The sequence below is a fragment of the Oceanisphaera sp. genome, assembly GCF_048268965.1.
In the GTDB taxonomy this organism is placed as follows: domain Bacteria; phylum Pseudomonadota; class Gammaproteobacteria; order Enterobacterales; family Aeromonadaceae; genus Oceanimonas.
Genome location: NZ_JBLWUK010000004.1, coordinates 57672 through 114871, shown reverse-complemented (window position 1 = coordinate 114871; position 57200 = coordinate 57672). Strand labels below are relative to the sequence as shown.

At 54.7% G+C, this 57200-nt stretch carries 54 protein-coding genes, 2 tRNA genes and 1 riboswitch (2 of these 57 cut by a window edge); of the genes, 19 read left to right on the top strand and 37 right to left on the bottom strand.

The features are described from left to right. Positions 1-56: riboswitch (molybdenum cofactor riboswitch) on the bottom strand (it extends 83 nt beyond the left edge of the window). Positions 57-380: 324 nt separating this feature from the next. The 3 genes from ACN0VL_RS03845 to ACN0VL_RS03835 form a co-directional block, all read right to left on the bottom strand. Then, on the bottom strand, positions 381-761 hold the full coding sequence (locus ACN0VL_RS03845; protein WP_417614805.1) for an Hpt domain-containing protein: 381 nt from the start codon (positions 759-761) through the stop codon (positions 381-383). Further along, positions 754-2133, bottom strand: coding sequence for a sigma-54-dependent transcriptional regulator (locus ACN0VL_RS03840; protein WP_417614804.1), 1380 nt, complete (start codon positions 2131-2133; stop codon positions 754-756). The genes ACN0VL_RS03845 and ACN0VL_RS03840 overlap by 8 nt, the downstream gene beginning before the upstream one ends. 265 nt (positions 2134-2398) lie before the next feature. Further along, positions 2399-3157, bottom strand: coding sequence for a Nif3-like dinuclear metal center hexameric protein (locus ACN0VL_RS03835; RefSeq protein WP_417614803.1), 759 nt, complete (start codon positions 3155-3157; stop codon positions 2399-2401). 50 nt (positions 3158-3207) lie between these two features. Here ACN0VL_RS03835 and ACN0VL_RS03830 point away from each other — a divergent pair, with 50 nt between their 5' ends. Continuing rightward, a complete protein-coding gene (locus ACN0VL_RS03830; protein ID WP_417614802.1) occupies positions 3208-4020 on the top strand; it encodes a DUF1853 family protein in 813 nt (270 codons plus the stop codon). A gap of 18 nt (positions 4021-4038) precedes the next feature. On the opposite strand, the gene ACN0VL_RS03825 is transcribed toward ACN0VL_RS03830, so the two are convergent. Further along, positions 4039-4112 (bottom strand) — tRNA-Cys (locus tag ACN0VL_RS03825). Positions 4113-4137: 25 nt separating this feature from the next. Further along, positions 4138-4213 (bottom strand) — tRNA-Gly (locus ACN0VL_RS03820). Between the two features lie 773 nt (positions 4214-4986). Between ACN0VL_RS03820 and ACN0VL_RS03815 the strand changes: the two genes are divergently transcribed. Continuing rightward, positions 4987-5337 (top strand): MGMT family protein, encoded by a 351-nt coding sequence (locus ACN0VL_RS03815; protein ID WP_417614801.1) that lies wholly within the window; start codon positions 4987-4989, stop codon positions 5335-5337. 9 nt (positions 5338-5346) lie between these two features. Here ACN0VL_RS03815 and ACN0VL_RS03810 read toward each other — a convergent pair whose 3' ends face one another. The 3 genes from ACN0VL_RS03810 to dapA form a co-directional block, all read right to left on the bottom strand. Further along, complete coding sequence (locus tag ACN0VL_RS03810) at positions 5347-7695, bottom strand: DNA polymerase II (RefSeq protein ID WP_417614800.1); 2349 nt, start codon at positions 7693-7695, stop codon at positions 5347-5349. Between the two features lie 115 nt (positions 7696-7810). Next, positions 7811-8806: an outer membrane protein assembly factor BamC gene (bamC, locus tag ACN0VL_RS03805; protein ID WP_417614799.1), complete on the bottom strand. Its 996-nt coding sequence runs from the start codon at positions 8804-8806 to the stop codon at positions 7811-7813. A gap of 4 nt (positions 8807-8810) precedes the next feature. After that, entirely contained in the window at positions 8811-9698 is an 888-nt protein-coding gene (gene dapA, locus ACN0VL_RS03800; protein WP_417614798.1) for a 4-hydroxy-tetrahydrodipicolinate synthase, read from the bottom strand. A 134-nt stretch (positions 9699-9832) separates the two neighbouring features. On the opposite strand from dapA, the gene bcp reads away from it, so the two are divergent. After that, complete coding sequence (gene bcp / locus ACN0VL_RS03795; protein WP_417614797.1) at positions 9833-10300, top strand: thioredoxin-dependent thiol peroxidase; 468 nt, start codon at positions 9833-9835, stop codon at positions 10298-10300. A gap of 672 nt (positions 10301-10972) precedes the next feature. Here bcp and ACN0VL_RS03790 read toward each other — a convergent pair. Then, positions 10973-11386: a DUF6691 family protein gene (locus tag ACN0VL_RS03790; protein WP_417614796.1), complete on the bottom strand. Its 414-nt coding sequence runs from the start codon at positions 11384-11386 to the stop codon at positions 10973-10975. A 4-nt stretch (positions 11387-11390) separates the two neighbouring features. Further along, a complete protein-coding gene (locus tag ACN0VL_RS03785) occupies positions 11391-11810 on the bottom strand; it encodes a YeeE/YedE family protein (RefSeq protein WP_417614795.1) in 420 nt (139 codons plus the stop codon). Between the two features lie 294 nt (positions 11811-12104). Here ACN0VL_RS03785 and ACN0VL_RS03780 point away from each other — a divergent pair, with 294 nt between their 5' ends. Further along, positions 12105-14957, top strand: coding sequence for an EAL domain-containing protein (locus ACN0VL_RS03780; protein ID WP_417614794.1), 2853 nt, complete (start codon positions 12105-12107; stop codon positions 14955-14957). Positions 14958-15048: 91 nt separating this feature from the next. Continuing rightward, complete coding sequence (locus ACN0VL_RS03775) at positions 15049-15519, top strand: FKBP-type peptidyl-prolyl cis-trans isomerase (protein ID WP_417614793.1); 471 nt, start codon at positions 15049-15051, stop codon at positions 15517-15519. A 601-nt stretch (positions 15520-16120) separates the two neighbouring features. On the opposite strand, the gene ACN0VL_RS03770 is transcribed toward ACN0VL_RS03775, so the two are convergent. Together ACN0VL_RS03770 and tkt are read right to left on the bottom strand one after the other, a co-directional pair. Then, complete coding sequence (locus ACN0VL_RS03770; protein ID WP_417614792.1) at positions 16121-17527, bottom strand: diguanylate cyclase; 1407 nt, start codon at positions 17525-17527, stop codon at positions 16121-16123. A gap of 431 nt (positions 17528-17958) precedes the next feature. After that, positions 17959-19959 carry a transketolase gene (gene tkt, locus ACN0VL_RS03765; RefSeq protein WP_417614791.1) on the bottom strand — a complete coding sequence of 667 codons (2001 nt, stop codon included), beginning with the start codon at positions 19957-19959 and terminating at the stop codon, positions 17959-17961. A 249-nt stretch (positions 19960-20208) separates the two neighbouring features. On the opposite strand from tkt, the gene metK reads away from it, so the two are divergent. The 7 genes from metK to ruvX all read left to right on the top strand — a co-directional run bounded on the left by metK (position 20209) and on the right by ruvX (position 25632). After that, positions 20209-21369, top strand: coding sequence for a methionine adenosyltransferase (gene metK / locus ACN0VL_RS03760; RefSeq protein ID WP_417614790.1), 1161 nt, complete (start codon positions 20209-20211; stop codon positions 21367-21369). Positions 21370-21672: 303 nt separating this feature from the next. Next, positions 21673-22152, top strand: coding sequence for a SprT family zinc-dependent metalloprotease (locus tag ACN0VL_RS03755; protein ID WP_417614789.1), 480 nt, complete (start codon positions 21673-21675; stop codon positions 22150-22152). A gap of 85 nt (positions 22153-22237) precedes the next feature. Then, on the top strand, positions 22238-22942 hold the full coding sequence (locus ACN0VL_RS03750) for an endonuclease (protein WP_417614788.1): 705 nt from the start codon (positions 22238-22240) through the stop codon (positions 22940-22942). Next, positions 22920-23651, top strand: a complete 732-nt coding sequence (gene rsmE / locus ACN0VL_RS03745; protein ID WP_417614787.1) for a 16S rRNA (uracil(1498)-N(3))-methyltransferase — start codon at positions 22920-22922, stop codon at positions 23649-23651. The genes ACN0VL_RS03750 and rsmE overlap by 23 nt, the downstream gene beginning before the upstream one ends. After that, complete coding sequence (gshB, locus tag ACN0VL_RS03740) at positions 23648-24595, top strand: glutathione synthase (RefSeq protein WP_417614786.1); 948 nt, start codon at positions 23648-23650, stop codon at positions 24593-24595. The genes rsmE and gshB overlap by 4 nt, the downstream gene beginning before the upstream one ends. A gap of 63 nt (positions 24596-24658) precedes the next feature. Then, positions 24659-25216, top strand: coding sequence for a YqgE/AlgH family protein (locus tag ACN0VL_RS03735; protein WP_417614785.1), 558 nt, complete (start codon positions 24659-24661; stop codon positions 25214-25216). Then, complete coding sequence (gene ruvX / locus ACN0VL_RS03730; RefSeq protein WP_417614784.1) at positions 25213-25632, top strand: Holliday junction resolvase RuvX; 420 nt, start codon at positions 25213-25215, stop codon at positions 25630-25632. The genes ACN0VL_RS03735 and ruvX overlap by 4 nt, the downstream gene beginning before the upstream one ends. A gap of 172 nt (positions 25633-25804) precedes the next feature. Here the strand turns inward: ruvX and ACN0VL_RS03725 are convergent, their stop codons facing one another. The 7 genes from ACN0VL_RS03725 to ACN0VL_RS03695 form a co-directional block, all read right to left on the bottom strand. Next, positions 25805-26008 (bottom strand): cold-shock protein, encoded by a 204-nt coding sequence (locus ACN0VL_RS03725; RefSeq protein WP_417614783.1) that lies wholly within the window; start codon positions 26006-26008, stop codon positions 25805-25807. Between the two features lie 304 nt (positions 26009-26312). Beyond that, a complete protein-coding gene (carB, locus tag ACN0VL_RS03720; protein WP_417614782.1) occupies positions 26313-29540 on the bottom strand; it encodes a carbamoyl-phosphate synthase large subunit in 3228 nt (1075 codons plus the stop codon). A 17-nt stretch (positions 29541-29557) separates the two neighbouring features. Further along, entirely contained in the window at positions 29558-30694 is a 1137-nt protein-coding gene (gene carA / locus ACN0VL_RS03715) for a glutamine-hydrolyzing carbamoyl-phosphate synthase small subunit (protein WP_417614781.1), read from the bottom strand. 410 nt (positions 30695-31104) lie between these two features. Continuing rightward, positions 31105-31917, bottom strand: coding sequence for a 4-hydroxy-tetrahydrodipicolinate reductase (dapB, locus tag ACN0VL_RS03710; RefSeq protein WP_417614780.1), 813 nt, complete (start codon positions 31915-31917; stop codon positions 31105-31107). A gap of 121 nt (positions 31918-32038) precedes the next feature. Beyond that, positions 32039-32650, bottom strand: coding sequence for an FKBP-type peptidyl-prolyl cis-trans isomerase (locus ACN0VL_RS03705; protein ID WP_417614779.1), 612 nt, complete (start codon positions 32648-32650; stop codon positions 32039-32041). A 62-nt stretch (positions 32651-32712) separates the two neighbouring features. After that, complete coding sequence (locus ACN0VL_RS03700; protein ID WP_417614778.1) at positions 32713-33636, bottom strand: ROK family protein; 924 nt, start codon at positions 33634-33636, stop codon at positions 32713-32715. Positions 33637-33839: 203 nt separating this feature from the next. Further along, on the bottom strand, positions 33840-34100 hold the full coding sequence (locus tag ACN0VL_RS03695) for a helix-turn-helix domain-containing protein (RefSeq protein ID WP_417614777.1): 261 nt from the start codon (positions 34098-34100) through the stop codon (positions 33840-33842). A 413-nt stretch (positions 34101-34513) separates the two neighbouring features. Between ACN0VL_RS03695 and ACN0VL_RS03690 the strand changes: the two genes are divergently transcribed. Genes ACN0VL_RS03690 through purU form a run of 3 tightly spaced genes read left to right on the top strand, consistent with a single transcriptional unit; the run spans position 34514 to position 36963 of the window. Then, positions 34514-35467, top strand: a complete 954-nt coding sequence (locus ACN0VL_RS03690; RefSeq protein ID WP_417614776.1) for an OmpA family protein — start codon at positions 34514-34516, stop codon at positions 35465-35467. Positions 35468-35516: 49 nt separating this feature from the next. Then, positions 35517-36068, top strand: coding sequence for a YchJ family metal-binding protein (locus tag ACN0VL_RS03685; RefSeq protein ID WP_417614775.1), 552 nt, complete (start codon positions 35517-35519; stop codon positions 36066-36068). Positions 36069-36126: 58 nt separating this feature from the next. Next, complete coding sequence (gene purU / locus ACN0VL_RS03680; RefSeq protein WP_417614774.1) at positions 36127-36963, top strand: formyltetrahydrofolate deformylase; 837 nt, start codon at positions 36127-36129, stop codon at positions 36961-36963. A gap of 99 nt (positions 36964-37062) precedes the next feature. On the opposite strand, the gene ACN0VL_RS03675 is transcribed toward purU, so the two are convergent. Next, a complete protein-coding gene (locus ACN0VL_RS03675; RefSeq protein WP_417614773.1) occupies positions 37063-37353 on the bottom strand; it encodes a DUF1244 domain-containing protein in 291 nt (96 codons plus the stop codon). An 85-nt stretch (positions 37354-37438) separates the two neighbouring features. On the opposite strand from ACN0VL_RS03675, the gene yfbR reads away from it, so the two are divergent. Further along, entirely contained in the window at positions 37439-38047 is a 609-nt protein-coding gene (gene yfbR / locus ACN0VL_RS03670; RefSeq protein ID WP_417614772.1) for a 5'-deoxynucleotidase, read from the top strand. 66 nt (positions 38048-38113) lie between these two features. Here yfbR and ACN0VL_RS03665 read toward each other — a convergent pair whose 3' ends face one another. From ACN0VL_RS03665 to ACN0VL_RS03605, 13 genes are all read right to left on the bottom strand, one after another. Beyond that, on the bottom strand, positions 38114-38668 hold the full coding sequence (locus ACN0VL_RS03665; RefSeq protein WP_417614771.1) for a DUF3833 domain-containing protein: 555 nt from the start codon (positions 38666-38668) through the stop codon (positions 38114-38116). A gap of 1 nt (position 38669) precedes the next feature. Continuing rightward, a complete protein-coding gene (locus tag ACN0VL_RS03660; protein ID WP_417614770.1) occupies positions 38670-39161 on the bottom strand; it encodes a chalcone isomerase family protein in 492 nt (163 codons plus the stop codon). Next, complete coding sequence (locus ACN0VL_RS03655; protein ID WP_417614769.1) at positions 39158-39643, bottom strand: DUF2878 domain-containing protein; 486 nt, start codon at positions 39641-39643, stop codon at positions 39158-39160. The genes ACN0VL_RS03660 and ACN0VL_RS03655 overlap by 4 nt, the downstream gene beginning before the upstream one ends. After that, the gene (locus ACN0VL_RS03650) at positions 39613-40866 is read right to left on the bottom strand and encodes a class I SAM-dependent methyltransferase (protein WP_417614768.1); all 1254 of its coding nucleotides are present in this window, start codon (positions 40864-40866) and stop codon (positions 39613-39615) included. The genes ACN0VL_RS03655 and ACN0VL_RS03650 overlap by 31 nt, the downstream gene beginning before the upstream one ends. 11 nt (positions 40867-40877) lie before the next feature. Next, positions 40878-41597 (bottom strand): DUF1365 domain-containing protein, encoded by a 720-nt coding sequence (locus tag ACN0VL_RS03645; RefSeq protein ID WP_417614767.1) that lies wholly within the window; start codon positions 41595-41597, stop codon positions 40878-40880. Continuing rightward, positions 41594-42841, bottom strand: coding sequence for an NAD(P)/FAD-dependent oxidoreductase (locus tag ACN0VL_RS03640; protein WP_417614766.1), 1248 nt, complete (start codon positions 42839-42841; stop codon positions 41594-41596). Before ACN0VL_RS03640 ends, ACN0VL_RS03645 begins: the two co-directional genes overlap by 4 nt. Next, a complete protein-coding gene (locus ACN0VL_RS03635; RefSeq protein ID WP_417614765.1) occupies positions 42838-43566 on the bottom strand; it encodes an SDR family NAD(P)-dependent oxidoreductase in 729 nt (242 codons plus the stop codon). Before ACN0VL_RS03635 ends, ACN0VL_RS03640 begins: the two co-directional genes overlap by 4 nt. Next, the gene (locus ACN0VL_RS03630; RefSeq protein ID WP_417614764.1) at positions 43563-43985 is read right to left on the bottom strand and encodes a nuclear transport factor 2 family protein; all 423 of its coding nucleotides are present in this window, start codon (positions 43983-43985) and stop codon (positions 43563-43565) included. The genes ACN0VL_RS03635 and ACN0VL_RS03630 overlap by 4 nt, the downstream gene beginning before the upstream one ends. After that, on the bottom strand, positions 43982-45397 hold the full coding sequence (phrB, locus tag ACN0VL_RS03625) for a deoxyribodipyrimidine photo-lyase (protein WP_417614763.1): 1416 nt from the start codon (positions 45395-45397) through the stop codon (positions 43982-43984). Before phrB ends, ACN0VL_RS03630 begins: the two co-directional genes overlap by 4 nt. Continuing rightward, the gene (locus ACN0VL_RS03620) at positions 45375-46226 is read right to left on the bottom strand and encodes a MerR family transcriptional regulator (protein ID WP_417614762.1); all 852 of its coding nucleotides are present in this window, start codon (positions 46224-46226) and stop codon (positions 45375-45377) included. The genes phrB and ACN0VL_RS03620 overlap by 23 nt, the downstream gene beginning before the upstream one ends. Next, entirely contained in the window at positions 46216-47169 is a 954-nt protein-coding gene (locus ACN0VL_RS03615) for a YbgA family protein (protein WP_417614761.1), read from the bottom strand. The genes ACN0VL_RS03620 and ACN0VL_RS03615 overlap by 11 nt, the downstream gene beginning before the upstream one ends. A 260-nt stretch (positions 47170-47429) precedes the next feature. Further along, complete coding sequence (locus ACN0VL_RS03610) at positions 47430-47708, bottom strand: YeaC family protein (protein WP_417614760.1); 279 nt, start codon at positions 47706-47708, stop codon at positions 47430-47432. Positions 47709-47860: 152 nt separating this feature from the next. Next, a complete protein-coding gene (locus ACN0VL_RS03605) occupies positions 47861-49291 on the bottom strand; it encodes a glyceraldehyde-3-phosphate dehydrogenase (protein ID WP_417614759.1) in 1431 nt (476 codons plus the stop codon). A gap of 158 nt (positions 49292-49449) precedes the next feature. On the opposite strand from ACN0VL_RS03605, the gene ACN0VL_RS03600 reads away from it, so the two are divergent. From ACN0VL_RS03600 to yegQ, 3 genes are all read left to right on the top strand, one after another. After that, a complete protein-coding gene (locus tag ACN0VL_RS03600) occupies positions 49450-50244 on the top strand; it encodes a DUF2989 domain-containing protein (protein WP_417614758.1) in 795 nt (264 codons plus the stop codon). 171 nt (positions 50245-50415) lie between these two features. After that, positions 50416-51411 carry a type I glyceraldehyde-3-phosphate dehydrogenase gene (gene gap / locus ACN0VL_RS03595; protein ID WP_417614757.1) on the top strand — a complete coding sequence of 332 codons (996 nt, stop codon included), beginning with the start codon at positions 50416-50418 and terminating at the stop codon, positions 51409-51411. 150 nt (positions 51412-51561) lie between these two features. Beyond that, a complete protein-coding gene (gene yegQ / locus ACN0VL_RS03590; protein ID WP_417614756.1) occupies positions 51562-52929 on the top strand; it encodes a tRNA 5-hydroxyuridine modification protein YegQ in 1368 nt (455 codons plus the stop codon). A gap of 193 nt (positions 52930-53122) precedes the next feature. On the opposite strand, the gene pnp is transcribed toward yegQ, so the two are convergent. The 4 genes from pnp to rbfA all read right to left on the bottom strand — a co-directional run. Then, entirely contained in the window at positions 53123-55312 is a 2190-nt protein-coding gene (gene pnp, locus ACN0VL_RS03585; protein ID WP_417614755.1) for a polyribonucleotide nucleotidyltransferase, read from the bottom strand. A gap of 248 nt (positions 55313-55560) precedes the next feature. Then, entirely contained in the window at positions 55561-55830 is a 270-nt protein-coding gene (rpsO, locus tag ACN0VL_RS03580) for a 30S ribosomal protein S15 (protein ID WP_417614754.1), read from the bottom strand. Between the two features lie 158 nt (positions 55831-55988). Continuing rightward, on the bottom strand, positions 55989-56924 hold the full coding sequence (gene truB, locus ACN0VL_RS03575; RefSeq protein ID WP_417614753.1) for a tRNA pseudouridine(55) synthase TruB: 936 nt from the start codon (positions 56922-56924) through the stop codon (positions 55989-55991). A gap of 2 nt (positions 56925-56926) precedes the next feature. Beyond that, positions 56927-57200 carry the 3' portion of a 30S ribosome-binding factor RbfA gene (gene rbfA, locus ACN0VL_RS03570; protein WP_417614752.1) on the bottom strand. Its footprint extends 155 nt past the window's final position, so the window shows 274 of its 429 coding nt (coding positions 156-429); its start codon lies beyond the right edge, outside the window — the gene reads right to left on this strand; it ends in the stop codon at positions 56927-56929.

Genomic DNA, 57200 nt, shown 5'->3' with positions numbered 1-57200 from the left:
TGGCAACCCTATTGATGTGCAACTTAGGTCTACCAGACTCGGAGTTTTTGACGTTTCTCGGTTTTCTGTCTACCACCTTAGGTACAAATGTAGCTTCAAATCAAGAACAATATCGAGCAACCTTGAATTATGCGAAGCGGCGGCCCTGCTTTTGCGTCCTGCATCTTAATTTGTCGCAAAACGCAGATGTGTGGCAATCTGCAACAGGCTTTTGGCGTTTATTTTACGTGTAACCCCTGTCTGCACTGGGTTTGTAAAGTTGGCACGATTATTTCATGTATAATGGCAGTTGTTTTTATCCCGTGCTCTCTTCAGCTTATGCTGAAGTTCGGCCAACCCTTTGGGTTGGCCATTTTTTTATCTATTATTCAGTCCGCTGTTTAGCCGGCCGTTTGTTCCAACCTTTCCTGTACCGCCACCAGGGTGGCAGCCAGAGCACTTTGCCAGGCCTGAAACTGCAGCCTGACGCTGACTGCGTCCTGTTGATGACAAGACTGCTCCAGCTTTTCACTCAAATACTGACAACGTAATGCCCCGTAGCTACCGCAAGCCGACTTCAGGCTGTGGCAACAGGACGCCATGAGCACCAGATCCTGATCATTGAAGGCCTGCTGCAACGCATCGCTCAGCTGCTGGCCATCGACAATAAACAGCCGTAGCAAACGCACCAGCACCTGCTCCCCCAGCTCTTTTTCCAGGCGCTGCAGCAGATGACCATCAAGCAGGGGCAGCTGCGCCTGCAAGGATTGCCAGTCAACCATGTGGAGTATCCCAACTTTGTAGTTTGCGATAGATAGTGGAAGGACTCACTTCCAGCAATGCCGCCGCCCGGGACACATTACCCTGACAATGACTAATGGCCCTTTCTATCGCCTGACGCTCCAGCACCGCCAACGGCACTATGGGAGCCGGCAAGGCATCGGTCACCAGTTCGGAGGTAGCCTGTTGAGACAGGGGTTGATCCAGCGGTGCCGGCAGCATATCCGGTTCTATCCACTCTCCCTGGTGCAAGACCACGGCGTTACGGATCACGTTTTGCAGCTGTCGCACGTTACCCGGCCAGTGGTAGGCTTGCAGCCGGTCTTTGGTTGACTCTGACAAGCCCACAAACGACTTGCCCTCTTCCCGGGAGGCCTGGCGTACCAGCGCGGTGGCGATACTGATCACATCGGCCCCTCGCTCCCGCAATGGCGGCAGGTGAATAGGAATAACATGCAGCCGGTAATACAAGTCCTCCCTAAAGCGCCCTTGTTCTACTTCCAGCAATGGCTCACGGTTGGTGGCACACACGATGCGCACGTCGACCTTGATTTGCTGAGAGCTGCCCACGGGCTGTATTTGTCCGCTTTGCAGAAACCGCAACAGCTTGCTTTGCAGCTCCAGATCCATTTCACAGATTTCATCCATGAACAGGGTGCCGCCATTGGCCCGGATCACGGCACCATCACGGTCTTGCAGTGCGCCGGTAAAGGCCCCCTTGATATGGCCAAACAATTCGCTTTCCATCAGCTCTTTGGGAATGGCGGCACAGTTGAGCGCGATAAAGGGCCCGTCACTGCAGCTGCTCAGCTGATGCAGGGCTTCGGCACAGACTTCTTTACCCGTGCCACTTTCACCGGTAACGAACACGGTCGCGCTGCTGGGGGCGGCGTTTTCAATCAATCGATATACCTTTTGCATCGGCAAGCTGGCACCGATGAACCCCTGAAATGGCTCTTTTTCAATATCGTGACGATAACGGTCTATCAGCTGATTCAGCTGGCGAAACTTCATGGTGTTATGCAAAGTGACTTTGAGTCGCTCAAGTTCAATCGGCTTGTTGATAAAGTCATGGGCCCCCAGGCGCATGGCTTCCACCGCCACATCGACCGAACCATGAGCCGTGATCACGATAGTGGTGATGTCATGCTGTTCGCGATGCAGCCACTGCAGGATGTCCATGCCGGGCATGTCGGGCAACATCAAGTCCAGCAACAAAATATCCGGGGGTTGCCGCCGAATATGCTCGAGTGCTTCCTGGCCATTGCTTACCACGGTCAACGACAGCGGTTCATCTTGAAGGTAGGCCTGGTATAGCGCAGCCAGGGAGGCAGTATCCTCTACCAATAAGACATTCAGCCTCTCATCTATCATTTATATTTCTCACCTTTAACCGTTAGGTTGGTCTTTTTGCGCTGTCGCACGAAAAAAACTTGCAACAAATTAACCCGATGTTAACATACATTCAACACTCGGTATGACTCATCTTGATGTTGTGACACTGCCCGTGATATTGCGTTTTTATTTTTTTTGTTAGCGTGAGTGACGACAACCTTTTTTAAGCCTTTGTGGCTGCTGCGAAACCAGGGTATTTATATACCCTGGTCTTTTTTTGTCGACAGTTAATTACCCGTCTCACTCAGGCCGGATTGTCGACATCAATAAAACTCACCGCCAATCCCTGCTCTTGAGCCAGCCACTCGCCCAGAGCCTTTACACCGTAGCGCTCGGTCGCATGATGGCCTGCCGCAAAAAAGTGTACACCGCACTCCCGGGCAACGTGTACGGTTTGCTCCGATACTTCACCACTGATAAATGCATCCATTCCCTGCTCCGCCGCCAGGTCGATATACCCCTGACCACCGCCGGTGCAAAAGCCCACGCGACGAATCAGCTCGGGCCCGGTATCGCCTACATGCAACACAGAGCGATCCAGTCGCTGCTGCAACCGCTCGCTCAGCTGCGCACCGCTAAGCGGGGTGTCCAATTCGCCCCACTGCGCCACCGACAGCGGGTTGCCCGCTTCAAGGGACGCCACGTTTTGGATGTCCAGCAAGGCGGCCAGCTGCGCGTTGTTACCCAGCTCGGGGGCAATATCGAGCGGCAGATGATAGGCATAAAGGTTGATATCGTGGGTCAACAAGGCTTTAAGCCGCCGGCGCTTCATGCCGCGCACCTGTTCGTTTTCTCCTTTCCAGAAATAACCGTGATGCACCAGTATGGCGTCGGCACCGGCCTGAATCGCCTGGTCAATCAGGGCCTGACTGGCTGTCACACCGGTGACGATTTTGCTAATCTCGGCTTTGCCTTCAACTTGCAGGCCATTCGGACAATAATCTTTAATTGCTGCAACATTGAGCTGCTTATTCAGCAGCCGTTCGAGTTCTAAATTATTCATGCTGACTCCATGGCGTGATTGAGCCCATTCTAAAACAAAAGGTTCCTTGAGTGAGTACTGTTCTGCACTCTTTATTATCCCGGCTTGGTGATCCGACAGTACGAGACCTGGCCTGGGCCCTGGCCAGCCCCAACCTGTTGCAACACTCGCCTCTGGCACCGGATAACCATTGGTACTCGCAACTGTTAACCGAATACCAGCCTCGCCTGCTCGAGCTGGATGCCCAACCGGCGCTGTTGCACCGGCATTGCCAGCCCCATCGTCGCCTCGGCTTCTATTTTGAGTCTCTTTGGCATTTTTTTCTGCTCGATCACCATCGCTATCAACTGTTGGCCCATGACTGGCAGCAGGTGATTGAGGGGACCACCCTGGGTGCGTTTGATTTTATTGTCTGGGATCAACAGCTAAAACGCATAGAGCATTGGGAACTAGCCGTTAAATTCTACCTGATTAGTCAACAAGATAACGCCTTTGACAGTGCATTTGGCATGAACCCTCGCGACAAACTGCGTCGCAAGCATCAGCATATGCTTCATCATCAGCTGACGCTGAGTCAGCAAGCTCCTGTTCGCCAGCGCCTGACACAACTGGGCTTGCTGCCGCAGCATCAACGCCTGATTTTAAAGGGCCGGCTCTATTACCCAGCCCGCTGCCAACAGTTTTTATCCGAACAGGGAGAAAGAGGCACCTGGGGGCTTGAGTCACCCGAACCCGGATTTACTCCGCAACACAAATTGGGCTGGCTAACGGGTGGACGCCACAGTGAACGGCTGGATAGAAAACAGAATTTCAACGACGGGAACGGTAACTGGTATATTCAGGTAGACGAAGAATGGCTTGAGAGCACAAATATGAAGATATAACAGGAGGGGTAATCGAGATGGAGGCGCGTTCCGGAGTCGAACCGGACTAAACGGATTTGCAATCCGCTGCATAACCGCTTTGCTAACGCGCCATGACAGAGAGTTGGGACTGAAATTTGGAGCGGGAAACGAGATTCGAACTCGCGACCCCAACCTTGGCAAGGTTGTGCTCTACCAGCTGAGCTATTCCCGCTAAACTTCTTCATCGACACACCCTTGCAGGCGTCCAATGGCTGTGCATTATAGACTCGGCGCCTTATAATACAAGTCATTTTGTTATTATTAACTCTATTTGCTTTAAATTTCAGCACCTTGGTTGTTTTTATACCAAACAGATTAAATAGCAGATCTATTTTCTTGCTCTATAAAGGTCGGATAAAGGGCCTCCTCCACCGACACGCTGCAAGCACGTCCCTGTGACGCTCAGCACATGACATCCGACCGCCATGGATGGCGGGAGTGCCGAAACGGCAGGAGCATTTTTCGGCCTTGTCATGTGATGGTCGGTGGAGGAGAACCCTTCATCCTCCCTGATGCTACGGAGTTGCCTGTTGGTGGTGCCTACAGGCAACTCGGAACCTAAGAAGAGGCAGCAGAGATCACCTCCCACGACCGTGAAATGCCAGGGATGGCATTTCCCGAGCCCCCATGGGGCAGCTTGCTGCCGTGTATCTTTGTTGGGTAATGGACCGAATATCCTGTGAATATTCGCAGCCTTTACACAGCAAAGATGGCTAGCCCAGTGGCGTGTCGTGGGAGGTGACTGTGGTGCCTCAGGTATTCAGGTTCAAAGGTGAACAGATCTTTACTGTAATTGGTATTAGTGCGTTTTCACCCTATTTGGCAGCATGAAGGCTTGCTTCTGCATCTCCCGCCTGCGGAGATGACTTTCAGCTGCGATTGAGAAATAGCCAATGTCAAAACATAAGGTCACATAATGACGAACGCCAAACCCAAGGCCCTACCATGACCCACGCCCAGCAGCAGATATTAACGGTGCTGGCCTGGGTGCCTGATGGACGGGTGGTCAGCTATGGCCAGCTGGCAGATCTGGCGGGCTTGCCCGGCCGCGCCCGGCTCGTTGGCCGAACCCTGCGCACCCAAGATACCGAACAGTTACCCTGGCACAGGGTAGTAGCGGCAGATGGTCGACTGGGGTTGCCCCAGGGCAGCCCCGGCTGGCTGGAGCAAAGGCAGCGCTTGCTGGCGGAAGGCATCTTCTTCAAAGGAAACCCGCTGGGCGGAAACAGGGTCGCCATGGCGCAATATCAATGGCAGCCAGACCTGGCCGCCATGCTGATGCTGTTCGAGCAATAACCCGTCCCGTTAAAACAGGCCCAGCTGCTGGCCAATCAATGCCTCGAAGCTCAAGCCAATGAAGGGCAGGATGGCATCGGCGACGGGTTTGAGCTGACGATCCACATAATGCTGATAGTCGATGACCGAGCTCATATATTCCACCGGCTCGGGTCCGTTCACCGTGATCACATAGCGGATAGTGCCTTTTTGCTGATAACGCAACGGCAAGCCAAGACGGGCATTGTGCTCGTCGGCCAATCGCGCCGCGCGCACCTGAGGCGGTTGTGATTTCACATACAATGCCAGGGGCCGCCGCAACCGCTTGCGATACACCAGATCCTGATCACGCTCTCCGGCCAAGGTTTGCGCCAGGGTTTCACGCACAAAGTCGCTGGGATCTATTTCGTCAAATACCAGTCGATACAGCTCGGTTTGAAACTGCTGCGCCAGCACGGTCCAGTCGGAACGCACGGTTTCGAGCCCCTTGAATACCAGCCGCTTCTCGCCCTGCACTATGCTTAGCCCCGCATAGCGCTTTTTCGAGCCTTGCTCCTGGCCACGAATGGTCGGCATTAAAAAGCGCGCAAAATAGCACTCGAACTGCAACTCCAGGTGACTGTCCAGTTGCAGGGTACTGGCCAACTGCTGCCGCCACTGCTGGGTGATTTGCCGTGCCAGTCGCTGGCCTTCTGCACTGGCGGTATGCTCATTATGATGACCGGACAACAATACAAACACCGAGTCGGTATCGCCATAAATAACCTCATGGCCCTGCTCGGTTATCCAACGGGCACTTTGCTGCATGATCTCGTGGCCGCGCAAGGTAATGGACGATGCCAGCCGGGTATCATAAAAACGACAACCGCCCGAGCCCAGCACCCCGTAGAACGAATTCATCAGTATCTTAATAGCTTGAGAACGTGGGGCATCCTGCTCGCGTTTGGCCTGATCCCGCGCCTGCCACAGCTGTTCGATAATGGCCGGTAAAAAGTGCTGACGACGGGAAAACCGGCCGCCACGAAAGCCGGGGATGGCATCCTCTTCCGTCAGGCCCATCGCCAGGCCAAGCGGGTCTATGTTAAAGGTGCGAATGATGGCGGGATACAGGCTCTTGAAGTCGAGCACCAGCACATGGCGGTACAAGCCGGGCCTGGAGTCCATCACATAGCCGCCAGGGCTGGCCAGCCCCCCTGCAGCGGGCAGGTTGGGGGCCACATAACCGGCGCGATGCAGGTGTGGCAGATACACCTGGGTAAAGGCCGCTACCGAGCCCCCTACTCTATCCAGCTCCAGCCCGGTGAGCTGACTGCGCAAGCGCAGGAAGTCCAGCAAGCGGGTGTGGGCAAAAATATCCCACACCAGCTGGCAGTCGGCCAGGTTATAGGCGGCCAGCTTGGGCTTGTTATGACGAAAATCGCGGGTAATAGTAGCCAGCCGGTTGGCAACGTCTTCCGTCTGCTTGCCTCGCCCCAGCAACTGCTGCGCCACCGACTCCAGACTAAAGCTGTCAAACTGGTAGCAGGCGGTTTTAAGGGCGGCAATGCCGTCTATGACCACTCGCCCCGCCAGGGTGAGAAAAACCTGATCGGTATAATACGACTCGCGCAAGAACGCCGGCTCGCCACCACGCCCCAGCCGCAGCTTGATGCCGTGCAAGGCGGCGCGGCGCAATAACACACGAAAATCAAAACCGACTATGTTCCAGCCGATAATAATATCGGGGTCATACTGCTCCAGTGCCTGCTCCAGCGCCTTGAGCAGCGCCACTTCGTTGGCTTGCCAGTCAATCTCAGTGGCGGCGGGTTCGGGCTGGCCTATCATCAACACCCGCGCCAGATGGTCACCGTACAGGCCGATGGAATACAGCTCGCCCTGGCCCGAGCACTCGATATCCAGTGACAGCACCCGAAATTGCGGGCTGTAGTCTCCGGGTTTTAACCGCGCCTGGTTCACCTGGCGGTAACCTTTGGCCTGTTGCGGCTCCCCCATAAACACCACCCCGCCCCGAATAAAGCGGCTCAGTAAAAACCGCTCATGCAGGCGAATATCATCTTCAAATACCGAAATACCCTCACGGCGCAGTGCTTCGGCCGCCACCTTGTGTGCGGCTATGCTGGCAAAGTACAGCACCCCCACCGCTTGTTGCCCCAGGGTGTGTAGCCCCGGCGTCGCCCACTGGTAGAGGATGTCCGCCTGGGCCAGCACCCGCTGGGCAGCAGCATATTGTTCAATGGGGATCAGCAGCAGCGGGCGTTCGCCGCACAGCAGTATGCGTACTGGCCCCTGTTCAGTACACAGCCAGTAAATAATTTCGCTGCGGCCCTGTCGGTCGCGGCTGTGGCGGGTTAACAGAAACCCCTGCTCGATATGACTCATGGCCGCATTATACCTCAAGCGCGGCCGCCGGCAGGATCTGGTTGGCCGAATAACAGGGGGAAAAAAGCCCCGCCGAACGGGGCTGTTCAATAATACCTGTCTATCTGCTTACTGCTTAGCGGATTAAGTCCGTGCGCTGAAAGGCATCGGCAAAGGTATTGGCAACCTTGCTTAATATATCGGCAGAAACGGGGGTCTTGTTCTTGTCACTCAAGGTAATACTGCTTTGCTCACCCAGATCACCAAGCTGAATACGATATTGCTGCTCGGGAATATCCAGCATCGGCAAGCCGAGATCACGCCACTTGCCCTTGCTCAGGCCATCATACTCGACGTCGACATACCCCAATGCCTGCTGGCGATTGGTTAAATCAAAGCCCAGCTTGGGCAACAAGGTGATCAGCCGCTTCCAGCTTCTGTCGTAGCCTTCGGCGACCAGCAAACGGCCCTGGGCCTGATCCAGCGTCAGCTTGATGGGGCTGCGGTCCAGCAGGTTTTGCTGTTGGGTCAGCTCACGCTGATAAGACAAGGAGAAGGCGTTGAGCATGGAGGCTTCTGCACGTTGTCTGTCCTGTGCCAGTGCCGTGTTCTCGCCGTCGACACTCACCTGCACCGCCACCGCGCGGCGAACCGCATCCGGAAGCAGTTGCCAGCTGAATTGCTGCCCGGCATTACCAATGGCTTTGCCGTCACTCCGCCAGCCTTGACCTATCTGGCTATACTCGGCTTTTTGCCCTTTGAAAAAGGCCTCCAGTGCCTGGTTAAGCTCTTGCTCCAGGGGCTGGTCCAGTCGTTGCTGATAAAACCACAGCCCGCTTCCGTTATCCAGCACTTCGGTACCACGCACCAGCGGCAATACCTGAGTGGGCGGTCGAATATCCATGTTTTTGCCCACCACGCCACTCACGGCGGCGGCAGTCGGTTTGGGGATCACATATTCATTATTGAAATTAGGTGCTTCCAGCCCGGCGGGGATCAGCAACGGAGTGGTTCTGAGTGTTGCATCCTGATAATCAAACCCCCGATTAGCCTGCGTGCGGGTTTCGGGGTTGCTGCAACCAGCCAGCACACTCAAGGCCAGCAGGCCCATTACCATTTTCTTTGTTTTCAACGATTTATCCACGCCCTATTAACTCCGCTTTAATTAACGCTTCCCTCACCTGCTCCTGCGCTGCTGTCGCCAGCGGGAGCAAAGGTAAACGCGGCATTGAGGTACTGATGAGCCCACGCTCGGCACAGGCCCACTTCACCGGTATGGGATTGGTATCACAAAATAGTTGCTGATGCAGCGCCAACAAGCCCTCATGCATCAGGTTGGCCCTAGGCCAGTCGCCGGCCAAGGCGGCGTTAAACAAGGTTGCCATTTCGGCCGCTGCCACGTTGGCGGTAACCGATATCACGCCCTGGCCGCCCAATCGTACAAAATCGAGCGCCAGGTGGTCGTCGCCGCTGAACAACAAAAAGTCATCGCCACAACAGCGCCTCAACTCACGGACCCGGCTGAGGCAGCCACTGGCCTCTTTGATACCAATAACAGGCACAAGTTCCGCCAGTTGCCCCGCAGTTTCCGGCAACAGATCGCAGCCGGTTCGCCCAGGCACATTATAGAGAATCTGTGGCAGGTCACAGGCCCGGGTAATGGCCGTATAGTGCGCCACCAGCCCTGCCTGGGAGGGCTTGTTATAATAGGGCGTAACCGACAGGCCGGCCGCCACGCCCATGGTCTGCATGGCTTTGCTCAAACGGATGGCCTGGCGGGTATCGTTAGAGCCGCAACCACCAATAACGGGAATGCGGCCATTGGCATATTCCAGCACCAGGCGCACCACGTCCAGGTGCTCTTCGGTACTCAGGGTCGGTGACTCGCCGGTGGTCCCCATGGCCGCAATGGCACTGGTGCCGCTGGCGACGTGATAATCGACCAGCCGTTTCAGGCTGTCGTTGTCCACGTCGCCCGCTGCCGTCATCGGCGTGATTAATGCCACTATGCTACCGCTGAACATAGGCAATTCCGTTACGTCTTGTAAAGAGGGTTATGGTAGTGGCGGCTTCCTTCGAATACAAGAGAGGCACTGGAGCCCATTGCAATTTATGCTAGTATCTTGGCTCTCTTCCACCCAATCTGGATAGACTCATCATGAACTATTTACCTGCTGGCAGCCCGGCGCCTGCCTTTACCCTACTCGACCAAAATGGTGAATCCGTCAGCCTTGGCGATTTTAGCGGCAAAAAAGTGCTGGTGTATTTCTACCCAAAGGCCATGACGCCAGGCTGTAAGGTACAGGCCTGTGGCCTGCGCGACAGCCGTGCCGAGCTTGAAGCGCACAATGTCGTGGTACTGGGCATCAGCCCGGATCCGGTGGCGCGACTGAAAAAGTTTGAAGAAAAAGATGAACTCAACTTCACCCTCTTGTCCGATGAAGACCACGCCGTGGCCGACGCCTTTGGCGTATGGGGCTTAAAGAAGTTTATGGGCAAAGAGTACGACGGTATTCACCGCATCAGCTTTTTAATCGACGAGTCCGGCACCGTGTGCAAAGTATTCGACAAGTTCAAAACCAAAGACCATCACCAGGTCGTGATGAATTATTTAACAGAACAATAAACGCCCAGCCGTGATGGGCCTTAAGCCGTACGCCTGTCTCTTAGTCACAACTATTTGTTGATATTTTTTGAAGTTAATGTGGTGTCAGGCAGAGGGCACACCTCCTCCGACACGCCGTGGGTTAAAGCCATCTTTGCTGGATAACGGCTGTGAATATTCACTGGATATTCAGTCCATTACCCAGCAAAGATACACGGCAGCAAGCTGCCCCATAAAGGCTCAAACCGCGCTATCTGACCGCCAGGGAGGGCGGGAATGCCAATATGGCAGGAGCATTTATTGGCCCTGGCGCGGATGGTCGGTTGAGCTGACACCCTCTGCCTTCCCATTTGACACCTGTGCCGTCGGTCAGTGGTGCCCACCGAAGACTCGGTGCCTAAAAAGAGGCTGCTGGGATAGCCTCAGCCGACCATCACATGACAGGGACGTCATGTGCTGAGCGTGCAGGGGGCGAGCTTGCCTCGCCGTGACGAACCGTTTCAACCTGACCGAACATCCGGTGAATGTTCGCAGCGGTTGAAAAAGTGAGTGTCATTTATCCGCAGCGTGTCGGAGGAGGCTACCCAGCTGCCTCTATGCATTGGTTTACTGACTAGCGACCTGTGACAAAGAGACTGGCGTACGCTGCACGTAAAGAAAGACGGTGTGGGTCTTTGATTTACGGCGTAAGGCTTACCGCTGTGTTTTCCCTACCAGCCAGAATCCGCACAGCATAGCGACCACAAACAAGCCTGCCTGCCATTGAAAGCTGCCCAGCAAGCCTAATGCCGGGCCTGGGCAAATACCCACCAGTCCCCAGCCAATGCCAAAGATGAGTGCTCCCAACAGCAGGCGCTTATCAATCACGGGGGCCGGCACTTCAGGCAGCTCCGCGCCCAGTGCGCATTGCTGTCGGCCCTGACGACGCCACAGCCAATAACCCGGTGCAAACACCAGCAAGGCCCCACCCATCACCAGGGCCAAACTGGGATCCCAGTTGCCGAATACATTCAGGAAACCCTGCACCTTGGCGGGATCTATCATGCCGGATACCACGAGCCCCAGGCCAAACAGGGCGCCGGATAATAATGAAATAATCATCAACATAACGTTATGCTCCCCATCCCAACACGGTAACGGTTGCTATCCCCGTAGCCATAAACACCAGGGTCGCCACGATCGAGCGCCAGGAAAAACGGCCGATGCCGCAAATACCATGGCCACTGGTACAGCCATTGCCCAGCCGGGTACCTATGCCGACCAGAACGCCCGCCAGCGCCAGCTTAAGCGCAGACACCGAGGCCAATTCAGGGATGGCTATCTGCCCGCTACCAAATAATACGGTTGGCACCAACACCAGCCCCAGCACAAATGCCCACCGCCAGCCTTTATCGGCCCGAGCCCCTATTCCCGAGACGATGCCACTGATACCGGCTATCTTGCCTGTGCCCAGCAGTAGCAGCAGCGCACCGCCACCAATGCAGGCTCCTCCTATCAGGGCGGTCCATGGCGTAAAGTTGACTATGGTCATCACTGTCTCCCATTAAATTAGACTTCCCTAATAATACAGGCAAACTTTACATTAGGTAAAGCTTATATATAAACTGCCGGGCAAATTTAGTTTTGAGCAATGTCGGTGTCGTTATTTACAATCCCTCGGCTAGCGTTCAAGATGACCTTACTCGGAAAGTGCGTATTTATAAGGAATATCAACAGTATGCAGTTGCCTGCATTGCATCGCCCTCAACATCACTTGTGTTTTTTCAGGTTGGACTCACAATTTTGTCTCACCCCGTTAACCACACAAGTGGCAGACGAGATACGCTTGCCCGACGCAAGCCGCTCTTTACTGTGTCAACTTAACGAGATCGATCGACGCAAGCTCGAGCAACTCTGTACTAAGGGCTTGCCTGACAGCCTGGTGCTGACCCTCCATGAGCGACGCTGGCACTGTCACCTGGCGCCCGTTGAAAATAATCACTGGCTGCTGAGTGCGGACATGTCGCAGCATCAACAGCAGGATCAGCTAGGCATCAGCGAATGGCAGCTGCAACAAACATGGCTCAACCAGAGTACTGGTGCGTCCAGCCTGGCGGCAAGCATGCCGCTGCTGTTCGATGAGTTGATGAGTCAGCAAGGCGCTGACCGGGTGGTGTTGTGGCGCCATTATGCGACAGAAGAGATACTGCGACCTTTGTATAGTCAGGGGCTGTCCTTTACCTTGCAGCCGGTTAAGGCGGAGCGACGCTATTTACGCACCTTGCGTCAAAGAGGTGGCCTGAGTTACAGCCATTGCGCCCAGCAACCCCTGCTTAGCGCCTTTCATTATCTCGCAAACGACGGTATTGCCCATCGCCTGGATGTACCGCTGCTCATAGAGCAAAAAGTCGTGGGGGTCATCAGCCTGGAATACGCACAGGCACGCGCCCCCGTGACCCCCTCGGACTTGCAATTTGTCGCGGCCATTGCCGATCGGCTTGCCAGTTTGATGATGCAGCCGGCCCAGAGCCCCCCGGTTCAGGACGACGATATCGATATCGCCCGACTGACTCCCTTGTTGTTACACCACACCGGGCAGGACTTTTTTAATCAGTTGATGGTGCAGCTTGCCGCCCTGTGTCAGGCAGATATCGCACTGGTCGGGCTGCTACACCCGAACCGGAAAAAGGTGAGAGTGGTATCCTGCTTTATGGATGAGCAGTTACAAGCGCCTTTCAGTTACTTTCTCGCCACGACCCCTTGCCACATCAGTGTGAGCAGCGCACACAAGGTGTGTGTATATCACAATGATATTGCAGAGCTTTTTCCAGCCGATGACATGCTGCGAGAAAAAGGCATACAGGCCTATATTGGCCTGTCGATTAAAGATCAGAACCAGCAACCCGTGGGCATACTCGCCCTGCTGTTCAAACAGCCGCTACACGCCTCAACCAACATGCAGTTATTGCTCGAGCAACTGGAAGGCAGACTCAGCGCCGAGCTCTTGCGCCGACGAGATCAGGAAGCCCTGATGGTGGCCGCCGCCGCCTTTGATGCGCAGCAAGGCCTGTTTATTACCGACGGCCACATGAATATTCAAAAAGCCAATCAGGCCTTTGCGCAAATGAGTGGCTACCGCGGCGACGAGCTGATTGGGCGCTCGGCGCTGAGCCTGAGAGCAGATACCCCCTACCACGCCACCGTGGACAGCATTACCCATAGCCTGCAGCAGCAACAAAGCTGGCAGGGTGAACAACAACTCCTGCGTGCCGATGGCCAGATGATGCCGGTGCATCTACGGATTTCCCAGGTAAAAGACAAGTTGGGCATCATGCATTACGTCTGCTGGCTGGAAGACTTGTCGCAACAACAGCAAGCCAAGCAGCGCATAGAACGCATGGCCTATTTTGATGAGCTCACCGGGCTGCATAATCGCCGTTACATGGTGGAGCACATCAACCAGACCGTAGAACAAGCCGAAATCGACTCGAGTCGTGGCGCCCTGCTACTGCTCGATCTTGATGATTTCAAGAGTATTAATGACTCACTGGGCTACGCCATTGGCGACCAACTGCTGCTCCTGGTAGCAGAGCGCCTGGCCAGTTTTGTCAAACACAGTCACGGTGCCAGCCTGGCCCGCATTGGCAGCGATGAATTTGCGTTGCTCTTCCCCGGGTTGAGCCATGGTTATATCGGTGCCAAAACCTGTGCCGAACAATTGGCTCACGGTTTGAACGAGCTGTTTTTCATCCCGTTTGAACTGGAGAACCTGCGCTTGCATTTAAGTGCCAGCATCGGCATCAGTTTGTTTCCCGTCGCCCAGGTGGATCGGGGGGAATACCTGCGCCAGGCCGATACCGCCAACCATATTGCCAAGCAAGTCGCCTCTGGCAACCCGGTGTTTTACAGCCAGGAGATGGCCGATGAAATACAGGAGCGATTGCGCATTTCCAATGATCTGCAGCACGCCTTGCTCCATAATGAGCTGGAGCTGTACTTTCAACCACAACAACGGGTAACCGATAACAAACACGTGGGCGTAGAAGCCCTGCTACGCTGGCAACCGCCGGGGAAAAAGCCGGTTCCTCCCGGCATTTTTATTCCCGTGGCAGAAGAAACCTCCTTGATTTGCGACATCGGCAACTGGGTACTGCAGCAGGCCTGCTCCAGCTTTCAACGCTGGCAGCAAATACCGCTGGCACCGGGCTGCCTGTCGGTCAATATCAGCGCCCGTCACTTTCACAGCCCGGACTTTATTTCGCGACTGACACTGCTGATGCAGCAATACCCGAGCTGTCGTCATCACCTGACCCTGGAAGTCACCGAAGGCGTGTTTCTCGAAAACCTGTCGGAAAGCCGTCATCGCATGGCCCTTATCAAGGCGTTGGGCGTCAACCTGTCCATCGATGACTTTGGCACCGGCTATTCGTCGTTTGCCTATCTGCGTGAACTGCCGGTGAATGAATTAAAGCTCGACCGCGCTTTTATTCAATATATTGACCAGCGCTCCCAGGACAAGGCCATTATCGCCTGTCTGCTGGATCTGGCCCGCACCCTGAACATGAGCGTCGTGGCCGAAGGCGTGGAAACCGAACAGCAGCTGGCCATACTGGCCGAGCTGGACTGCCCCGCCTATCAAGGCTACCTGCGCGCCCGCCCCATGTCGGAGGCGGCCTTGATTGAATGGCTAAGGAGATAGCTGCCACAGGATGCGCACGCTGTTGAAGCCGTTTCCAGCATCCCTGGTCGAGTGGTAGAATGCGGGCATCTCAATATTAATAGGATAAATAATGAAATTTGTTATTTTGGCGGTCGTCATTCTGGTCTTGGCATTTTACGTCATTAGAAATTCAAACAACAAGAAAGCAGCGCTTGAAAATATCGAGGCAGGCAAGGCATTTTTAGCCTCCAACAAGGCCAATGACGAGGTGCAGGAAACCGCGTCCGGCTTGCAATACCAAGTATTGGAAAAAGGCGAAGGCAGTGTTCATCCCGGCGCCAGCTCAACGGTCACCGTGCATTATCATGGTACGCTGTTGGACGGCACCGTATTTGATAGTTCGGTAGAACGTAAAGAGCCCATCAGCTTCCCGCTAAATCGCGTCATAAGGGGCTGGACCGAAGGCGTGCAATTAATGGTGGTGGGTGACAAGTTCAAGTTTTTCATCCCGTCCAAACTCGCCTACGGCAACAGCCCCGCCGGCACAATCAAGCCGGGCTCCCTGCTTGTGTTTGAAGTGGAGCTCTTGGAAATCCAGTAATCTCAATAGCGCCAAATAATATCAATTACAGTAAAGATTTGATCACCTTTGATCCTGAATACCAGAGGCACCACAGCCACCTCCCACGACACGCCATAAACTCATCCCTGAGGGCTCGGGAAATGCCGTCCATAGCATTTCACGGTCGTGGGAGGCGATCTCTGCTGCCTCTTCTCAAGCACCGAGTTGCCTGTAGGCACCACCAACAGGCAACTCCGTAGCACCTGGGAGGATGAAGGGATCTCCTCCACCGACCATCACATGACAAGGATGTCATGTGCTGAGCGTCACAGGGACGTGCTTGCAGCGTGTCGGTGGAGGAGGCCCTTTGTCCGACATTTATAGAGCAAAAATAGATCTGTTATTTAATCAGTTTGGTATAATACCTTGTCACTGATGTGGATGCCGGGACTGACAGCGTTGCGCCGCCAGTCCTGGATTCCCGCCTTCGCGAGAATGACAAGAGGGGCGGGAATACCGATACGCCAGGAGCATGTCTCTCCCTGGCGCGGGTGGTCAGTTGAGCAGCAATCTTAAAGGTAACGCCTGCGTACCCGGCTCGAGCTGGCGAGCGTCCTAATTAACACTAGGGTTATGAGAGTCACTGGCACACACGGTTTCTGCCCTGTTGCTTGGCTTTGTACATGGCCTCGTCGGCACGAGCAAGCAGGCTTTCGAGCGACTCGCCCCTCTCGAGCATGGCGATACCGGCACTCACGCTGAGGGTGATGGACTCGCCGCTGTCGAGAGCGACCGGTTCCACCGCTAAGCCTTGCCTCAGTCGGTTTGCAAACTTCCGGGCAGCTGCTACATCCGCACCGGGCAGGACAAAAATAAACTCTTCTCCCCCTATGCGGCCACAAAAATCCGTGTTGCGGCCTAGGCCTGACACCACATCAGCAAACTTGACCAATGCCAAATCGCCTGCAGCGTGTCCCCATTTATCATTAATAGCCTTGAAATGATCAATATCTATCGAAAGTACACTCAGCTTCTGGGCAGACCGATTGGATTGGTTTATCAGCTCGTTCAAACGTTCCCAGGTTGCGCGTCGGTTCGGCAAGCCCGTTAACTCGTCGACCCGGGCCAGGGCTTCCATTTCCTCCTCGGATCTCTTCTTGTACAGGAGAAAACTGAAGGTGTCGGAGAGCAGCTCCATCAGGATATAGTCATCCTTGCAAAACGGCTCAACCGGCAGCGGACTGGAAAAATTAACGGTGCCGTATAGCTCTCCGCCCAGTCTTATCGGGGTGCCTATATAGGATTCCAGTTTGAAATTTTTATAGCAGGGGTGGTGTTGAATTTCACTTCGGCCCACAAAATGAAAACCGACCGTCTTGTTCTCGCTCAAGGTGTGAATGCAATAGGTTCCCGACACATCAAATTTTGTTGAGGGCTCCAGTTCTCCATGGAGATCCACGCAGTCTTCAACGGTGTAATCATCTCCCGAGATACGTGACAGTATGGCCACCTCCAGACCAAAGTGGTTAAGACCCACCCGCAGCAATGATGCTATTTTTTGATCATGGCTCATGGTCACATCAGACGTGATGTTGTGGATCTTTTGCAGGGCATCCAGGGACTGGTCTGCCGAACGAGCCGGGCGGATCACGCCAATAAAACCGACGACTTTCCCGCCGGCAGAACGCATGGCTGCACCGGTCGTCATCCCCAGAAACTGCTCCCCGTCCGACCGGCGATATAGCACCCTGTAATTCTCTGCAGCTATTCTGCCCGCGACGTTAAAGCGCTTTCGGCCTTGTTCTGAAAAGTCACTTTCATCGGCGTAAAGTATTTTTGTCTCTTGCCCATACAAGTCGTCCTTTGGGTAACCAAACAGACGTTCTGCCGCCGAGTTCACATACACCATGCGCCGATTTGTGTCGGCAACGACAACCGCCTCTTCAAAGCTCTGGAATATTTCGGTGAGCAAAAATGGTGAAATCGCACTCGCTTCGCTGCTGGCAGATAAAGCTTGCTCCATATCGCCCAGCTTAGGTTCTTTCATAGATTCACCTTGGTCATAGCCACTCTCATCACATGTTTACATTGCGCATGCGCATACTGCTCCTTGGTTATGTTCGGTATCAACGAACACGACGGTTCCCCTCCCTTGATGATGACCACCTTTAAAGTATCACCGAGCAGATGCAAGCACCAGTCTGCATTAATACAGGCTTTGTGGGCAGAGCAACAGTGAAACTCAATGACAAACCACCAGAAAACAGCCATATATGACCACTTTCAGCTATCAGTAAAAACCCCTGTGCCGCTGCGCGACAACGGCAGCTAAAGCAGCCACTACAAATATCATGCTGTTCTGTTACACAGAGCCGGCTTCTCCAAAAGACGGTGCCGTGCTGCCCTTGCTTCAGACACAAAAAACCGGCCAACAGGCCGGTTTTTTTATTCAACGTAACGCTTGGGCTTCAGGCCAGCTTAGTTCCCTAGCAGGGCGTTCGCTTTTTCGACTACGTTGTCAACGGTAAAGCCAAACAGCTTGAACAGGTCACCGGCCGGAGCCGACTCGCCGAAGGTGGTCATACCTATGATGTCGCCGCCAAAGCCGACATACTTGTACCAGTAATCTGCAATACCGGCTTCTACGGCCAGGCGCTTGGTTACCGCTGCCGGCAGTACGCTTTCTTTGTATTCTGCAGACTGGGCATCGAACACATCGGTACACGGCAAGGATACGACGCGTACCTGCTTGCCCTGGGCGCTCAACTGCTCGCAGGCCGCCATGGCCAGCTCAACCTCGGAGCCGGTGGCGATGATGATCAGCTCGGGGGTGCCGGCACAGTCTTTCAGTACATAACCGCCCTTGGCCACGTTGGCCAGCTGCTCGTCGGTGCGATCGATCTGTCCCAGACCCTGACGAGAGAAAATCAGTGAAGTCGGGCCGTCCTGGCGCTCGATGGCCGCTTTCCAGGCCACTGCCGATTCCACCTGATCACAGGGGCGCCAGGTGCTCATGTTCGGCGTCAGGCGCAACGAAGCAATCTGCTCTACCGGCTGGTGAGTCGGGCCATCTTCACCCAGACCGATAGAGTCGTGGGTATAGACAAAAATGGCTCTCTGCTTCATCAGCGCAGCCATGCGCAAGGCATTACGCGCGTATTCCACAAACATCAGGAAGGTGCCGCCGTAGGGCACAAAACCGCCGTGCAGGGCCACGCCGTTCATGATGGCGCTCATGCCAAATTCACGCACACCGTAGTGCAGGTAGTTGCCACTGGCGTCTTCGGCACTAATGGCCTGAGAGGCTTTGTGCATGGTGAGATTGGACGGCGCCAGGTCGGCGCTGCCGCCCAGTAGCTCGGGCAAAATAGCACCAAACGCATCCAGGGCATTCTGTGAGGCTTTACGGGTGGCAATTTTGGCCGGGTTGGCTTGTAGCGTCTTGATAAAGTCGGCACTTTGCGCCGCCCAATCCGCAGGCAATTCGCCAGCAACACGGCGTTTGAATTCAGCGGCCAGCTCGGGATGTGCGGCAGCATAGGCAGCAAACTGCTCGTTCCACTGGGCTTCTGCAGTTTCACCCTGGGCTTTGGCATCCCACTCGGCATAAATGTCGGCAGGGATGTCAAAGGGGGCATGGTTCCAACCCAGCTGCTCGCGGGTGGCGGCAATTTCTGCCTCACCCAGAGGCGCGCCGTGGCTGTCTGAGGTGCCGGCCTTATTCGGAGAACCAAAACCAATCACGGTTTTGCAGCAAATCAGGGTCGGGCGAGAGGTATCGGCGCGAGCGGCATCGATGGCGGCGGTCAGGGCAGCGCTGTCGTGACCGTCTACATCGGCAATCACATGCCAGCCGTAGGCTTCAAAGCGCTTGGGGGTATCGTCGCTGAACCAGCCGTCCAGCTCACCGTCGATGGAAATACCGTTGTCATCCCAAAAGGCAATCAGCTTGCCCAGGCCCAAAGTGCCGGCCAGCGAACAGGCTTCGTGAGAAATGCCTTCCATCAGGCAGCCATCGCCCATAAAGGTATAGGTGTAGTGATCCACAATCTCATGGCCCGGACGGTTGAACTGCGCCGCCAGAGATTTTTCGGCAATGGCCATGCCCACGGCATTGGTAATGCCCTGGCCCAGTGGGCCTGTGGTGGTTTCAATACCGGGCGCATAACCGTATTCGGGATGGCCGGGGGTTTTGGAATGCAACTGACGGAACTGTTTCAGATCTTCGATAGACAGGTCGTAGCCACTGAGGTGCAGCAAAGAGTACAGCAGCATGGAGCCATGACCATTGGACAAAATAAAACGGTCACGATCGGCCCAGTTAGGATTGCTGGGGTTGTGCTTGAGGTAATGGCGCCACAACACCTCGGCAATATCCGCCATGCCCATAGGGGCTCCGGGGTGGCCGGAATTGGCTTTCTGGACCGCATCCATACTTAATGCGCGCACGGCATTAGCCAGCACTTGACGAGAAGGCATCGACATCTCCTGAGACAGTTACGTAATTTGAGGGTGAATAAACGGCGGTATTGTCCCAAAGACTGCCAAGCGGCGCAAATCTAATCTGTGTGCAGGCTCGGTGTCATCCTTGGCACCCCCAGGTGCCGGCAACGCACTTTTTACTGGTAATCGACGTCGTGCCTCACTAGAATAGCCGTCCAGATGTTAATACCGCCATCCTGAGCGGTCATGACACTCAAGACTTTATATTTACGTTAGGAAACCATCATGGCCAGACTGTTTACCTCCGAGTCCGTATCCGAAGGTCACCCAGACAAAATTGCCGACCAAATCTCCGATGCGGTACTGGACGCCATTATCGAACAAGACCCCACTGCCCGCGTTGCTTGCGAAAGCTTCGTCAAAACCGGCATGGTCATCGTTGGCGGTGAAATCTCTACCAGCGCCTGGGTTGATATTGAAGACCTGGTGCGCCACACAGTGCGCAACATTGGCTACACCAGCTCGGAAATGGGTTTCGACGGCGAAAGCTGTGCGGTACTGAATGCCATTGGTAAACAGTCTCCCGATATTGCCATGGGCGTCGATCGCAAAGATGAAGACCCATACGCTCAGGGTGCCGGCGACCAGGGCCTGATGTTTGGTTATGCGTCCAACGAAACCAATGTACTGATGCCAGCCCCCATCACCTACGCCCACCGTTTGGTGAAGCGCCAGGCCCACGTGCGTAAAGCCCGCGAGCTGCCCTGGTTGCGCCCCGACGCCAAGTCGCAAGTGACCTTCATTTACGACGATAACGGCAAGCCGCTGGCCATCGACACCGTAGTGCTGTCGACCCAGCACGGACCGGATATCGATCAGGCCACCCTGCGTGAAGCGGTCATGGAAATGATCATCAAGCCGGTGCTGCCGGCCGAGTGGCTGACCAAAGACACCAAATATTTAATCAACCCAACCGGCCAGTTCATTATTGGCGGCCCCATGGGTGACTGCGGCCTGACCGGTCGCAAGATTATCGTTGATACCTACGGCGGCATGGCTCGTCACGGTGGTGGCGCCTTCTCGGGCAAGGATCCGTCAAAGGTTGACCGCTCCGCCGCCTATGCTGCGCGCTATGTAGCCAAAAACATTGTGGCAGCCGGCCTGGCCGAACGCTGTGAGATTCAGGTGTCTTACGCCATTGGCGTCGCCGAGCCGACCTCTATCAGCGTCGAAACCTTTGGCACCGGCAAGGTAGCAGAAGAGTTGATTGACGCCATTGTGCGCGAGCATTTCGATCTTCGCCCTTATGGTCTGATCCAGATGCTGGACCTGAATCGCCCCATTTATCAGGCTACCGCCGCCTACGGTCACTTTGGTCGCGATGAATTCCCCTGGGAAGCCACCGACAAGGCCGACTTGCTGCGCGACGCCGCCGGCCTCAAGTAACGCTGTTCTAAATAACCAAGCATAAAAGGGAAGCGCAAGCTTCCCTTTTTTCTGTGGATGATATGACATAAGTCACTTTAAAGACTAAAGACTTTCTCGCCACGGAAGAACACGGAATCCACTGAAAAACCAAGATGATAAAGACAAACAGATCCTAAAACCTGATAAGAAATATAACTGTCGCTCTTGAGCTCTGTCCTTCTTCCGTGGCTTCCGTGGATTCCGTGGCAAAAACGTCTTCAGTCTTGAGCCGCCAGCTTTCACACTAACTAAATGAGTGATGCGATATTACTTATGACTCCCATGACTTCTCCTTTACAACAACGTGTCTTGGCGCGTGTCAATGACTGCATCACACAGGCTGCCGCTCAGTTATCACGTGAGTTTCCTTTACCCAAGGTGCACTTTAACCAGCGGGGCCGTATTGCCGGTTCGGCCTGGCTCGAGCGCTGGGAGCTGCGCTTTAATCCGGTGCTACTGATTGATAACGAGGCCGAGTTTATGGCGGAGATCATTCCTCATGAAGTGGCCCATCTGATTGCCTTTGCCTGTTTTGGCAAGGTCAAACCCCACGGGCCCGAATGGCAGCACATTATGCAGTCGGTGTTTCAAGTTACGCCGCGGACCCGCCATCGCCTTAACACCAGTAAGGTTGCCCCCACTTTCAGCTACCAATGTGGCTGTCGCACGCATCAACTCACCCTGCGGCGCCATAACAATATGCAACGTGGCAAACAGCGCTACCAATGCCTGCACTGTAACGAGATATTGCGCAAAGACTAGCAAGAGAAGGCTGGCCGTCTGCCCTTCCCCGCTCTGGTTGCGAGTGGTAAACTTCTTCTTATAACATCATAAAAAATAATAAATTGTGCGCTATTTCATTTTACTGTTGGGCTTATGCTCCGGGCTTGCCTATGGCGAAGCCTTGTCTTTTAGTCAGGCCAAGCGAAAAGCACCGGCTATCTATAACGATCACCTCGTCACGTTTTACTGTGGCTGCGCGATTAACAAAAACGGCAAAAAACTGGTGCCCGACTTATCCAGTTGCGGCTATCAGGTACGCAAGCAGCAAAGGCGCGCCAGCCGCATTGAATGGGAACACGTAGTACCGGCCTGGGAACTGGGCCATCAACGCCAATGCTGGCAACAGGGTGGTCGAAAAAACTGTACTCGTCACGACAATCTCTTCAAGCAAATGGAGGGGGACCTGCATAACCTGGTGCCCGCCGTGGGCGAGGTAAACGGCGATCGTTCCAACTACCGGTTTTCGGAGTGGAATGGCAAACCCAATCAGTACGGCAGCTGCCAAATGCTGGTCGACTTCAAGGGTCGAAAGGTGCAGCCACCCAGAGAAAGCCGTGGCGCCATTGCCCGAACCTATTTATACATGCAGCAACAATATAAGCTAAAGATTGCCTCGCAGCAGCTCAAGCTGTTTGAAGCCTGGAACCGGCAATACCCGGCTAATAGCTGGGAGTGCGAACGCGATCATCGTATTAATGCCATACAGGGCAATCACAATCCTTTTGTAAAGGAACAGTGCAAACATTATGCGTATACCCCGAATTTATGAACCCGCCGTATTAAGCAGCGGACTGGAATTAACCCTGTCGGATGACGCGGCCAATCACGTGGGTCGCGTGCTGCGCATGCAGGCCGGTCAATCCCTGGTGCTGTTTAACGGCCAGGGCGGTCAATACCAGGCCGACATTGTGCACGCCGACAAAAAGACGGTGCGGGTACGCGTTGGTGACTTTGATGCCCGTGACTGCGAATCCCCCCTGCCTTTTCATCTGGGGCAAGTCATCAGCCGCGGCGAAAAAATGGAATTCACCATCCAGAAGTCGGTGGAGCTGGGGGTGAACATCATCACCCCGCTGTTTTCCAGCCGCTGCGGCGTCAAGCTGTCCGGTGAGCGCCTCGACAAGAAGATTCAGCAATGGCAAAGCATCGCCATTGCTGCCTGCGAGCAATGCGGCCGTAACCGGATCCCCCTTGTTCGTCCCGCCATGACGCTCACCCAGTGGCTGGCCGAGCAAACCGATGACCTCAAGCTCAACCTTCACCCCAGAGCCGAATATAGCGTAAACACTTTGCCGGCACCCGATGCGGGTATTAGACTGTTGGTCGGTCCGGAAGGCGGCCTGTCTGATGACGAAATCATCCAGGCCCGAGAACAGGACTTTGTTGATATTCTGCTCGGCCCTCGCGTACTGAGAACCGAAACCGCGGCCCTGACCGCCATCACTGCTTTGCAATGCCGATTTGGAGATCTTGCATGACTATCAAACTGGGAATCGTAATGGACCCTATTCAGTCCATTAACATCAAAAAAGACACCAGCTTCGCCATGCTGCTAGAAGCTCAGCGCCGCGGCTACGAGTTGTGGTATATGGAAATGGGCGATCTCAGCCTGCGTGAGGGCGAGTCGTTCGGCCGCATGGCCAGACTAACGGTCAAGGAAGACGCCAACCAGTGGTTTACCCTGGAGGCCGCCGAGCGCCAGCCGTTAAGTAACCTGGACGTTATCTTGATGCGCAAGGATCCGCCCTTTGACACCGAGTTTGTTTACGCCACCTACCTGCTGGAGCGCGCCGAAGAAAAAGGCACCCTGATCGTCAACAAGCCGCAAAGCCTGCGCGACGCCAATGAAAAGCTCTATACCGCCTGGTTTTCCGAGTTTACGCCCACCACCCTGGTCAGTCGCAACGCCGCAGAGATCCGCGCTTTTCACCAGGAACATGGCGACATTATCCTCAAGCCGCTCGACGGCATGGGTGGCGCGTCTATTTTTCGGGTCAAGCAAGACGATCCCAACCTGGGCGTGATCCTTGAAACCCTGACCGATCACGGCAGCCGCTATTGCATGGCGCAGGAATATATTGCCGCCATAACCGACGGCGACAAGCGGGTCTTGGTGGTGGATGGCGAGCCCGTGCCCTATTGTCTGGCCCGCATTCCCCAAGGCGGTGAAACCCGTGGCAACCTGGCCGCCGGCGGACGTGGCGAAGCACGCCCCTTGAGCGACAGTGATCGCCGCATTGCCGAAGCCCTGGGCCCCGCCTTGAAGGCAAAAGGCCTGATCTTTGTTGGGCTGGATATTATTGGTGATAAACTCACCGAAATAAACGTGACCAGCCCGACTTGTGTCCGCGAGATTGAGGCGGCGTTTCCGGTCAATATATCAGGCATGCTGATGGATGCGATTGAAAAACGTCTATCCTGAATAGTATGACCATTATCCCCGCCGGCTGCAGGCGGGGCCATTTCTGACTCAAGACGAGATGACATGGAATCATTGCAACACCATTTTCTTATTGCCATGCCCAACCTCAAAGACCCTTTCTTTGCCGGTTCCGTTACCTATGTGTGTGAACACAACGACGAAGGTGCCATGGGGCTGGTGATCAATATTCCCATTGATATGCCCTTGCATGAGTTGCTGGAGCAGCTGGAAATGGCACCCAAAGAGGCGCCAGAGGAGCTCGACAAGCCCGTATTGCAAGGCGGTCCCGTGGCCGCCGATCGGGGGTTTGTGCTGCACACGCCGGTAGCCGGGTTCAGCTCCAGCCAAATGCTGGCCGATAACCTGATGATTACCACCTCGCCGGACGTACTGGAAACCCTGGGCACGGAACAGGCTCCCGAGCGCTATCTGGTGGTGCTGGGGTACGCAGGTTGGACTCCCGGTCAGCTGGAACAGGAGCTGACCGAGAACAGCTGGCTCACGATTCCCGCCGACACCGCCCTGATCTTCGATACGCCGCTGGCCAACCGCTGGCATCAGGCCATCGCCCGTTTAGGCATAGACGCGCGCCATCTCTCATCACAGGTAGGTCATGCATGAGCCGTACCTTGCTCGGTTTTGATTACGGCACCAAAAGCATTGGCGTGGCGGTAGGACAGGAAGTGACCGCCTCGGCCCGCCCGTTACTGGCCTTGAAGGCGAATGACGGCATTCCCGACTGGGAACAAATAGCCGCCTTGTTGAACGAGTGGCAACCCGCTTTGCTGGTGGTAGGGTTACCGTTGAACATGGACGGTACAGAGCAAGACATCAGCCGGCGCGCCCGCAAGTTTGCCAACCGCCTGCACGGTCGCTTTGGGGTGAAGGTCGAGCTGCAGGACGAGCGCCTGACGACCACGGACGCCCGCGCCCGCCTGTTTGACGCCGGCGGCTACAAGGCCCTGGGCAAAGACGCCGTCGATGCCGTGTCGGCCCAGCTGATCCTGGAGTCCTGGATGGAAAGCAACAGCCCGTGAAGGGTGAAGGGTGAAGGGTGAAGGGTGAAGGGTGAAGAGAATACCACCCACCTCGCCGGCTCGGTGTTTTATGTCGTCCCCTTCACTCTTTACGCTTCACCCTTCACAGCTTTAAAAAACAAAAAACCCGCCGAAGCGGGTTTTTTTAGTATCTGTATTACCGCAAGGGTAATTAGATAGCTTCGATTTGTGAAGCTTGAGGACCTTTAGCACCTTCAGTAGCAGTGTAAGATACCTGCTGGCCTTCTGCCAGAGTTTTAAAACCGCTGCCCACGATTTCAGAGAAATGCGCGAACAAGTCTTTGCCGCCGTCAGCGGGAGTGATAAAACCAAAACCTTTTGCTTCGTTGAACCATTTTACGGTACCAGTAGCCATAATAACTCTTACCTTTATTTTAGTGTGACGAGCGTCTGCTCGGAAAATGCAACAAATATCAAATAAGGGAAGCTTGGTGACTGTAGTGCCATAAGGAACGAACAATGTACAACGGCCGCGCTAACTTGAATCTTTTGCTGAGACGTACTCTACGGGAGACTGGGGATGGCGTCAAACTTTATCGTGCCTTTAGCTGGTTATTTTTCAACCACTCCGACTGCAACGAAAGGCAGGCAGCAAAAAGGCGCCTGCCGGCGCCTTCTGTTTATCGACTCATAGTGAGCGAGGACTCGCTCGATATCGCTTATTCGCCGTTGGCAATACGGGCATGCATTTCCTGAACCGAAATCACCGATGCGGTGACATCGTGGGCCATGGCCATGCAAGTGGCAATACCGCCATTCAGGGTAGTGGTATAAGCCAGTTTTTGCGCCAAAGCACCGCGACGTAGCTGCCGCGAGTCTTCGATGGCCTGGCGCCCTTCGGCGGTATTCACTATGTAGGTGTACTCATTGTTCTTGATGCGATCCAGAATATGAGGTCGACCTTCATGTACCTTGTTCACCAGGCGCGGATAGATGCCGGCTTCACCCAACACCACTGCGGTGCCGTGCGTAGCATCCAGCTCGAAGCCCGCGGCCAGCAAGCCTTTTGCCAGCTCGACCACGCGCTTCTTGTCGCTCTCACGAACCGACAACAAGGCGCGACCACCGGTAGGTACCGCCTTGCCTGCGCCCAGGTGTGCTTTACCAAAGGCTTCGGCAAAGGTGGCACCGACCCCCATGACTTCACCGGTCGAGCGCATCTCCGGGCCCAACAAGGGATCCACCCCCGGGAACTTGTTGAAGGGCAGCACCACTTCTTTTACCGAGTAATAGGGGGGAATCACTTCTTTGGTGACTCCCAGCTCGGCCAGTGTCTTGCCCGCCATCACGCGAGCGGCCACCTTGGCCAGCGGAATCCCCGTGGCTTTGGATACAAAGGGCACGGTACGAGCGGCACGCGGGTTGACTTCAATCAGGTAAATCTGGCTGCCTTTGACCGCAAACTGAATATTCATCAAACCCACTACACCCAGCTCCAGGGCCAGCTTGCGCACTTGCTCGCGCATTGCATCCTGTACGTCCTGGCTCAGGGTATAGGCAGGCAATGAACAACCGGAGTCACCAGAGTGCACACCGGCTTGCTCTATGTGCTCCATAATGCCGCCGATGATCACGTCTTTACCGTCGCAAATGGCATCCACGTCCACTTCGATCGCGTCATCCAGAAAACGGTCGAGCAATACCGGCGATTCGTTGGATACGGTGACCGCTTCATTGAAATAGCGGCGCAAGTCTTGCTCGTCGTAGACGATTTCCATGGCGCGGCCGCCCAGCACGTAAGAAGGACGCACCACCAAGGGGTAACCGATGCGCTCGGCCACCACCACCGCTTGCTCCATGGCTGTCACCGTGCCATTTTCTGGCTGCTTCAGACCCAGGCGCTCAATGGCTTGCTGAAAACGCTCACGGTCTTCGGCACGGTCGATGGCATCCGGGCTGGTACCTATGATGGGTACGCCGGCGGCTTCCAATGCACGCGCCAATTTAAGCGGCGTTTGGCCGCCGTACTGCACTATCACTCCCTTGGGCTGTTCAATGCGCACGATTTCCAGCACATCTTCCAGGGTCACCGGCTCAAAGTAGAGGCGATCCGAGGTGTCGTAGTCGGTAGAGACGGTTTCCGGGTTGCAGTTCACCATGATGGTTTCGTAACCGTCTTCGCGCAGCGCCAGGGCGGCATGCACGCAGCAGTAATCGAACTCGATGCCCTGGCCGATACGGTTGGGGCCACCGCCCAGGATCATGATCTTGTCTTTATCCGATGGCTTGGCTTCACATTCGTCATCATAAGAGGAGTACATGTAAGCGGTATCGGTCGAGAACTCGGCCGCGCAGGTATCCACCCGCTTGTACACCGGGAATATTTCGAAGCGATGACGCAGCTTGCGTACTTCATCTTCAGACAGCCCCAGCAGCTTGCCCAAACGGATGTCGGCAAAGCCCTTGCGCTTGAGGCTGCGCAGCAGCTCAGGCGTCAGGTCGGTAATCGCCAGCTCCTGGACCTGCCCTTCCAGCTTGATCAGCTCTTCCAGCTGCACCAGGAACCAGGGGTCTACGTTGGTCAGCTTGAATACTTCATCCATACTCATACCGGCACGGAAGGCATCGCCTATGTACCAGATACGATCGGGACCCGGCTCTCGCAGCTCGTGACGAATACGCGCCATGCTGTCGGCATCGTTCAGGTCGATAATGGGATCCAGGCCATGCTGGCCGGTTTCCAGGCTGCGCAGGGCTTTTTGCAGCGACTCCTGAAAGTTGCGACCAATGGACATGACTTCGCCCACCGACTTCATCTGCGTGGTCAGGCGGTCGTTGGAGCCGGCAAACTTCTCGAAGTTGAAGCGCGGGATCTTGGTCACCACATAATCGATCGCCGGTTCAAATGACGCAGGCGTGAGGCCACCCGTGATGTCGTTTTGCAGTTCATCCAGGGTGTAACCCACGGCCAGCTTGGCGGCAATTTTGGCAATCGGGAAGCCCGTCGCTTTAGACGCCAGGGCCGATGAGCGAGAAACCCGTGGGTTCATCTCGATCACGACCATGCGCCCGGTATCCGGCTCGATACCAAACTGGACGTTGGACCCACCGGTTTCTACGCCGATTTCACGCAAAATGGCCAGGGAGGCATTGCGCATCAGCTGGTATTCTTTATCGGTGAGGGTTTGCGCCGGGGCCACGGTAATGGAGTCCCCCGTGTGTACGCCCATGGCATCGAAGTTTTCGATGGCGCAGACGATGATGCAGTTATCGTTACGATCCCGCACCACTTCCATCTCGTATTCTTTCCAGCCGATCAGGGATTCATCGATCAGCAGCTCGTTGGTCGGAGATAAATCCAGGCCACGAGTACAAATTTCTTCAAATTCTTCACGGTTATAAGCGATACCGCCGCCGGAGCCGCCCATGGTAAACGAAGGACGAATAATACAAGGGAAGCCGACTTCCGCTTGTACCTGATAGGCCTCGTCCATGGTACGAGCGATACCGGCTCGGGGGCAGGCCAGACCGATGCTCTTCATTGCGGCATCGAAACGGCTGCGATCTTCTGCTTTATCAATCGCATCGGCGGTGGCGCCAATCATTTCCACGCCAAACTCGGCCAGCACGCCGTGCTTTTCCAGATCCAGCGCACAGTTAAGTGCGGTTTGGCCACCCATGGTGGGCAACACGGCATCGGGGCGCTCTTTCTTGATGATCTCGCGGACCACTTCCCAGTGAATGGGCTCGATGTAAGTGGCATCGGCCATTTCCGGATCCGTCATTATGGTCGCCGGGTTGGAGTTCACCAGAATGACGCGGTAACCTTCTTCGCGCAGGGCTTTACATGCCTGGGCACCGGAGTAGTCGAATTCACAGGCCTGACCGATCACGATGGGGCCTGCGCCCAGGATCAGAATGCTCTGTATGTCTGTACGTTTTGCCATGACTGTTCCCTACTCCTTTACGCGCTGTGCTGCTTAATCAAATCGATAAAATGGTCGAACAGGTTAGCGGCTTCGCCCGGGCCTGGGCTGGCTTCGGGGTGCCCCTGAAAACTGAACGCTGGCTTGTCGGTGCGGTGAAAACCCTGCAGGGTGCCATCAAACAATGAGGTATGCGTTACGCGCATGTTGGCCGGCAAGCTGGCCTCATCAACCGCAAAGCCATGGTTCTGGCTGGTGATCATGACGGTATTCTGCTCGATATCTTTCACCGGGTGGTTGGCACCATGATGACCAAACTTCATCTTCATGGTGTTGGCACCACTCGCCAGGCCCAGTAACTGGTGCCCCAGGCAAATCCCGAATATCGGAATACCGGTGTCCAGCAGCGCCTTGATGGCGGTAATGGCGTAATCACAGGGCTCGGGGTCACCCGGGCCGTTCGACAGAAAAATACCATCGGGCTTCAGGGCCAGCACCTCGGCCGCCGAGGTTTGTGCCGGTACCACCGTCAGACGACAGCCGCGGTCGACCAGCATGCGCAAGATGTTGCGTTTAACGCCATAGTCATACGCCACCACGTGGTAAGGCAGGTCGGCTTCGGCAGGCTCGCTATGGCCTTTGCCCAGGGCCCAGCTTCCTTGCCGCCAGGTGTAAGACTCGGCAACGGTCACTTCTTTCGCCAGATCCATGCCTTTAAGACCGGGAAAGGCCTTGGCCTCGGCCAATGCTGTGGCTTCATCCAGGTTTGCGCCGGCCAGGATACACCCGGCCTGAGCCCCTTTTTCACGCAAAATACGCGTGAGCTTACGAGTATCTATATCGGCAATACCCACTATGTTATGGGCTTTGAGGTAATCGGAGAGAGAGCCTTGATTGCGGAAGTTGGAAGCGATAATGGGGAGGTCTCGAATAATCAAACCTTGAGCATGAACTCGGTCGGACTCTTCATCTTCTGCGTTAGTGCCGGTATTGCCTATATGGGGATAAGTAAGGGTTACGATTTGGCGGGAATAAGACGGGTCGGTGAGTATTTCCTGGTATCCCGTCATGGACGTATTAAATACCACTTCACCAACGGAACAACCGTCGGCACCAATGGCTGTACCATGAAAGACTGTTCCGTCTTCTAGTACGAGCAGCGCTGTGTTTGTCAAGACAACCTCCGAGTTAATTCTTATAAATCAACAATTTACCTGGCTGTCCCGAAATGAGCATAGGTGAGCTACAACTGCATTCCGGCTAATACTGGGCAAATTCCCCGTATCTTATATAAAGGCGTCATTTCCAACAATCTATTTAGTAAAAAAACCTTTTTTGTGGGTTCGACATCACAAAAAGCGCAATAAAATCGATAATGAGGCAATAAAAATGAAGAAGGACACAAGCAAAAGTTGTAAACAAGGGTTTAGACAGAATAACGTCAACTTTGTCACATAAAACACAAACCAACAATAAACTCGTTAATAATCAACATTATAAAAACATCATCATTAAACAAAGTGACCCGAAAAACAGAGATAACCTCGATTACTTTGTCTTTCAGGTCGTTCTTCATGATGTAACGCTACTTGAGGTTCAGTACATCCTGCATATCGTATAATCCCGCCTCTTTGTCTGCTATCCAGGCGGCGGCACGCACGGCCCCATTGGCAAATGTGAGTCGGTTGGAGGCTTTATGGGTGATTTCGACACGCTCGCCTATATCGGCAAACATAGCCGTATGCTCGCCCACTATGTCACCGGCGCGCACGGTAGCAAAGCCGATGGTATTCGGGTCACGTTCGCCGGTAATGCCTTCACGGCCGTAAACGGCACAGGTCTTCAGATCACGGCCCAGCGTATCGGCAATCACTTCGCCCATGCTGATGGCGGTGCCGGATGGCGCATCGACCTTATGACGATGATGGGCTTCTATAATTTCAATATCGGTATAATCGCCCATGACCTTGGCGGCTTGTTCCAGCAGCTTGAATACCAGGTTCACGCCCACGCTGTAATTGGATGCCATCACCATGGCGGTATCGGTAATCGCCGCTTGAATCTGTGCTTTTTGTGCATCGTCAAAGCCGGTGGTACCAATGACCAGTCGCTTGCCATGCTGTTGCGCCAACGCAATATTGGCCAGTGTTGCCTCGGGGCGGGTAAAGTCGATAATGACATCGACCTGATCGATAACCGCCGCCAGATCATCGGTGACGGTGACGCCCAGGCGACCCACATTCGCCAGCTCGCCGGCATCAACCCCCAATACGCTCGAGCCGGAGTGCTCGAGGGCAGCGGTCAGGGTAACGCCCTTGGTCTGGGTTACTGACTCCACCAATACCTTGCCCATACGTCCATTACAACCAGCTACGGCGATGCGAACCGGATTTGTCATGCTGTTCTTCCTTTCTTTATGCTCAATCACAAGTAACACAGAAGTCTGCCAGATAAGTTCCGGCTTTTAAACGATATTTACAGGCATAAAAAAACCGGCGGCTGCCGGTTTTTTTAATGTGTTACGCGATTTCCAGGAGCTCGACTTCGAACACCAAAGTGGCACAAGGTGGGATGGCACCTGCGCCCTGCTCGCCGTAAGCCAGGTGATGAGGCACGTATAGCTTCCACTTGGAGCCAACAGGCATCAGCTGCAGCGCTTCAACCCAGCCCTTGATCACGCCGTTGACCGGGAACTGAGCCGGCTCACCGCGCATCACTGAGCTGTCAAACACAGAACCGTCAATAAAGGTACCGTGATAGTGCACGCTAACGGTATCGGTAGCAGAAGGAACAGCGCCTTCGCCTTTAACCAATACTTCATACTGCAGACCTGATTCGGTTTGCTCAACTTCGGCACGTTCGCCGTTTGCGCTCAGGAAGTTGTTTTCTTCTTCTTTCGCCTTGGCAGACTCGGCCGCCTGCTTTTCTTGCATACGCTGGGTAATCACCTGAAACGCACTGTTAATGTCTTCGCGAGACACGGCGAATTCTGCGCCGGCGATGGCATCAGCCAAGCCTTGTTGCACGGCTGATACTTCCAGGCCATCAAAAGACTGCTGGGTCAGTTGATCACCGATTTGACGACCAACACCGTAGCTGGCCTTTAGCTCTATTGTCTCATATGACGACATGACATTCCCTAATAGTTGGGTAAAAGAGGCATGCTAACAAAATATGACGGTCAGCTAAATGGTCAGATGGCACACTTGGCCAATAAAGCAGCACCCCTCACCCCGCCGCTGCCGCCAAACACCGGAGCCATGACAGGCGCCGGCTCCACATCGCGCATCAGATAAGCAGGAAGCCGGGCATTCAACTCCTGATAGAGCCAGGCATGGTCACTTAAGCCGCCGCCAAGCACGATCACGTCGGGATCCAGCTGCGTCATCAGGTTCCCCAGCCCCGAGGCAAGAATATCCAGATACAATGACAGGGTTTTTTGCGCGTCAGCCTCCCCTTGTCGCCAGGCAGCAATAATAGCGGGCCCGGACAGAGACGCGTTTTTAGTAGAGGGGGGATTAAGGTACTGATAGAGTCGAGCCAGACCCGTGCCCGATACATAGGTCTCCAGGCAACCCCGTAAACCGCACCCACACGCAAACAAGGGTAATTCGGGGTAACGCGCCAGCAAGCCGGCATTAATCACACCGTGGCCAAACTCGGCACTGCCCCCGCGATGGCTGTTGACCAGCTGCCCTTTGTGTATCAAGGCGCCACCCAGCCCGGTTCCCAGTGTTAGTGCCAAGGCCAAGTCACGGCTCTGCGCCGCGCCACCCTGGTATTCAGACATCAGAAAGCAATGGGCGTCGTTGTCCGCATAGACGCGTCTGTTCAGCTGCCGTTGTAAATCCTGTTGCAGGTACTGGCCGTGAATAGCCGGCACATTGGGCGCCAGCAAACGACCCTGTGCGTCTTTTATGCCGGGAAACCCCACACCGACGCTCCCTTGGGTTTGCCAGCGATGGTCGGCTTGGGTTATCCATTCGACTAATAACGCGATTAACTCGGAATATGCACTCTGGGGCGTGGCAAACACCGAACGTTCTTGTTCCTGACCTTGTTCATCAAAGGTCGCGATGGCAATTTTGCTGCCACCCATATCGACACCGTAATACATTACATTATCCCGAGCCGCGCCACTTTTTACCTGGATTGCTTATCGCACTCAACAAGCTGGCGCACAAAAAACCGCCATGATAGCGCGCTACAAACAATATGAAACAAGACGCACCTAACGCGAAGCCCCATGTGGCAGCCATACCAGTGCGCAGCTTGCCTCATCAGCGTGCTGCCTTAGTTATCTGCCGTCATTGTCCTGAGTCAGCCGTCTTGCTCCGGTGCTATCTGACCTGCACTCTCTATGGTCTGGCCGGCCAGCAGCCACAGCGTGTACTTATGCAGCTCGGGATGCTGGGCCAGCGCCACCAAAAAGGCCCCCCCGACTTCCCGATAGCCTAATTCATAGTTTTTTAAGGTTGTGGGTGGTACCTGAAGCAATTCCGCAAACTTGGGGCGGCTCAGCCCCATCACTTCTCGGATTTGCCGGATCTTTTTACCGACTAAGCTGGTATCTGGATTCATCGCTTTGCTACTCCTATCGAAGTCTTTCGATAACAAATAATCCATCCTTGGTCATTTTAGTTTAACACCACATAATAGACTCGTTGTGCTCTTGTATTACTTTAACCAAAATAAATCCAAAAAAGACTCACCTAACACTCCGTAGACGACCAAACAGGCCAGTGTATGGCAAAAGCTGCGACAATTTTAGCCTTTTAGTCCGGCTAACATCTTGTGAGCGCCTATAAAAACCGCTAGGCTGGATTCGTGCGGGCATACTCAGCAGGATAACGCGTTCAACAAGAACGTATTCTGAATAAAAAATAAAAAGGACTTCCTGCACATCACCGGCAACGGAAGAGACGTTCCGTGGCCTTACAGGTGATACATTCATTTCGACTCACGTCGAATGCTCATAAAATGAGGAAGACAACATGAAAAAGACAGTGGCTCCTTCTTTAATTGCAATGGCGCTTGCCGCCGCGGGTATTTCTGCCAACGTACAGGCCAACGATTGGTACCTGGGCGCCGGTGCCGGCTATGCCCAGTATGAAGACATTGACAGAAACAACTCGGGTCTGGACAAAGACGGTGAAGCCGTCAGCCTGTTCACCGGTTATAACTTCAATGAGTATTTCGGTGCCGAGCTGGGCTTCAACTACTTTGGTGAAGACGCCGATACCAAGGCACTGAACCTGTCCGCGATTGGCCGTTTACCCCTGAGCGAGCGCGTTTCTTTGTTTGGTGAGCTGGGTGCCCTGGGTTGGGATACCGATGCCGGCGCCGGTGATGACGGTGTATCTCCTCTTGCCGGCCTGGGTGTGACCTACCGCGCCTCGGATCTGGTTGACGTACAGGCACGTTATCGCCGTATCGAAGACATGGGCGATTTAGCGAAAAACGGTTTTGAAACCGACGTGAACAACTTCATGCTGGAACTGGTACTGCACCCAAATCGCGGTGATGCCACTCCTCCACCGGTCGCTCCTGTCGTACAGCAGCCTGCACCTGAAGTAACCTACGAAACTCGTACCGTCACTGCAGATGGCTCTATCTACTTCGCCTTCGACAAGTCTGACTTGTCTGCCGACTCTCGTGCCACCCTGGACGAAGTGGCACGTTTCTCGCAAGAAAACCCTGACCACCAGGTAGAACTGGCCGGTTATGCTGACCGTTTAGGCAGCGCCGAATATAACCGCAAGTTGTCCGAGCGTCGTGCTCTGGCCGCCAAAGGCTACCTGGTTGAGCGCGGTGTTGCTGCGCAAAACATCCAGACTGCCTGGTACGGTAGCGAGCTGGCTGAAGGCGTAACGGAAGAAGAACGTCAGTTCGACCGTCGCGTAGATGCCAAGGCACAAGCAACCATTCAGGTTGAAATCATCGAATAATATCTCTGATTGGCAATTGTGTTTAAAAACGGCTCCCAGGAGCCGTTTTTTGTTTAACCTGACCGCCGCCATGGCATACTGTGTTTCTTTTTCTTGCGGCCACTCTGGACTCATCATGCTTTGCCATTGCCACAGCCAGCAGCCATTTGCTCAATGCTGCCAACCCTACCTCGACGGTATTCAAACACCGGCCACCCCCCTGGCGTTGATGCGCTCTCGTTACAGTGCCTTTGTATTGGGGATGGGTGAGTATCTGTTACACAGCTGGCACCCTGACACCAGAGGCCAGTTAACCGCTGACGAATTAACCCGCTTGGGGCATGATACCGAATGGCTGGGGCTTACCATTGTGTTTGCTCGTGGTAGCGTAACGGACCAGACAGGAGTGGTGGAGTTCAAGGCGCGCTATCGCGAAGAAGGCCGTGTCGTGACCCTGCACGAGCGCTCTCGTTTTGAACAAATTGCCGGTCACTGGCTGTACCGTGACGGCCAGCATAATCCCCCCAAGATTGGCGCCAACCAGCCCTGCCCCTGTGGAGCTACCCGGAATGGTATTGCCACAAAATACAAACACTGCTGCGCCAAACGCCGGGGCTTGTGATGGAGCCGCCTTGCTCTCTTAACCTTTTATTCTCTTAACTAGCTGACAGAACATTATAATGGAACGAAAAATACTGCTTACTCACTGCCCCGACGCCAAGGGACTGATCTCTAAAATTACCAATATTTGTTACAAGCATCAGCTGAATATCATGCGTAACGACGAATTCGTGGATTACGATAACGGCCACTTTTTCATGCGCACCGAGCTGGAAGGTTATTTCAACGATCATACCTTGCTGGCTGATCTGGACGATGCCCTGCCCGCAGGCAGCGAGCGCCGACTGGTATCGGCCGGTAACAAGCGGGTCGTGATCATGGTGACCAAGGAAGCCCATTGCCTGGGGGATATTCTGATCAAGCAGTTTTCTGGCGCCATGCAGCTCGATATTGCCGCCGTTATCGGCAATTACGATGCGTTGGCAGATCTGACCGAAAAGTTTGATATTCCGTATCACAGGGTATCTCATGAGGGGTTGAACCGCGTCGACCACGAACAGCAGATCGCAGCAATCATTGACGGTTATCAGCCCGACTATGTGGTACTTGCCAAGTACATGCGTATTTTAAGCCCCGACTTTGTCGCCCGCTACGAGCGACGCCTGATCAATATTCATCATTCGTTTCTGCCTGCCTTCATTGGTGCCAGCCCGTATCGCCAGGCGTACGAGCGCGGCGTCAAAATGATTGGCGCCACCGCCCACTTCGTGACCAATGACCTGGACGAAGGCCCGATCATCGAACAGGATGTTATTCATGTGAATCATGTCTTTAGCGCAGAAGATATGGCGAAAGCCGGTCGTGATGTTGAAAAGTCGGTGTTAAGCCGAGCACTGAGTCTGGTGCTGGAAGAAAAGGTATTCGTCTACGGCAACAAGACGGTGGTCTTTAAATAACATTCATGTGAGGGGTGAGACGCCTGGGTGACGTGTACACCCCATACCCGCAGCTCCGGTATGTTTCGCCTCCCCCTCACTATTGACGCGCTCTAGCCGTTACTTCTGGCTTTTGGCGAAGGCCGCCTTCTGCTCTGGTGTCGCTTCCAGCTGATATTTCGTCTTCCATTCATCGTAGGGCATGCCATACACCCGCTCTCGGGCTTTATCGTAATCCATGGCAACCCCCTGCTCTTCGGCTGCAGCCAGATACCATTTGCTCAAGCAGTTACGGCAAAACCCGGCCAGGTTCATCAGGTCAATATTCTGCACATCCTTACGTTTATCCAGGTGCGCCAGCAGAGTACGAAAGGCGGCGGCTTCCAGTTCGATTTGCGTTTGCTTATCCATTTTACCTTCTCCATCAGGGACGATTGATGCCATTATAGCGATATCGTTTGCAACAACCCATCTCTCGACACACAGGTAGGTGTAAATGAAACACGAACATGTGAAGCGCAGTCATTTTTTCGCCCATATGGCGCGCATGAAGTTAATCCAGCGCTGGCCCTTGATGCGCAGCATAGAACAGGAAAACGTCGCCGAGCACAGCTTGCAGGTGGCCATGGTGGCACACGCCCTGGCGGTGATTAAAAACACGTTTTATCACGGCACCCTGGACCCTGCCAAAGCCGCCATGCAGGCGCTGTTTCATGATGCCAGCGAGGTGTTGACCGGTGATTTGCCTACCCCGGTCAAGTATTTTAATGAGGATATTTCCCGGGCGTATAAAGAAATAGAAAGCAATGCCGAACAGAGCCTCCTCAACATGCTGCCCGCCGAGCTGCAAGCCGCCTATGCCCCCTTGCTCTGCGGCCACCCCCAGGACGAGTACACGCACCTGGTCAAGTCTGCAGATATTCTGTGTGCCTACTTGAAGTGTGCCGAAGAACTCAGTGCCGGCAACAAGGAATTTGCCGCCGCCCAAAAACGTCTTACCGCCATGCTGGATGCCCGCATGAATGAAGAAATTCGTTATTTTCTCGACGTCTTCGTCCCCAGCTTTTCGCTATCACTCGATGAAATATCCAGCCCCGAGTTTTAATGTAATGTGGGAGTGAAGAGTAAGGAGTGAGGAGTGAGGAGTGAGGAGTGAGGAGTGAGGAGCAGTTTACAGCTTTACGCCTTCCCCCTCACCGTTTACCCGCTCTATCCACAAGGTGACTTCGCCAACTTTAAATCCCCACTTGGTCATGTCGGCACGGTTTAATACCCGGCGCTCATCAAGCTGATACATCCAGTCGTTGAAATCAATATTCCATATTTTGCCATCTACCGGCACCGCCAGCGTGTATCGCCAGTTAAGGGCGAAGCCCTTAGCCTGGCCTTGGGCCGGTACCACCACATCACTGGCGGTGCCGCTATAGTGGCCGTCGGCACTTTTTTCTATGTGCCACACCCGGCGTTGCTGTTCACCGTCGTCATAGACGAAATCTTCTTCCAGGGTGCCTTTGTTGCCTTGCCAGGTGCCCACCATGGCAACCGTAAAACGACGCAACACCTTGCCCGATCTGTCTTGCACCATACCGTGCGCCGTCAGCTCGCCATCAAAGTACTCCTCCAGCGCAAAGCGGGGCGAGGTATCGGCATAATCTTCAATCTTGCTGCTGCACGACATCAGCAGCGAACTCAACGCGAACGTGACGCCAAGGACTAAAGTACGCATCTCAATTTCCTTTTAATTGACGGGTCAAACTCGGGTTACGGCTGTTTGGCGACAGCCAAATCGCCAGAAACGCCGGTCCAAATGCCGGGTCTTTGATTTCTCCCAGCAGTTGCCTGTTGAAATAGAAACGACTGACTCCTGATGGCTCGACTCTCAACGCCAGTTCATCACGCTTGCTGACAGAAGGCCACATAGCATTGAGTTCTCGCCGCCATTGCCACTTCCAGTCGACCCCAAGACGCTGCCATTCGGTGACGGTAGCATCGAGCAAGTCTTCTTTATCAATATCTCGCTGATAATTCAGTACCAATACCTGAGGGAAACGGTCGGCTTGATACTGACCATCGACACTGTATAAACGAGCCTGGTACAGTTCAAAAAATAACCAACTCATACTGCCTTGCCCTACCAGATTGACATTAGCGGTCGGGCTGGCCAACAGGGAGAATGACATGAACAACCACCACAGTAACCAGACACCTTTTTTCATCATGCTTCACTCCGCAAGTGCTGATCCAGCCGGACCAGAATGGGTAACAGCGCCGACCACAAACTTGCCAACACCAGCACGCTTGGCCAAAGCCCCAGTGGCAAGGTGACCGCCCCGAGTTGCCAGCCAGTGAGGTAAGATGTGGTGCCGGCCAAGGCGCCAACCATCATCAACAGCCAGGCTGGCAATCGCCGCATCCAACGCAGGCTGTGTCCCAGAGTCAGTACAAAACCGATCCACAGCACACCCAGCCACAGCGGCCAGTGATCGAAGAAAAAGACCCCCGTCACGGTCAGCATAAGATCAATCGTCATGCCCGCCAGAGCCAGCCACAACACACCGATATCGGCACGACGACTGGGGGTAAATACAAAATGCAGCACCAGTAACAGGGCTGTCAGTAACACCCATTGATTCTGTCCGGCCACCGCCAACAGCCAGAACCCTTCAAAGCCTAACAGCTGAGTCCATTGCCATTTAGACATCTGCGTGCTCCCGGCTTGACCGCCTCAAAATGCACCAGTCCGATGCTGCCTTCACGAAAAGCACCTTCACAGTAAGCGAAGTAAAAGGCCCACAACCGATGAAAATCCCGGCTATAGCCCAAGTCTTTCAATGCGGGCTCTAATTGCTGAAAGCGGTTGGCCCAAATATTGAGCGTCTGTGCATAGTGCTGACCATAATCCTGTAATCGGGTCAGCGTCATGTCGGTTTGCTCTTTCAAGTGTCGGCACATTTCGCTGACCGAAGGCAGGCAGCCGCCTGGGAAAATATAGCGTTGTATAAAGTCCACCCCTTTGCGATACAGATCGTAGCGTTGATCGGCAATGGTGATGGCCTGGATCAGTAGCTTGCCTTCGGGCTTGAGCAGACGATTTAATGACTGAAAGTAGATTGGCAAATACTCATGCCCCACCGCTTCTATCATTTCTACCGACACCAGCTTGTCATACTGACCGCTAAGATCGCGATAATCCTGCAGTAACAAAGTGACTTGATCGCCCAGGCCGGCTTGCTCAACCCGTGCGTTGGCATGTTTCAACTGCTCCGCCGACAAGGTAGTGGAGGTAACCCGACAACCGTAATGCTGAGCGGCAAAGCAGGCCAGTCCCCCCCAGCCAGTACCAATTTCCAGTAGATGATCGTCGGGATGCAGGTCAAGCTGCTGGCAAATCAGATGCAGTTTGTGCTCTTGTGCTGCTTCAAGCGGGGTATCGTTGGTTGGAAATACCGCCGAGGAATATTGCATCAAGGGATCAAGAAACAAGCGGTACATCTCATTACCCAGGTCGTAATGGGCGGCGATATTGGCGCGACTCCCGGTTAACGAATTACGGTTGAATCTGTGTTTCAGCTTGTGCCAGGGGTAACTGACCCACGCCAGACGACGCTCGAAGCGATCCAGCACCGCCATGTTGCGAGCAAACAACTGGATAACCGCGCTTAAATCAGGGCTGTTCCAGCTGCCGTCCACCCAGGCTTCCGCGGCGCCTATGCTACCACCGGCCATGAGGCGCCGATAAAAGCGGGGCTCATTTACCTGTATCTGCGCCTGCAGGCTGGCGTGTCGCTCACCAAATTCAAAGACTTCTTGTCCCTCCCTGACAACCAGGTGGGCACCTTTTAAGTCGGATAATAGAGAAAATGCCAGTCGACGAGCCCAGCGATCCAGACGCCGTGGTTCCGACCCGCTCAATGTCGTGTCCATATGAGCTTCCTTTAAGAATGTGGATGGTAAGGAACGCGTTTTAGAAATAAGCGCACTGCCTGCCAGTAAATGCCGCGCACTATGGTCAGCGTCATCATGGGCCACTGCAGCAAAGCAGCTTTGAGCGCCGAGCGATTAAAGTCGTAGCGACGCATGCTCAGGGTGGCATCAAATAGCAAGTCCGGGTCGCGGTTTTCTATGTGCACCAACACCCGCTCGCGCGGCGGCTGAATGCGCCAGTGATACTGCATGCCCATCCCCATAAAGGGCGACACATGAAACGCTTTATCCGCAGGGTGGCCGTGTTCAAGATCCACCAAATAACAATGGCGCTCATTCCATGGCGTGTTGTGCACTTCCAGCAGTGCGTAACGGGCCAGATCACCCTGGTAGCAAAAAAACACGTTTATCGGGCTGAAATACACACCAAAACAGCGCACTTGCCCCAGCATGACCACTCGATTGAGTGGCTCGACCACACCGCCCAGGCGCGTGACTTCTTGCAGTACGGCACTCTTTAACGGCTGTGTGGGATCGCCCAGGTAATCGCGGCGGCAAAAGCTTAACGGGGCAAAACGCTCGCAGGAAAACAAGCGACTGTGCGCCGAAAGCTGCTCCAGCTCATCCAGATCCAGCGCCAGCATATACAGACCATAGCTGAAGTGATGGCGCTGGGGCGCGTAACGGCGATGGCGCACCTGCCCACGATAAATGGCGCTCTGCTGGTTCATAAACTGATCCCAAAGCGCGCACACACATCCAGCGCACTTTTTACGCCATCTTCATGAAAGCCGTTGTACCAATAGGCACCACAAAAATGAGTATGCCGCTGGCCGCAGATCTCGCGCCGCCGACCCTGAGCCTGAATCGTTCCACGACTGTATACCGGGTGGGCATAGGTAAAGCGGCGTATAATCTTGTCGGGGGCGATAGCATGGCCCCGGTTCAGGGTGACACAAAGCGTGTGTTCCGAGTCGATGCCTTGCAGAATATTCATATTGTAAGTAACCGCCGGCGGCGCATTTTCCGTGCCGTCCAGCCAGTAGTTCCAGCTGGCCCAGGCGCGACGCTCAACAGGTAACAAGCGGATGTCCGTGTGTAATATCACCTCATTATCCCGATATGCCAAACTACCCAGTACCTGTTGCTCTTGCGCACTGGCATCCGTTAGCAGGCGTAGTGCCTGATCGGAATGACAGGCTAAAACCACTTCATCAAAGGCTTCTTCACCGGCGTGGGTGGTGACTCTGACGCCGGCTGAGTGACGGCAAACCCCCAGCACCGGCGTATTGAGCCGAATGTCTTTAAGCGGAGCCGTTAATGCGGGAATATAACTACGCGACCCTCCCTTCACCACATACCACTGGGGTCTGTCCACCAGATTCAGCAGGCCATGGTGATGAAAAAAACGCAAAAAGAAAGCCAGCGGAACATCCTGACTATCGGCCAGGGATGATGACCAGATAGCGGCCACCATGGGCAAAATATAATGGCCGGTGAAAAACGCAGAAAAACCGTAGCGTTCCAGAAAATTGCCCAGGTTATCCCCGTCTGTCAGCTCGCCGTCTTTGATGACCTTTTTACACAACAGATTAAACCGCAGGATCTCGGCTAAAAAGCCATAAAATTGAGGCTTGAACAGATTGGCGCGCTGGGCAAACATGGAGCCTAGGGTATGGCCGTTATATTCCAATCCCGTTTGTGCGTGATGCACGCTGAAGCTCATTTCAGTGGGGGTGGCACTGACGCCAATGCGCGACAATAACCGCTGAAACAGCGGATAGGTTCTGTCGTTAAACACGATAAAACCCGTATCTACCGCCAGCGCCTTTCCTCCCAGCTCGACATCCACGGTCGCCGTATGTCCGCCCAGATAATCATTGGCCTCAAACACCGTGACTTCATGTTGTTCACTTAGCAACCAGGCGCTGGTAAGGCCCGAGATACCACTGCCGACGACGGCAATTTTACTCATGGGTCACTCCTTACCATGCGTTGGGACAACCAACGCCACAGACCGTGAGGCAACCAGGACAGCAGACGCAGCACGCTAATCAGAGCAAAGGGAAAACTGATTTCGGCTTTACCTTTGGCCAATCCATTGCGAATGGCACGACTCGCCTGCTCTGGGCTCACCTTGCCAGGCATGGGGAAGTCATTCTTTTGCGTTAAGGGAGTATCGACAAAGCCGGGACGGATCAAGCTCACCGCAACATGGTGGGGCGCCAAATCTATCGCCAGCGTGCGTACTAAATAATCCAGCCCCGCCTTGGAGGCACCGTAAGCTTCGGCGCGGGTCAGGGGCAAAAAGCTGACCGAAGAGCTGACCACGGCCAGACGCCCGCCCCGCTTGATGCGCGGTATCAGAGCGGATAAGCAGTTTGCCGTGCCCAGCAAGTTGACATTCACCACGCGGGAAAACAGCTCGGCATCAAACTGGCGGGCATCATCAATGTATTCACAATTGCCCGCATTAAGCAGTACCAAATCAAATGGCGCCAAAGACGCAACGGCGTCTAGTATCTGTTCGGTGTGCTGCATATCGAAGATACAAGGCTCAAACTCAATGCCAGCCAGTGCCTGCATCAGCTTTTCGCGATCGCGACCACAGGCCACCACCTGCCAGCCATCGGCGGCATAATCTCGTGCCAGTTGCAGTCCCATGCCAGAGCTGGCACCGGTAATTAATATCCGTTTCATTGGCTAAGCCTCCGCTTTAATGTCTTGATGACTCCGCCCAGTACAGGGATCTGCTCATAGAGCATGGCACCCAGATCGAAGTAGTCCTGATGCGACTCGACTTGTTCGACGAAGCGCAAGTGACTCACCCCGGGCAGCATCACTTCACGGCCACCATTAAGCCGAGGGTGGGCAAACATCATCTGCCAGCGTACAAAGGCTTCACCGTCTTGTTCCATCACCTGCTCTATATTGAAGCGACAGTGCTGCACCTGGCTAAACAGGCCCTCAAAATAGCTTGTCAGGTCGTCGATCCCCTGAATGTGATGGGCGGGATCACGAAAGCAGATATGGGGGGCATAAATGTCGCGCAGCACCTGCAGGTTATCGCCAGACAGCCGTTGATATTCACGACAGAACACCGCCAATGCCGGACTCATGTTACCTCCGGGTCTTTTAATGCATCAAACATGGCGATGGCATGCAGACGGGCACGCTTGTGATCCACTATGGGTTTGGGATAACCGTGACCCATTTCATGATTATCCAGCCAGTCGTGGGGGCCATGGATAAGCTTTTCTGGTACTTGGGTTAGTTCGGGGACCCAGCGGCGAATAAAGTCACCGTTGGCATCAAATCGCTCGCCCTGGGTGGTGGGATTAAACACCCGAAAATAGGGTGCAGCATCGGCACCGGTACCCGCCGCCCATTGCCAGCCGCCATTGTTGGCGGCCAGTTCACCGTCGATAAGGCGCGACATAAAGTAGGCTTCGCCCATACGCCAGTCGATATGCAGATCCTTGGTTAAAAAACTGGCCACTATCATGCGCAGCCGGTTATGCATCCAACCGGTTTCATTCAGACAGCGCATGGCCGCATCCACTATGGGGTAACCGGTTTTACCGGTACACCAGGCGACAAACCCCTCGCGATCCTGACTCCATTGCAAGGCATCGGTATCGGGTTTGAAGGCTCGCGACATGGATAAACGGGGATACGCGACCAGTAAATGACGGTAAAATTCCCGCCAAATCAGCTCGTTCAACCACACAAAGCCCGCTTCGCCTCGGCTCATCGGCAGGCCGTCAAGCTCCTGCTCCATGGCGGCCAGGCATTGATTGGGCGATAACACACCCAGGGCCAGATAAGGCGACAAGCTGCTGGTGCCCTCAGTGGCCGGATAGTCGCGCTGCGCGCCATAATCTCGCAGATCTTGCTGGCAAAATGCGGCCAGTCGCTCGGCGGCGGCCACTTCGCCCGCCGGCCAGTGATCGCTGGCCACCCGCTCACCGCCGAGTTCAACGGCGTTCGCGGTAACGGGCTCCCCCTGAGCGGCGGGCGGGGGCAGCAACCGATAGCCAGTGGCGCGCAACTGCGCCAACCAGGTTTTGGCAAAGGGCGTAAACACCTTGTACATGTCGCCGCTGCGCGTCGTCAGGCTGCCGTGCTGAAACACACAGTCGCCATTAAAGACCCGAATGGCCATCTTATCGGCCAGCGCCTGTTGTACCGCCTTGTCGCGGCGACGCTCATCGATACCCAGTTCGCGATTGGCATAGAGCGCGTCCTGGGGGTGTTGCTGCAACCAGGCCGACAACACCCCGGGCACCTCATCGAAGGTCTCTGCGGAGAGTAGGGTCAATGGCATGCCGAGTGCGGCCAGTTGTTCGGCCAGCGCCTGCAGATTGCGGCTTAAAAAGTCTCTTTGCATGGCACTGCGGCCATGTTGTTGCCATTGACCCGGGCTGTCGATATAAATAGCAGACACCCTGGCTCCGGCCACCGCCGCTTCATATAAGGCCGGATTGTCCGCCACTCTCAGATCCGCCCTAAACCAGACTAAATGGCGCATCGTGCCTCCTGGCGATCTCGCTGACATAGATTGCAAAGGGACGATTTAGCCAACCTTGCTGTTGATACAAGGTGCCCAGCTCACCAACAAAGAAACAGCGTCGGGGCAAATGTGTCTCCATGTCGTTAAACCAGCTCTGGCTTAGTCCTGCTCCCAGGATCAGTACCAGTGCATCAAATTTCAGACGTCCATCGGCCAGCGACAGATCCTGCGGATCCAGCACCCCTAAATCCAGGCTGCGGCATTCCAGCCCCTGCAGCTCAAACTGCGCGAGCAAGGCGTGCTGCTCTCGCACCTGACCGACTCGCGCCACCGCTACCCGGGGCCCGGTTTTAATGGTCAGCAGTTGATGCAGCACTCGCATCAACAAGGCTCTGGCACTTTGTTCTATCAACTGGGCATCGGGTCTGTGTAACTGTGCCAGTGCCAGCAGCCAGGGCTCTATCACATGGCGTAATACCAGCTCGGCAGGATAGAGACTGGTGAGCTCCAGCAGGTCCGCTTCTAGCCGGCCCAGGTTAAGGGCCAGCGCCGAGTTCATTAACCGGGTCTGAGCCTGCTCCCAGTTCGAGCCTGTGACTACCGCTTCGGGTTCGGCCAGCAACCCTTTCACCTGTCCGATGCTGACGCCCTGCTCCAGCCAATGCAGAATATGGCGGATCTGGGTGATGTCATCTTCACAGTACAATCTATGCCCTTTTTCGGTGCGGGCCGGTTTTAGCAAGCCATAGCGGCGCTGCCAGGCACGCAGCGTCACCGGATTGATCCCGGTTAACTTCGCCACTTCACGAATGGGGTACCGGGGAGTAGAGTCAGATTCAGATACCATAACGCAGTCGTAACGCCTCCGGATGAGGGTTCAAGTACACCTGCTGATGTAAATACTCATTAGGGAACTCTTCAAGGTAATGACGGAACAGGGTAATGGGCGCCAGCAAAGGCAAGATGCCGTCATGATATTGGGCTATGGTGTGAGCCAGCTCCTTGCGCTGCCGCGGGTTCAGCATGCGTTTGAAGTAACCCTGCAGATGCTGCAGCACATTGGTGTGGTTGTTTCGGGTGACCCGTCTGGCCAGCGCCTGCATCAAACCCTCGATATAGGCCGCGACGGTTGGCTCCAGATCTCCCGACAAGTCGGAGAGCAGCTTGCCCAGCTGTTGGTAACTGTCTCTATGGTGTGCCATCAGCAGGTATTTATAACGACTGTGAAAGGCAATCAGACCGGCGGCCGTTATTCCCTCATGACACAGGCACTGCCAGTCGTGCAGGGCAAATACCCGGGTGACAAAGTTTTCCCGCAATTCGGGGTCGGTAAGACGGCCGTCTTCTTCCAGAGGTAACAGCGGCTGAGCCTTCATCAGCTCCTGGGTGTAAATACCTACCCCTTCCTTGGCGTTACCCTTGCCGCTTTCATGATATACCCGCACTCTTTCCATACCACAGCTTGGCGATTTGGCGCACAGTATGTAACCGCTCAGGCCGTCGAACTGTGGCGCCATGACGCGGCCATAGTCGCGCAGCGCCGGGGTGACATCTTCACCAGTTGCCGTTTGCGCTATGATCTGCTCGTCTTGATTGATCAGCCGGATACTGGGCCGCGGCGACCCCAGGCCAATCGCCATTTCGGGACACAGAGGCACAAACTCGACGAATTCCGCCAGCTCTTCGGTACAAAAATCCGATCGCTTGTGTCCGCCATCGAAACGTACCTTTTGCCCGACCAGGCAACCACTGATGCCGACCCGGATAACCTTGGGATCAAACTTGTACATCCTCTACCCTCTTGTATAACTATACTGAGTAACAACATAGTTTACGTTGTACAAATAGATCAAGTTTGTACAAGAAAAATTTCAGAAGGGAGGTACAAGGGAGGTGTGAGGTGTGAGGTGTGAGGCGTGAGGCGTGAGGCGTGAGGCGTGAGGCGTGAGGCGTGAGGCGTGACAGAAAAGCAGTGGCGTGCCGCCAGTCAAGGTCAACATGACTGTTTGGCGCATCCTCTTCCCCAGCCAACACCTCACCCCTGGCTTGATTAGTTCACTTTTTGGCGGGTGATTTCCACTTCATCGCTGAACTGACGGCGCAGCTCGGACTTGCTCTTCATCACCAGCTCCCCGCCCTTGCCGATGGTCATGTGCTCGGGGTTGTCGTTATGCAGCGCCTGCCATAATAATACCGCCTGCATGCTGTTTTCTTTTTGCTCGGCAGTCAGCACCGAGCCGTCTGGCCACTTACCCAGTTCAACCGCCGTTTTCAGACGCAAATAAACGTCTTCCGGCATATTGGCAATAGCCTTTTGAAATGATGACATGCTGTTTCTCCTGTCGGTATTCTCTATATGAGCATCTATGCAAGTGCTTACCGTCGTTACTTATCCAGGTAAGGCAGCAAACAAAAAGGGCAGCCTCTGGCCGCCCTTTATCCACTCGGCATGATAACGATGCCTGGTACTAATGCTGGCCGTTACTGAGGCAGGTCAGCCAGCTCGATGCCGGCCATTTTTTGCATGACCCGCACTACCTGGCAGCTGTAACCGAACTCGTTATCGTACCAGACATACAGCACGGCACGGTCCTCTTCGGCAATGGTTGCCAGAGAGTCGACAATACCGGCAAAGCGGGAGCCAACCATGTCGGTTGAAACCAGCTCGCTGCTGGTGCTGAAGTCGATCTGCTGATGCAGTGGGGAATCCAGTGACATCGCCAGCAGGTATTCATTGAGCTCGTCGGCGTTGGTTGGCTTGTCCAGGTTCAGGTTGATGACCGCCATCGACACGTTAGGCGTTGGTACGCGAATCGCGTTACCGGTCAGCTTGCCTTTCAGCTCGGGCAGTGCCTTGGCCACGGCAGAGGCCGCACCCGTGCTGGTCAGAACCATGTTCAAGGCCGCACTGCGTCCACGACGATCACCCTTGTGGAAGTTATCAATCAGGTTCTGGTCGTTGGTGTAGGAGTGCACGGTTTCTACGTGACCATTCTTGATGCCATATTGATCATGTACGGCTTTCAGCACAGGAGTAATGGCGTTGGTGGTACAGGAGGCCGCCGACATGATGCGATCTTCCGGCAGTATCATGTCATCGTTCACACCAAAGACGATGTTTTTGATGTCGCCTTTGCCCGGTGCCGTTAACAGTACTTTAGCCGCACCCTTGGCCTTTAGATGCTGACCCAGGCCATCTTCATCGCGCCAGATACCGGTATTATCAACGATTAAAGCATCGTTGATACCGTACTGGGTGTAATCGATTTCGGCTGGGCTGTTGGCGTAAATCACCTGAATATAAGTGCCGTTGGCAATAATGGCGTGATTTTCCATGTCCACTTCAATCGAGCCGTTGAAAGGACCGTGCACCGAGTCGCGACGCAACAAGCTGGCACGTTTTTCCAGATCGTCCGCCGAGCCACGCACCACAATGCCGCGCAAACGCAGACCGTGATTACCACCAGAACGCTCAATCAACAACCGGGCCAGCAAGCGACCGATACGGCCAAAGCCATACAGCACCACATCGGTAGGCTGGTTGTTGTGATTGGTATCGAGGGCGGGTGCCAGTTCAGTGCGCAGGTAATCGCTCAGGCCAGACTCGTCCTGATGATTCTGCCAATAACCTACCGCCAACTTACCCAGATCGATGCTGGCTGGAGCCAGGTCCAGTTCACTCAGTGCTTTCAACACAGGGTGGCTCTGACTCACCAACAATGCCTTACCTTCGTGGCGGCTCACCACTCGGTGCGCCTTGATAATCTCAATGGTAGAAGCATTCAGCAGAGGACGCGCATGGACGCAAATTTCCACGCCCTGGTCACGGTACAGTTTGCCGATCAGGGGCTGCATGGATTCCGCCAGCTCCTGGCTTTGTTGCCAGGCGGACAGGTAACTCTCGTGGGTCATCGACCGGATCCTTTTGTTCAGGTAACTATCATGAGTCATGATGCGAGCATGGGTATTGCAAGAATCAACAAATGCTGCGTCAGCTCTATTTAAGTGCGCCTATATTAGTTGATAGGGGGTATGATTACCAGACTAAGGATAGCCAAGAAGATACTCAAATGAATATCAATCGTGTGTTTTTGATGTTAGTCACCCCCCTCTTTTTAGCAGCCTGTGAGCGAGATCGCATCCCCGATCTCTGTGAAGATCCGGCGGCGCTCTGTGTCGAGCTGCATCAGGGCAAGTCGTGCCGTGTAGAACGCACCGCGCTCATCCACGCTCACGGGCAACATGCCTCGGCGCCGGGTGACCAAAGTGACTACCATTTAATACAGACGTTGCAGCAGTATCGTAATTGTCTGGCCCCCTGGCTGGTCATTAAAGATCCTCAGCATCAGGAGCGTAAAAACGACAAGGTAGAGGTCGTTATTCAGGCCAAAGAGGCCATCACGCAACTGGCCAGCCGCACGGCACAGTCCGATGACCCTTACCTGTTGTTGTGGCACTGGCAGTATCAGAGCAGCCACCAGGCCAAAGCGCGCTTTATTCAGCTGGCAGAACGCCCCGAAATGCAGCAGCCTGAACTGCAAAAAGTCCTGGCAGCATTCCTGTTACTGCGTAACAGCCAGGCCGCCGAACAAGCCTTGCACCATGCCCTCAGCCTGTACGATCAAAACGCCGCTATCGATACCGATATTATTGCCACCCTGCTGACGCTGTATATTCGCGAACGGCGATATCAAGAGGTCTGGGTGTGGTCGCGAGTACTCCAGCGCCTGGATCACTCCTCAACCATTAGCCTGGATCGCATGAATGCCTATGCCCACTTTACTGCCAGCGAGCAACAGTCGATGCAGCAAGACGTTGAGCGCATTCTGACGCAGTTAAAGGCAGGCAACTATCGTCGTGGCTAATCGCCGTCAGGGCCGATGGCACAGCGGGTGAAGCCGCAGGCAGCGATACGTCAGCGCCTGTTGATTTATTACAATATCAAGCGTATTTTGTTTACAATCTGCCTAACGTTGTGCCTTTTCTTGTAACGTTAGCCTGCAACAGCTTCACATTCCCAGCATAGAGTGCTTATTATGACAATCAAGGTAGCTATTAATGGTTTTGGTCGTATTGGTCGGCTGATGTTTCGCGCCGCTTGCGATCGCAACGATATGGAAGTTGTAGCCATCAATGATTTGCAAGACGTGGATTATATGGCGTACATGTTGAAGTACGACTCCACCCACGGCCGGTTTCAAGGAGAGGTGAAAGTAGAGGGCGAGCAATTAATCGTCAACGGCAAGCCGGTACGCGTGACCAGCGAACGCAACCCCGCCGCCCTCGACTGGGCCGCGGTGGGAGTGGACGTCGTCGCAGAAGCAACCGGCATTTTCATGACTGACGAGCAAGCCCGCCAACACATACAGGCGGGCGCAAAAAAAGTCGTGCTCACGGGTCCTTCCAAAGACGCTACCCCCATGTTCGTCATGGGCGTCAACCAGGACAAATATGCAGGTGAAGATATCGTGTCCAACGCCTCCTGCACCACCAACTGCCTGGCGCCGCTGGCCAAGGTCATCAATGATAATTTTGGCATAGTCGAAGGACTGATGACCACGGTGCACGCCACTACGGCCACCCAAAAGACCGTTGACGGTCCTTCGCATAAAGACTGGCGCGGCGGCCGTGGCGCTGGCCAGAACATTATCCCCTCCGCCACCGGTGCGGCCAAGGCGGTCGGCAGGGTCATTCCCGAGCTGAACGGCAAGTTGACCGGCATGGCGTTCAGGGTACCCACCCCCAACGTGTCTGTGGTCGACCTGACGGTACGCCTGGAAAAGTCGGCCAGCTATGCAGAAATCTGCGCCACTATCAAGGCGGCCGCCGAGGGTGAGATGGCAGGCGTCGTGGGCTACACCGAAGATGCGGTTGTTTCCACCGACTTTTTAGGCGAAACCTGCACCTGTATATTTGATGCCTCGGCCGGTATCGCCCTTAACGACAACTTCGTCAAGCTGGTGGCCTGGTATGACAACGAAATAGGCTATTCCAACAAGGTATTGGACCTCATCGCCCATATCTCGAAGTAACCAGAGCGTGAGGTGCGAGGGGCAAGGCGCGAAACTCCTCACTGTCCCCCCATTGCTTTCCCTCGATATTAGTATTCCGGCAGCGTAAAATACCGGATTCGGCCGCCATCAGGTGGCGGCCTGCTGACCTGAAATCAGAGATTGATACTAATGTCCGACACTTTTACTCCCCAGTTTATTCCCGAGCTGCTCTCGCCCGCCGGCACCCTGAAAAACATGCGTTATGCCTTCGCCTACGGTGCCGATGCAGTCTATGCCGGCCAGCCGCGTTACTCGCTGCGGGTGCGCAATAACGAGTTTAATCACGAAAATCTCAAGATCGGCATAGACGAAGCCCATGCCCTGGGCAAGAAGTTCTATGTGGTGGTGAATATCCAGCCCCATAACGCCAAGCTGAAAACCTTTATTCGCGACATGAAACCGGTCATAGAAATGGGCCCGGATGCGCTGATCATGTCCGATCCCGGTTTGATTATGCTGGTGCGTGAGCATTTTCCCGAGGTCTCTATCCACCTGTCGGTGCAGGCCAACGCGGTCAACTGGGCTTCTGTCAAATTCTGGCAGGATTACGGTATCGAGCGGGTGATCTTGTCCCGCGAGTTATCACTGGAAGAAATCGAAGAAATTCGCGCCAACTGCCCCAGTGTCGAGCTGGAAGTGTTTGTACACGGCGCCCTGTGCATGGCGTATTCCGGCCGTTGCCTGCTGTCTGGCTACATCAATAAACGCGACCCCAACCAGGGCACCTGTACCAACGCCTGCCGCTGGGAGTATAAAGTTCACGACGCCAAAGAAGACGACGCCGGTCAGATCGTCCATAAACAAGAGCCGATTGCCGTACAAAAAATCGACCCTGCACTAGAAGCTGTCGCCCCCACTCTCGGCGCCGGTGCCCCCTATGATCAGCCGGTGTTACTGGAAGACAGCCACCGCCCGGGCGAGTACCTGCCCACCTATGAAGACGAGCACGGCACCTACATCATGAACTCGAAGGATCTGCGCGCGGTGCAGTATGTCGAGCGCCTGACGAAAATGGGCGTACATTCGTTAAAAATTGAAGGACGCACCAAGTCCTTCTATTACGTGGCCCGCACCGCTCAGGTGTATCGCAAGGCCATCGATGATGCGGTCGCCGGCAAGCCCTTTGATGCCACCTTGATGAATACCCTGGAAAACCTCGCTCACCGCGGTTATACCGAAGGCTTTCTCAAGCGCCATGCCCACAGCGACTATCAGAATTACGACATCGGTCATTCGGTTTCCACCCGCCAGCAGTTTGTCGGTGACATTACCCAACGCGACGGTGACTGGGTTCAGGTGGAGGTGAAAAACAAGTTCAGCGTCGGCGATCAACTCGAGCTGATGACCCCGGCCGGCAACATCACCTTTACCCTGGAGCAGCTGAAGAATCGTAAAGGCGAGCACATTGACGTCGCGCCGGGCAGCGGCCACGTGGTTTTCATCCCGTTGGCCGCCTCTATCGATGCCGATTACGCCATCCTGCTGCGCCATCTGTAACGGCCAGGCGTGAAGCGTGAGGCGTGAAGCGTGAGGCGTGAGGCGTGAGGCGTGAGGCGTGAGGCGTGAGGCGTGAGGCGTGAGGCGTGAGGCGTGAGGCGTGAATAATATTGGCCACCCGCGGCCAATATCAACAAAAAAAGCCGAGATATTATCTCGGCTTTTTATTACCAGCAATAATGACCAGGCTTAATTACTCGGCCGATTTCTCGTCATTGCTCGCAGGGGCTGCGGCTTCAGGTTTGGCTGGAGCGGCAGCTTCTTCTTGGGCTGGTGCGGCGGGAGCCTCGGCAACCACTTCCGGGTCTTTCGCTTCTTTAATAGACAGGCGAATACGACCCTGGCGGTCAACTTCCAGTACCTTCACCTTGACGGTGTCGCCCACGGTCAAATGATCCGATACGTTTTTAACACGCTCTTCGGTAATTTGAGAAATGTGCACCAGACCGTCTTTGCCAGGCAGAATATTGACGAAGGCACCAAAGTCGGCCAAACGCACGACCTGACCTTCATAAATGGTACCGGCTTCCACTTCTGCGGTCAGCTGCTGAATACGGCTAATGGCCAGCTTGGCCGCTTCGCCATCAACGGCGGCAATTTTAACGGTGCCGTTATCGTCCAGCTCTATGGTAGTGCCGGTCTCTTCGGTCAGCGCGCGAATGGTGGCGCCGCCCTTGCCAATCACATCACGGATCTTCTCCGGGTTGATCTTGATGATATGAATGCGCGGTGCAAAGTCGGAAATCTCTTCCCGTGGCGCTTGCAGTGCATCGTCCATCACGTTCAGGATGTGCAAACGGGCATTACGTGCCTGCTTGAGCGCCTGCTCCATGATCTCTTTGGTGATCCCTTCGATCTTGATGTCCATCTGCAGCGCAGTAATGCCCTGAGTGGTACCGGCCACTTTAAAGTCCATGTCGCCCAGATGATCTTCATCACCCAGAATGTCGGACAGCACCACGAAGTTTTCGTCTTCTTTTACCAGACCCATGGCAATACCGGCCACAGAGGCCTTGATCGGTACACCCGCATCCATCAGTGCCAGTGACGTGCCGCACACTGAGGCCATGGAAGAGGAACCGTTAGACTCGGTTATTTCCGATACGATACGCACCGTGTAAGGGAACGCCTCGGCGCTGGGCATAACTGCCGCCACACCGCGCTTGGCCAGACGACCGTGACCAATTTCACGACGCTTGGGGCTGCCGACCATGCCGGTTTCGCCAACACAGTAAGGAGGGAAGTTGTAATGCAGCATAAAGCGGTTGGTGCGTGCACCGGTCAGCTCGTCAATCATCTGTGCATCACGCTCGGTCCCCAGGGTGGCGGCAACCAGCGCCTGAGTTTCACCACGGGTGAACAAGGCAGAACCGTGGGTACGCGGCAACAGACCGGTGGCCACGTTAAGCGCACGGATCATGTCCGGTTCACGGCCATCGATACGCGGCTCGCCACGCACCACACGACCACGAACGATGTGCTTCTCGAGGTTAGCTAACTGCTCTTGAACCTCTTTCACGTTTTGCTCGGGGTTGGCGGCCTGCACGGCTGATAACACCTTGGCTTTAATGGCACTGATGGCATCACGACGATCGGTCTTGTCGGTAATGCGATAGGCTTCGCCCAGGTCGGCGCTCGCCAGCTCGGCAATTTGTGCTTTCAGGGTTTCGTTTTCGGCTTTTGGCTGCCAGTCCCACGGCGTGGCACCCACTTCGGCGGCGAACTCGTTAATGGCTTGTACTGCCGTATTCAACTGTTCGTGGCCATAAACCACCGCGCCCAGCATCACTTCTTCAGGCAGAATGTTGGCTTCGGACTCCACCATGAGCACCGCATTGGCGGTACCGGCGACTACCAGATCCAGTTCGCTGTTTTCCAGCTCGCTGATGCTGGGGTTCAGCACATATTCGCCATTCATGTAACCTACACGCGCCGCACCAATCGGGCCGGCAAAGGGAATACCGGAAATAGCCAGCGCCGCAGAGGTACCCAGCATGGCGATAATGTCGGGGGCAATTTCGGGGTTAACCGACACCACGGTCGCAATCACCTGAACTTCGTTTTTGAACCCTTCGGGAAACAACGGACGGATCGGGCGGTCAATCAACCGCGAGGTCAGTGTTTCGCCTTCCGTTGGACGGCCTTCACGCTTAAAGAAGCTGCCTGGAATACGGCCGGCAGCATAGGTACGCTCTTGATAGTTAACGGTGAGCGGAAAGAAGTCTTTGCTTTCGTCGGCTTCGCGCTTGCCAACGACTGTGACTAGAACGGCGGTATCATCAATGCTGGCCATCACGGCACCACTCGCCTGACGTGCGATGACGCCGGTTTCAAGTGTTACTGTATGCTGGCCATACTGGAAGGTTTTCACGATAGGATTCACGTTGTAGATTCCTTAATATGTTTGGTCTTTTAATTTACCGCCACAGTATACTTGATTATTGCCTAAAGGACAGAATTGCAAGGGGAAAACAGGCCGCTAGGTGAGGAGTGCAGTGTCAGGGGTGAGGGGGAAATTCCTGACGTCAAGCGCGGTGTTTTTCTCCTCTCGCGTCAAGCCTTGCCCCTGCCCTAAAATTCAGGCAACAAAAAAGGGGCCTAAGCCCCTTTTTGTTAAACTGACTGTGTCGATTAACGACGCAGACCCAGTTTAGCGATCAGTGCACTGTAACGCGCAACGTCTTTACGCTTCAGGTAGTCCAGCAGGTTACGACGCTGGGATACCATGCGCAGCAGACCACGACGGCTGTGGTGATCATGGATGTGCTGCTTAAAGTGACCTTGCAGGTGGTTGATTTGAGCGCTCAGCAGGGCAACCTGAACTTCAGGTGAACCTGTGTCGCCTTCGCCACGGGCATGGTCAGCAACGATTTGGGCTTTAGTTTCAGCGTTTAGTGACATCTTTTGTACTCCAAAGAGATGAATGTTTTTTCCAGCCGATCACTAATTCAGCCGGAAAGCGAGCTGCGCATTCTACCAGTTAAGGCGGTGTTGGCAACCAGAAAATGGCACTGCCAGCAAAAGAGTCGCTCGGGCCGGCAGCACCCTGCACGGGGTCGTTAGCGAACCAGTCGCTTGGGCGCCACTTTGCCATCATCGTCAATTTCGCCCACACCAATAAACTGGCGTTGCTCGCCGACGGTCATTCTGACCTGGCCGCTCGTGGGTGCACCCGATACCTGTACTGCCTGGCCCTGGTTGATATAACCGGCCACCAGCTCGGACATATTGACTTCCGGCAGGCTGGCAACGGCGGTATCCATGGGCAACAGCAAGGGATCCAGCTCGAGACGAGGCGCAATATCCTGCGCCCGGCAGTTTTCGAGAATGCACTCCAGCTGCTCCAGGGTCAGCATGCGCTCGGCCGGATAGGTCGCGACCGCCAAACGGCGCAGCACCGCCACGTGGGCACCACACCCAAGCACTTCACCCAGGTCATCGACTATGGTGCGAATATAGGTGCCCTTGCTGCAATGGATTTCCAGCTCCACTTCATCGCCTTCAAAGCGTACCAGGGTTAACTCATACACTGTGATAGGACGAGACTCTCGTGGCACTTCTATGCCTTCTCGAGCATAGTGATACAAGGGCTTGCCTTGATATTTAAGTGCCGAGTACATGGAAGGGATTTGCTCGCTCTGGCCACGAAAGCGGTCCAGTGCTTCAATCAAGTCCCCGGTTGCCACATTGACCGGGCGCGTTTCAACGACTTCGCCGTCTGCGTCACTGGTATCGGTGCGCAGTCCCAGTTTGGCCACCACCCGATAGCGTTTATCCGCTTCCAGCAAAAACTGGGAAAACTTGGTGGCTTCGCCCAGGCAGATTGGCAGCATACCGGTCGCCAAGGGATCCAGAGCCCCGGTGTGCCCGGCCTTGGCAGCGGCATAAATACGCTTAACCTGCTGCAGCGCATCGTTGGAGGTAATACCTGCCGGCTTGTCCAATAAGAGTATGCCGTCTACCTCACGGCCACGAAATCGACGCTGACGCCCCATGATTAATCCTTCTTCTCTTGATCTTGGTCTTGCTGCTGCTCTGCTTCGTCTTTGCTGCCTTCTTGCATCCGACGGTTATCTTCGGCAATGGTGCTGGATACCAGAGTCGAAATGCGCATGCCTTCCACCAGGCTCTGATCATAGGCAAAGCGCAATTCGGGGGTCACGCGCAACCGCATGGCTTTCCCCACCAGGCTACGGATAAAGCCGCTGGCATCTTTCAATACCTTCATGCCTTGCGCAATTTTTTCCGGGTCATTTTCCAAAAAGGTGACA

What these genes read in the sequence shown, in the direction of transcription:
- ACN0VL_RS03845 (WP_417614805.1), bottom strand. Translation starts at nt 761, where the DNA reads ATGGTTGACTGGCAATCCTTGCAGGCGCAGCTGCCCCTGCTTGATGGT.
- ACN0VL_RS03840 (WP_417614804.1), bottom strand. Translation starts at nt 2,133, where the DNA reads ATGATAGATGAGAGGCTGAATGTCTTATTGGTAGAGGATACTGCCTCC.
- ACN0VL_RS03835 (WP_417614803.1), bottom strand. Translation starts at nt 3,157, where the DNA reads ATGAATAATTTAGAACTCGAACGGCTGCTGAATAAGCAGCTCAATGTT.
- ACN0VL_RS03815 (WP_417614801.1), top strand. Translation starts at nt 4,987, where the DNA reads ATGACCCACGCCCAGCAGCAGATATTAACGGTGCTGGCCTGGGTGCCT.
- ACN0VL_RS03810 (WP_417614800.1), bottom strand. Translation starts at nt 7,695, where the DNA reads ATGAGTCATATCGAGCAGGGGTTTCTGTTAACCCGCCACAGCCGCGAC.
- dapA (WP_417614798.1), bottom strand. Translation starts at nt 9,698, where the DNA reads ATGTTCAGCGGTAGCATAGTGGCATTAATCACGCCGATGACGGCAGCG.
- bcp (WP_417614797.1), top strand. Translation starts at nt 9,833, where the DNA reads ATGAACTATTTACCTGCTGGCAGCCCGGCGCCTGCCTTTACCCTACTC.
- ACN0VL_RS03790 (WP_417614796.1), bottom strand. Translation starts at nt 11,386, where the DNA reads ATGTTGATGATTATTTCATTATTATCCGGCGCCCTGTTTGGCCTGGGG.
- ACN0VL_RS03785 (WP_417614795.1), bottom strand. Translation starts at nt 11,810, where the DNA reads ATGACCATAGTCAACTTTACGCCATGGACCGCCCTGATAGGAGGAGCC.
- ACN0VL_RS03775 (WP_417614793.1), top strand. Translation starts at nt 15,049, where the DNA reads ATGAAATTTGTTATTTTGGCGGTCGTCATTCTGGTCTTGGCATTTTAC.
- ACN0VL_RS03770 (WP_417614792.1), bottom strand. Translation starts at nt 17,527, where the DNA reads ATGAAAGAACCTAAGCTGGGCGATATGGAGCAAGCTTTATCTGCCAGC.
- tkt (WP_417614791.1), bottom strand. Translation starts at nt 19,959, where the DNA reads ATGCCTTCTCGTCAAGTGCTGGCTAATGCCGTGCGCGCATTAAGTATG.
- metK (WP_417614790.1), top strand. Translation starts at nt 20,209, where the DNA reads ATGGCCAGACTGTTTACCTCCGAGTCCGTATCCGAAGGTCACCCAGAC.
- ACN0VL_RS03755 (WP_417614789.1), top strand. Translation starts at nt 21,673, where the DNA reads ATGACTTCTCCTTTACAACAACGTGTCTTGGCGCGTGTCAATGACTGC.
- rsmE (WP_417614787.1), top strand. Translation starts at nt 22,920, where the DNA reads ATGCGTATACCCCGAATTTATGAACCCGCCGTATTAAGCAGCGGACTG.
- gshB (WP_417614786.1), top strand. Translation starts at nt 23,648, where the DNA reads ATGACTATCAAACTGGGAATCGTAATGGACCCTATTCAGTCCATTAAC.
- ACN0VL_RS03735 (WP_417614785.1), top strand. Translation starts at nt 24,659, where the DNA reads ATGGAATCATTGCAACACCATTTTCTTATTGCCATGCCCAACCTCAAA.
- ruvX (WP_417614784.1), top strand. Translation starts at nt 25,213, where the DNA reads ATGAGCCGTACCTTGCTCGGTTTTGATTACGGCACCAAAAGCATTGGC.
- ACN0VL_RS03725 (WP_417614783.1), bottom strand. Translation starts at nt 26,008, where the DNA reads ATGGCTACTGGTACCGTAAAATGGTTCAACGAAGCAAAAGGTTTTGGT.
- carB (WP_417614782.1), bottom strand. Translation starts at nt 29,540, where the DNA reads ATGGCAAAACGTACAGACATACAGAGCATTCTGATCCTGGGCGCAGGC.
- dapB (WP_417614780.1), bottom strand. Translation starts at nt 31,917, where the DNA reads ATGACAAATCCGGTTCGCATCGCCGTAGCTGGTTGTAATGGACGTATG.
- ACN0VL_RS03705 (WP_417614779.1), bottom strand. Translation starts at nt 32,650, where the DNA reads ATGTCGTCATATGAGACAATAGAGCTAAAGGCCAGCTACGGTGTTGGT.
- ACN0VL_RS03700 (WP_417614778.1), bottom strand. Translation starts at nt 33,636, where the DNA reads ATGTATTACGGTGTCGATATGGGTGGCAGCAAAATTGCCATCGCGACC.
- ACN0VL_RS03695 (WP_417614777.1), bottom strand. Translation starts at nt 34,100, where the DNA reads ATGAATCCAGATACCAGCTTAGTCGGTAAAAAGATCCGGCAAATCCGA.
- ACN0VL_RS03690 (WP_417614776.1), top strand. Translation starts at nt 34,514, where the DNA reads ATGAAAAAGACAGTGGCTCCTTCTTTAATTGCAATGGCGCTTGCCGCC.
- purU (WP_417614774.1), top strand. Translation starts at nt 36,127, where the DNA reads ATGGAACGAAAAATACTGCTTACTCACTGCCCCGACGCCAAGGGACTG.
- ACN0VL_RS03675 (WP_417614773.1), bottom strand. Translation starts at nt 37,353, where the DNA reads ATGGATAAGCAAACGCAAATCGAACTGGAAGCCGCCGCCTTTCGTACT.
- yfbR (WP_417614772.1), top strand. Translation starts at nt 37,439, where the DNA reads ATGAAACACGAACATGTGAAGCGCAGTCATTTTTTCGCCCATATGGCG.
- ACN0VL_RS03665 (WP_417614771.1), bottom strand. Translation starts at nt 38,668, where the DNA reads ATGCGTACTTTAGTCCTTGGCGTCACGTTCGCGTTGAGTTCGCTGCTG.
- ACN0VL_RS03660 (WP_417614770.1), bottom strand. Translation starts at nt 39,161, where the DNA reads ATGATGAAAAAAGGTGTCTGGTTACTGTGGTGGTTGTTCATGTCATTC.
- ACN0VL_RS03655 (WP_417614769.1), bottom strand. Translation starts at nt 39,643, where the DNA reads ATGTCTAAATGGCAATGGACTCAGCTGTTAGGCTTTGAAGGGTTCTGG.
- ACN0VL_RS03650 (WP_417614768.1), bottom strand. Translation starts at nt 40,866, where the DNA reads ATGGACACGACATTGAGCGGGTCGGAACCACGGCGTCTGGATCGCTGG.
- ACN0VL_RS03645 (WP_417614767.1), bottom strand. Translation starts at nt 41,597, where the DNA reads ATGAACCAGCAGAGCGCCATTTATCGTGGGCAGGTGCGCCATCGCCGT.
- ACN0VL_RS03640 (WP_417614766.1), bottom strand. Translation starts at nt 42,841, where the DNA reads ATGAGTAAAATTGCCGTCGTCGGCAGTGGTATCTCGGGCCTTACCAGC.
- ACN0VL_RS03635 (WP_417614765.1), bottom strand. Translation starts at nt 43,566, where the DNA reads ATGAAACGGATATTAATTACCGGTGCCAGCTCTGGCATGGGACTGCAA.
- ACN0VL_RS03630 (WP_417614764.1), bottom strand. Translation starts at nt 43,985, where the DNA reads ATGAGTCCGGCATTGGCGGTGTTCTGTCGTGAATATCAACGGCTGTCT.
- phrB (WP_417614763.1), bottom strand. Translation starts at nt 45,397, where the DNA reads ATGCGCCATTTAGTCTGGTTTAGGGCGGATCTGAGAGTGGCGGACAAT.
- ACN0VL_RS03620 (WP_417614762.1), bottom strand. Translation starts at nt 46,226, where the DNA reads ATGGTATCTGAATCTGACTCTACTCCCCGGTACCCCATTCGTGAAGTG.
- ACN0VL_RS03615 (WP_417614761.1), bottom strand. Translation starts at nt 47,169, where the DNA reads ATGTACAAGTTTGATCCCAAGGTTATCCGGGTCGGCATCAGTGGTTGC.
- ACN0VL_RS03610 (WP_417614760.1), bottom strand. Translation starts at nt 47,708, where the DNA reads ATGTCATCATTTCAAAAGGCTATTGCCAATATGCCGGAAGACGTTTAT.
- ACN0VL_RS03605 (WP_417614759.1), bottom strand. Translation starts at nt 49,291, where the DNA reads ATGACCCACGAGAGTTACCTGTCCGCCTGGCAACAAAGCCAGGAGCTG.
- ACN0VL_RS03600 (WP_417614758.1), top strand. Translation starts at nt 49,450, where the DNA reads ATGAATATCAATCGTGTGTTTTTGATGTTAGTCACCCCCCTCTTTTTA.
- gap (WP_417614757.1), top strand. Translation starts at nt 50,416, where the DNA reads ATGACAATCAAGGTAGCTATTAATGGTTTTGGTCGTATTGGTCGGCTG.
- yegQ (WP_417614756.1), top strand. Translation starts at nt 51,562, where the DNA reads ATGTCCGACACTTTTACTCCCCAGTTTATTCCCGAGCTGCTCTCGCCC.
- rpsO (WP_417614754.1), bottom strand. Translation starts at nt 55,830, where the DNA reads ATGTCACTAAACGCTGAAACTAAAGCCCAAATCGTTGCTGACCATGCC.
- truB (WP_417614753.1), bottom strand. Translation starts at nt 56,924, where the DNA reads ATGGGGCGTCAGCGTCGATTTCGTGGCCGTGAGGTAGACGGCATACTC.